This is a genomic window from Veillonella parvula, from assembly GCF_032577575.1.
Lineage (GTDB): Bacteria > Bacillota > Negativicutes > Veillonellales > Veillonellaceae > Veillonella.
In genome coordinates, this window is the sequence record NZ_JAWFVO010000004.1 from 57,672 (window position 1) to 115,342 (window position 57,671).

Here is a 57,671-nt window from a genome sequence, read left to right on the forward strand (position 1 = left end):
TTTTACGATTTTATCAATAGCTACTAAATCACGAAGCACATCTTCGAATTGATCTAAATACAACATATTAGGACCATCAGACAATGCTTCCTCAGGATTATCGTGCACTTCAAAGAATAGCCCATCTACACCACTAGCCACAGCCGCACGTGCCAAATTTGGTACAAATTCACGGTTACCACTAGATTTAGTCCCTGCACCACCTGGTAATTGAACGCTATGAGTAGCATCAAAGATTACTGGATAGTCGAAAGAACGCATAATTGGGAAGGATCTCATGTCAACTACGAGATTATTATAACCAAAGCTAAAACCACGTTCGGTAAGCATAAGATTTTCATTACCTGTTTCTTTCATTTTATTAAGAACATTTTCCATGTCCTTAGGAGCCATGAATTGACCTTTTTTAACATTTACGCATTTACCAGTTTTAGCAGCGCCGTAAACAAGATCAGTTTGGCGGCATAAAAAAGCTGGAATTTGTAGAATATCTAATACTTCAGCTGCAGGTTCAATTTGCTCGATAGAGTGAATGTCACTGACAACGGGCACATTGAGTTCCTTCTTAATAGAAGCAAGCATTTTTAACCCTTCCTCAAGACCTGGTCCACGGAAGGAACTAAAGCTAGAGCGATTAGCTTTATCAAAGGAAGCTTTAAAGATATAGGGAACACCTAAACGTTCGCATATCTCTTTTGCTCGTTTACCGATAGCTAATGTGCGGTCATAGTCCTCAATAACACATGGACCTGCAAGGACAAATAAACCCTTGCCGCCACCCACAGTAATATCTTTAATTTGAACTGTTTTCATTTATTTCTCCTCTTGCTCGTAAATTGCATTAACACGAGCTAAGTCTTCAGGTGTATCAACACCGATAAATCGTTTATTTGTCAAAATAACACGAATTGTATAACCGTTTTCTAGAGCACGTAATTGTTCTAGAGATTCTGTTTGCTCCGCCGGAGTTGGCTCCATCTTAGCGTAGTTTAATAAAAACTCTCTACGATATGCATAGATGCCAATATGTTTTAGTGGCGGACGCACAAAATCATGGCGAGGATATGGGATTAAAGATCTAGAAAAATACATCGCATCATTACGATTATTTAAAATGACCTTTACCGCTGATGGCTCCTCGTACTCTTCCTCTAATAAAGGAGTAGCTACTGTGGCCATCTGCAAGTTTGGATCTTCCTCAAATAGACGTGCCAAGTCATCAATAAGATTTGGATCAATCATCGGTTCATCACCTTGGACATTGATAACAACATCCAAGTCTGTATAATGACTCGCAACCTCTGCTAATCGATCCGTCCCTGTAGGATGATTAGGATCTGTCATCATAACAGTTCCCCCAAACTGTTGTACTGCAGAATATACGCGGTTATCATCAGTGGCTACAATTGTACATACTGTCTTTGTAGCTTGTGATACCCTTGCATAAACCCGTTCAATCATAGGTTTACCTGCAATATCAGCTAATGGTTTGCCCGGTAATCTTGTAGAACCATAACGCGCAGGAATAACACATCCAAACTTCACGATAAAACCTCATTTCTGTTATTCGTGTATCTTATTATTATACACTAAATCTCTAAATTTTCTATGAATTCTTGTTTTCCAGAAACAAATTCAATCCCTATAGATAGCACCAGAATCGGTATTTTCAAGTCTTCAATTGCATGCAACTGACTTAACTTAACTGCATCCTTTTCTGTAATGCAAATAGCATCAGCTTGATGAGCAAATGCTTGTTTCCAAATCTCAACTACATCATCATTTGAAAAGTCATGATGATCTCCAAATGGCAAGGTATGAACAACGTTATACCCTACATCAGTTAACGTTTGTGTAAAGGATTGAGGGTTTCCAATTCCACTCACAGCCATAATGCGTTGTTCCTTGTAAGCATCTACAGAAGCCCCAACAGAACCATTAGCCCACTCATCTAAGGTGTACATAAATTGCGGCTTATGTGTTGTTTCATAGACAGGTATATTGGGAATCATCTGAGTTAATCGCTTTCGAATGCCGGATACAATACCTGGTGCTACTTGATCAACCTTAGTAAGAACGATAATATCCGCACGCTGCAAACCACTAAGGGGTTCACGTAATAGTCCCCGTGGCAACACATGTTCATAGCCAAACGGATTGGATGCATCAATTAGTACAATATCAATATCTCTTGCTAGTGCACGATGTTGAAAGCCATCATCCATAATAAGACAATCGGCACCTAGCTCATTAATAGCGATTTCTGCAGATTTGGAACGTTCACGTCCAATGATTACATTAGATTTTTGTAAAACCTTAGCCAGTAACCAAGCCTCATCACCACTGATAGATGGCTCTACAAGCATTGTTCCATCTTTAGAAATAATAATATTTTTGTTATTATCTTCTGCACGGTATCCACGACTAAGAACAGTAGGATGAAGGCCCTTCTGAGTAAGCACATCACAAATAAATCGCACCATCGGTGTTTTTCCAGTACCACCAGCCGTAATGTTGCCAACGCTGATTACAGGCACTGTAACTTTCGTAACGCCTTTACCCTCATCAAATCGGGCATTGCGTATTGATACAGCTTTCTCATAACCTTTACTCAAAAGGCCTAAACTGGAGCGAGCTATATCACCTAATACGGATTGATCTTCACCACTAACGATGGATTTGAATAATGCTTCCCCACTCATAGGTGACGCCTCCTATTATGTAATACAGTAAACTAATCTACAAATTTAGTCTTACTACGGAATAATTTGATGTTTCTCAAATAGCAAACGTAACTCTTGTGTATTACGCCGCGTAGCACCACGATTTTCTTTAATGATATCCAGGCAGTTTTGCCCCATCTTTTTAGCCAGGTCTCTATCCTTACATAAACGCAAGACCATAGCGGTTAACTCTTTTCCATTCTTCACTTGCTCACAAGCATTTCGAGAGTTTAATAAGGCGAAAATTTCTTTAAAGTTAAACATATGAGGCCCAACCAAAATTGGCTTACCATGTGCAGCTGGTTCCAAAATATTATGGCCTCCAGTTTTAACAAGGGAACCACCAACAAAGATAATATCGCCTAAGCTATACAGTCGGCCAAGTTCACCAATGGTATCTAAAACGACAACGGGAATACCTTCATGAACAGGCTCCTTCATATCGCTACGACAAATAGCACTCAATTCATAACGCTTTGCAATATTTTGCACATCATGGCCGCGATAAATTTCACGAGGCGCAATCAATAAACGAGCTTGTGGATACTCTTTCAATACTTGCTTGAAGGTTTCAAAAATAGCCTCTTCTTCACCTTTGTGAGTACTACCTGCAATAATGATAGGATGATTATTTCCAAAGCCAAATTCATCGAGAAGAGCTTGTTTTTCTTCATATGATACGGTGGCATATGTTTGATCGTATTTCATATTACCTGTTACGGTAATATCAGGTGTATGAGCACCTAAACTTTCAATATACGCCGCATCAAATTTGGACTGCATGCAGAAACGCTCAATAGAGCGTAACATTTCACGCGTAAAAGCACTGATATACTTATAACGTTTCATACTGCGATCTGAAATGCGTCCATTAACCATCATAACTGGAATGTTTTCCGATTCGGCGATACGCAAGAAGTTTGGCCAAATTTCAGTTTCTACGAGTAAAATAGTAATCGGCTTAATAATATGTAAAATTTTACGAGTTAAATACGGCAAATCAAGGGGAAAGAATATAATTCCTTCTGCTTCAGGAATGATACGATGAGCCATAGCATGACCAGTAGCAGTAACTACTGACACAACCACAACAGCTTCAGGAAATTCCTTTTTAACCTCTTTTACCAATGGACTGGTAGCCACAATTTCCCCTACGGAAGCGGCGTGAATCCAAATAGCACGACGCCCTTCAATTTTCTTTAATAGCGAAGCGGGCATATAGCCTGCACTTTGTTTGATACGCTCATAAAAGCCATCTTCAAAGGCAAGTCGGTATAAAATAACCGGAATCAAGCCTATCCAATAAAATATGAGCAATACGTTATATATCCAGTACATGGTTATCCTTTATTGGAGAATTGAACGGAATAAAGATGATTGTACAATCCGCCGTCAACAGCTAATAGCTCTTGGTGAGTCCCCTGCTCTACCAAGCGACCTTGATTAAGTACAACAATTTGATGAGCATTTTGAACGGTGCTCAATCGATGGGCAATGACAAATGCCGTACGCCCTTTCATGAGACGATCTAACGCCTCTTGTACAAGCTTTTCGCTCTCAGTATCTAAAGCAGATGTGGCTTCATCTAAAATTAGAATTCGAGGATCTTTTAAAATAGCACGTGCGATAGCAACGCGTTGACGTTGTCCACCAGATAGCGAACTGCCTCGTTCACCTACAATCGTATCGAGACCATCAGGCATTTTCTCAACGAACTCAAGTACATTAGCCGCTTTAGCCGCTTCATACACGTCTTCATCAGTAGCATCTAAACGACCATACAAGATATTCTCTTTAATTGTAGCATTGAACAATACGGTTTCCTGTGGTACAAGACCAATTTGTTCACGCAAAGATTTAAAAGTAACATCTTTCACGTTATAACCATCTATTGTAATAGAACCACCTGTTACATCATAGAAACGAGGTAGTAAGTTAGCGAGAGTTGTCTTACCTGCACCAGATGGACCAACAAGGGCTACACTTTCGCCAGCCTTAACTGACAAGGTAAAATTTTCTAAGGCAGCCTTTTCTCCATCATAGGAGAAAGAAACATCATTAAACTCCACATTGCCGGTAATAGCAGGCAATGTAATAGCATCAGGTTTCTCCACAACATCTGTTTTAGTATCTAAAATTTCAAATACACGATCGGCAGCAGCCAACGCCTTTTGAATATTACCATATACTTGACTCAAACGTTTTACGGGATTTGACAAGTTAATAGCATAAATCAAGAAAGCAATCAAAGAACCTGCAGTAATAGCACCTGTTACTACGGAGTAACCGCCGTACCAAAGGATGACCGCTACAGCGATTGCCGCAGAAAACTCAACCATTGGGCTTAACAAGCTAGTCAATTTAGTAGCTTTGATAACTGCTTTAAAATTGCGATCATTTTCATCTTCAAAGCGCTTACGCTCAAAATCTTCACGAGCAAAGGATTTTACAACGCGAACTGCACTAATTACCTCTTGTAAAAGTGCCGTAATATCAGCTACACGCCCTTGGACATCATGCCCCGCCACGCGAAGCTTCTTACCAAAAACATTGATAATCACTAAAACTACGGGAACCGTAATAAAAGTAACTAAAGTCAGTTTCCAATCAATAAGAAGCATGGATACCAAGGAACCGATAAGTGTTACAGATTCCGTAATAAAAGAAATCAAGTTATCTACCACAGCCGTTTGCAGTGCAGCTACGTCATTTGTAAGATTACTCATGATAACGCCCGTCTTACGACGATCAAAATAGGATAAGCTTAATCTTTGTAAGTGATTAAAAATAGCCTCACGTACATCGATAATCACGCGCTGTCCGATGTAGGACATATTATAGGTTTGACCATAGGTAGCAAAGCCACGAATTAGGAAAATCAGTATAATAGCACCTACAATAAGGTTCAACATAAACATATTCTTTTCATCTAATACTTGGTCTACTACATTCTTAATTAGCCAAGGTACTACCAAATAGGCAGCAGCAGCGACAATCATGCAGAACACTGCAAAAAGCATCCGCTTATAATAAGGCTTTACAAAATATAAGAGCCTAGAATAACTATTCATTACATTTCTCCTTACCGAGATTGTACACAAGATGTGCTACTCGTTTTACTGCACCAGGCTCACCTAATTTATGACGTACTTCGCGCAATTCACTACGCATAGCTTCATTTTTCTCTACATCACTGAGCAATGGTTCCACCAAAGATACAATCGCTTCTGGTGTGACAGCATCTTGTAATAATTCAGGAATAACCTCTTTACCAGCTACAATATTAGGCAAGCCCACATGTGTTACATTCACAACCATCTTACCAATACCATAAGTAATTGGTGATACGCGATACAATAACACGGTTGGCAATTCCATCATAGCCGTTTCTAATGTAGCGGTTCCTGATGCGGCAAGGCACACATCACAAATCTGCATCAAGTCATATGTATGGTCTTCCGTAATCGTAACAGGTACCTTATGAGCATCGATAAAAGCTTCTAGCTCACTTCGATCAATCGTATGTGCTCGAGGCAGGAAGAATTGAACATCTTCATGTTTCGCCATCAATTGCTCACCACTTTTTAGCATCGTATCAAGCAAGGATAAAACCTCTTGTTTACGACTGCCAGGCATGAGCAATACTTTTTTAGCCTCTTTACGAGCCCCAAAGTATTCTTCGGCCGCATCCTTAGTCATCGTAGGATGTACAATATCGAGTAAAGGATGACCTACAAAATCTACATCACATTTGTACTTGCGATATGCTTCAGCTTCAAATGGGAAAATAGATGCTACCTTGGTTACATACTTACGAATTGTATTACCACGACTACTGTGCCAAGCCCAAATCGTTGGAGCAATATAATATAAAACAGGAATCCCCAGTTCATGAGCCACCGCAACTAATTTCATATTAAAACCTGGATAATCTACACAAACGAGAATATCCGGTTTCTCCTTCATCATGACGCGTTTCAAATACGTGCGCAGCTTAAAGAACTTTGGCAATGATTTCACAATCTCTACAATACCAATGACACCAAGATTCTTAATATCATACACGATACGAACACCAGCGCGTTCCATCAAGGTGCCACCCATACCAAACATTTCTACAGAAGGATCTATTTCTCTCAATGCATTGGCTACACTTGCCGCATGAGTATCGCCGGAAGCTTCACCGGCGGAAAACATGACTTTCATTATGCATCCTTTCTGGAATTTACAAATTCTTGGTCAACAGCACAGATAACAATACCATGACGATCTGCCATATCAAGCACGTCTTGTTGTTGTACGAAAATAGTCTTTTCCGCTTCTACAGCTAGTACCTTACAACCACTATCAATCATAGACATAAGCGTTTTTATGCCTACTGCCGGCACATCAAAGCGTACATCTTGATTTGGTTTTTCGGTTTTAACGACAACCGCATCCCCACGGCCGAGCTCGCCACCTCGTAAAATACACTTATCAGTACCTTCAATAGCTTCAATAGCCATGGCCGCCTTATGTTTAACAACAACGGTTTGACCAATATCAAGGGCCCCCATTTGTTTAGCTAGTTCAAAACCAAAACAAATGTCAGCCCATTGCTCATCTGTAGGTTGTGCTTTTGAAAGCACTCCTACCTTTGGCATAAATGGTTTCAAGTATGCTGTTTGATCTAATACTTTAAAGCCTTCTCGTTCGATTTCATCAACGATGGCAAGCATAATCGTATCATCTTTACGATTTTTGAGCCGCTTTAAAACGCCTAATGTTTTTAAATCAGGAAATGTAAGGCCTTTAAAGAGAATCTCTTTAGTGACTTTTCCAAGCATGGTTAACTCTTGAACCTCTTCTTTTTTCAAGGTTTTAAAGATTTTACCTAGTTTAGCAACACCAATATCATAGAAAGCATCAGCCTCAGCCTTTAGAGCTGGGTCTATATCAGGTACTACACCGATAACAACCACCTCGTGGCCCAATACATGAGCGGCACGCATGAATTCTACAGGCAAAACACCTATGCCCGCAATTAATCCTACCTTTGCCAAGACTATACCTCCTAGATGACCTCACGGCCTATATATCAATTAGTAATTTCAAGTTCACTATGAAAATGCCTAAAAATAGACATAATCATATACAATATATTTTACTATAAATAGCTACTTTTTACCATTAAAAAGCCAAGCTTTATGCCCTTTTCTTCATCATTTTATTAAAATTTCCTTATTACTTTTAACTACTAAAACATCTACGAATATATCTATCAAAACTTTTCTATAAATATAATGTAAATTATCATTGATATAAAACTCAACTAGTAATAATGCACACAAAAAGACCTCGTACATTGTACGAGGTCCTCATAATTAGTCGCGACGAGTACGCATAATGCCTCTATCAGCATTACGTAGGAATCGTAATAAATTTTCAATTTCTACGGAAGAATCCAATTGTAATTCCATTTCTTCAATCGCCTTAGATAAGCTGAATCCAGAACGATAAATAATACGGAATGCTTGTTTCAAATCACGTCGTACATCTTCGGAAATTCCTGCACGAGATAAGCCTACAGAGTTTAGACCGATAACACGTGCTGGTTGACCATCGGCAATCACGTAAGGTGGGATATCTTGTACCACCTTAGCCATCCCGCCAACCATTGCATTACGACCGATTTTAACAAATTGATGAATACCTGCAAGACCGCCAATAACCACGCGATCTTCAACGATAGCGTGCCCTGCAAGACCAGCACAATTACTCATTATTACATTATTACCAACGATACAGTTATGAGCCACATGTGTACAGGCTTGAAGTAAACAATTATTGCCTACACGTGTTTCTTCACCTTCACCAGTAGCGCGGCTAATAGTTACGAATTCACGAATAACCGTTTCATCGCCAATATTACAATAGCTTTTTTCGCCTTTAAATTTTAAATCTTGCGGTTCCAACCCAATAGATGCGTTAGGATAAATTTCACAACGCTTACCAATGGTTGTCCAACCACCAATTACAACATGTGCACCGATTTGTGTGCCATCGCCAATCTCGACATGTTCGCCGATAACAGCGCCAGGACCTACGATTACATCTTTGCCCAATTTAGCATTTGGATGGACTATGGCTGTACTATGGATGTTGGATTCCGCATTTTCCATGCCTACAACTATCACTACAATCACTCCTCATTCTATTATACAAGGGCAAACATGTATTCACCGCTAGCGCACAATTTGTCGCCAACATAGGCACGGCCTTCAACCTTGCCCATTTTACCTTTAATTTTAACAATATCTACCTCCATGCGAACTTGATCGCCAGGTTTTACAGGATGGCGGAAACGCACTTTATCAATACCTGTAAACATAGGAGTAAGACCACGATTTTCCTCAGGGTACAATAATGCAATACCACCAACTTGAGCAATAGCTTCAGTCAATAATACACCTGGCATAACTGGGTTCCCTGGAAAGTGACCTTGGAAGAACAATTCGTTGAATGTAGCATTTTTAATGCCCACAGCACGTTTCATAGGTTCTAACTCAACAATGCGATCCACCAAAAGCATTGGATAACGATGAGGTAAAATTTCTAAAATATCTTCGTGATTAAGAATCATGGCTGTGTCTCCCTTATTTCTTCCATTATACTGCGAGCCAATCTTGAATTTAGTTCATGACTCGATTTCAAAGCAATTACATGGCCTTCAATTGGTCCTAATAAGAATAAATCTCCTATAACATCTAATGCTTTATGACGAACTAATTCATCCTCAAAGCGTGGTACAGATAGACATTTCTCATCATCATAGACTAATGCATTATCTAGGCTACCGCCTTTTGCAAGGCCCATGGCCTGTAATTGTTCTAATTCTTTCATAAATCCGATAGTCCTAGCAGACCCAATATGCTCTTTAAAGTATTCTGGTGATACTTCAAAATCACATTGTTGAGTGCCCAGCAACGGATGACTGTTAATAGATGTGAACGTCATACGATAACCATCATATGGCAAGATCACAACAAAACGGTCTCCATCATAAACAGCATGGGATCGAGTCACTTTATATACCTGACGCGGTACTGTTTGTTCTTTAATGCCAGCCTCTTCAATAAGATTGACAAAAATAGCACTACTGCCATCACCTACTGGAGGTTCTGGAGAATCCATTTCAATATAACAGTTATCAATATTCATAGCACTGAACGCTGCCATCACATGCTCTACAGTGAATACCTTTGCTTCACCATTTTCCAATGTGGTAGCGCGCATAGTGTTCGTCACATTATCAATGTGTGCTCGCACAAAAGGATTCCCTTCAATGTCCGTGCGGACAAACACAATTCCTGTATCTTCAGGTGCAGGTTTGAAAACCATATGTACTGGTTCACCGCTATGAAGGCCAATCCCTTGATATGAAACAGCCTTTTCTATTGTTTGTTGTGGCTTACTCATAAGAATGTCCTTTCATAATCCGAATTCACGTTTACTATACACCAATATGTATTATACCCTATTTGCATAGGTGTTACAAGAAATTTACCATATATTACGCTAATTGGAAAGACTATTCTTAGTCTTTAAAATTTTAATAGATTATTTTTAACACTAAGTTATAAGTATAAAATAAAAAGAGATTTCATCCATGCTAGTAGGAATAAGTTTCATCTTGGATATTCCACAATCGCATAAACAAAATCTCTTTAAAATTATTAACTATTGAAAAACATCAGGTGGTGTATCTATTTGTTCACCATAAAAACGACGAGTCCATTTCCAACGGTTATGAAGCCAGAACCAATCTTCAGGATATCGCCGAATATAATCTTCAATAAACTCATTTAGACGAGTTGTTGTTACCGCTATATCACGCTTTTTATCATCCGTGCGTTCCACATAAATTGGTGGATGTGCTTCAATCTCATGTTTCTCAGAAAACGGACTATAATGTATGGTTACAAAAATAATGGGCACATCTTGCATACGAGCCAATACAGCTGGCCCCGCAGCCGTCAATGTTTCATAGCCAAAGAATGGTGCAAGAACACCATCATCACCAGGGTCCTGATCCATAATAAGGCCTAAAAATGCGCCTTTTTTTAGTTCATTAATCATTTCACGAACACCTGTTTTATAGGTCACATGTTGATGCATAATCCGACGATATTCATTGATAAACTTATCGGCATCACCATTCTGTTTCATAGCCACAGAAATCAACGGATACCCTTCAGAAGCAAGAACGGCACCTAGGAGTTCCCAGTTACCACTATGAACAGCGGCTAAGATTGCACCTCGACCATTTTCTAAGGCATCATCTAAGTACTCTCGATTAATAAACTCCACCATATCTTTGTATGCACCATCTTTAATTTCAGGATAGCGCAATACATCAATAATCATACGGCCAAAGCGTGTAGTGCTAGCTTTCGCAATACGTCGAGCTTCTTTAGGATCATCTGTAATATTACAGAATAAAATTTGGCCTATCGCTAGGCGCTTGCGTTTAGGTGGCACCACTAACCACGCAATTTCACCTAGCAATGTACCAATAGCATATTGCAAACCTTTAGGTAATAAGCAAATAAAGGCACTAAAGATTTTCATAAACCTATACATGGATTATTAGCTCTCCTTAAGCTGTGCTTTCAAAGCGTCAATTTCTTTTTGTAATTGTTTTACAGTTTTCACCATTTCTGGCAAACGATTCTCATAAGCAGCCAATTTTAACCACTCTTTATGAGGTCTCATTGGATACCCAGCCATAACAGAATTAGATGGCACATTGCCAGTAATTCCTGTTTTACCTGCAAATTGTACATTATCTCCAATTGTAATATGACCAGTACAGCCTGTTTGTCCTGCAAAGATTACATGATTACCACATTTTGTACTACCTGCAATCCCAACCTGTGCAATCAAGAAACAATCTTCTCCAATCTCAACATTGTGGCCAAGGTGAACAAGATTGTCAATTTTTGTACCGCGACGTACCAAGGTAGATCCCATTGTAGCATTATCAACAGTAGTGCAAGAGCCAATTTCTACATCATCTTCAAGAATAACATTGCCTACTTGAGGAATATGCGTATGAATACCATTTTCTGTGGCAAAGCCAAAACCTTCACCACCGATAACTGCTTTAGCACGCAATACAACGCGTTTACCCAAAATACAGTTTTCATGTACGATAGCACCTGCATAGATATCAGAATCTTCCCCAATTCGTACATTATGACCAATATATACATAAGGTCGAATCGTAACATTATCACCGATAACAGCATTATCATTAATAACACAATAGGCACCAATAGCTACATTTTTACCAAGTGTAACATTCTTACCAATAATAGCTGTACTATGCACTTCACGGGGAACTACAACAGGTGGATGGAATACTTCTAGCACTTGAGCAAATGCGGCTTTTGCATTATCAACTACGATTTGCGCCATCGGTGCATTTTTTACTTCCGATTCAACGATAACAGCACCCGCTTGGCATAATGCAATATGTTCAACATATTCACCTATTGCAAAAGTTATGGATTGTTTTACTGCTTGCTCAAAGCTACGTGTCTCAGTAATGACAATAGACTCATCCCCTATAAGTTGACCGCCTACTAAATTTGCGAGTTCCTGTAAAGTTTTTTCCAAGGCAAACTCCTCCCCCGTGGTAATCCTCAATTATTGTGCAGCTTCAGTTGTACTTGTTGCAGCTTGATCTGCTTGTTGTGCATTTTGCTGAGCATCTTGTTGCTCTTGGGCTTTAGCTGCATTTTCAACTTCTTTGATTTGGTCGTCAGAAGCTTTACCCATTTTTGTAATCAAATCATCAGTTACATCAGAGCCACCACCAACAACAGCGCCTTTCTCAATAATAACATCAAGTTTTTTTTCTTTCACAAGTTCATTGATTTTTTGTTCTTGATATTGACGATATTCTTGTGCTTTTGCATTCGCAAAGGCATTTAATTCTTGATTCGCTTGATTAAATACATTTTGTTTAGATGCTTCATCGGCAGCAGCAATTTTAGCATCTAATTCCGCTTTTTTAGCATTGATTTCTTTAGTAATTTCAATACCTTTTTCAGTACTGTTTGCTACTTTCACGCTATCAACATAACCAACATTATTAGAACCACAACCACCTAAGATAGCCATAGAAGCTACTAAAGATGCACCTAATACTAAAGATTTAATACGTTTATTCATAATATAACTCCTTATTGAACTCGATAGGACGCCTTCACTGCATCAGTAATATCAAGCCCTTTAATATTACCACCATCATCGATGATGACTAAATCTAAATGTTGTTCCTCCGCAATAATTGCTACGCGCATACGAACATCTTCTAAAATGGCCTCATGAAGTGCACTCACTTCAGCTTCTTTATCTGAAAGCTTTTTTGCCCATGTATCATTCCACTCTTGCGCCACAGGCAGGTTATTATTAGCAATGATGGCTTGTGCTTGTTGTTGTACCATGGAGTCTCGTTTCTCAGCTAATTCCTTCTGTAGGGATGCAGCGTATTGATTGAGCTCTTCCTGCCCTTTTTGTTGCATTGGAGCAAGCTCAGCCTGTACCTTTGCTTTAATTGAATCCACATCGAAATCCGATGGTTTTCTCTTAGCTAATAAGTCCTTTAATCTTTCTTCTTTTTTAGCTTTTTCAGCCATAGCCGCTGCTCTTTGTGCATCATCTATATATACACGTGCATCATAGGCATATAAATCTAGTTGAAGGTTTACGATTTCCAGATCATATTCATTAGTACTAACCTTTAACTCAGCTAAATACTTTTGAGTTAATTCATTGCGCTTTGCATTTAATTGCTGATTTAGTTCATTTTCTTTTGTTGCAATACGAGTTTGCAATTCTACCGTAAGAGCATCTGACAAGGTTGAATCCAGTGCAAGCGTTTTCAACTGTTCATCTTGTGTCTCTGACTTGGCATTTAAGGCTTGTTGTTCAAGTTCATATTGACGTTGTAAAAGTTCCAATTCATTTTTGGCTTGTTTATAATCCGCATAGGATGGATTAAACTCTAGTACATCATCAATGCGTACAACACCTATTGACATGCCATCAGGACCCTGTTGGCGATTTGTTACAAAACCATAGGCCCAAACCATAGCACTTATTGCAGCAACGAGAAATATGACTAGTCCTATATATCGTTGTTTCCCGTTCATTGTCGTTCTCCCTTACATAGAACTACAGTTTATTTTTTTGCATCAGTAGCTAGTTTTTTCAATACTTGATCTGTAATGTCAACACCACCGTATAGTACAGTGTCTTTAGTCATAACAACGCTAAGACCTTTAGCATCACCAACCGCTTTTGCAGCCTCCATAGCTTTATCTTGAACGGATTTAGCAATTTCTTGATCTTTTTTAGCTAGGTTTTGACGAGCTTCTTCAGCGATTTTTTGTTTAGTAGCATCATCTTGTGCCGCATCAATTTTAGCTTGCGTTTCTTGTTGTAATTGGCTTTGATAGCTCATATATTCTTGAGCTGCAGAGATATAAATTGGATTATCTTGAGACAACATACGAGATGTATCGATAACCCCAATAGTACTAGTCCCACTATTACTACTAGGCGAAGCCATTTGCGTATAAGCTAACGCACCAATACCAATAATAAAAATAGCAGCAATGGCGATAGAAAAAATCTTTACATTCGCCTTGTTGTTCATCATTCGCATCATAATAGAGTGCCCTCATTTCTTTAAATCACTGCATCAAAGGATGCCATATAGAGATATTGGTGAAAGCCTCTTTAAAAAGAGGCCTTCACCATATACATTTACTATATTAGAATTGTGTACCGAAGCTGAAATGGAATTTATTTTTGTGTTTACCCACACCATAGTCAAGTTTAACAGGACCAATTGGTGTTGTAATACGAACACCAGCACCAACGCCATAGTTAAAGGATTTTTTGCTGTTATACCATGTAACATTAGGTGCATCCCATGCATCACCAATATCACCGAATAACACACCGCTAACTTTCTTAACAATTGGGAAACGGAATTCCAATGTAGCATTGTACATCTTCTTACCACGGAATTGATCATCTTCATAACCACGTAAGGAATCAGCACCGCCCAATGTGAACAATTGGCTATAAGGAGCATCACCTTGGATGAAACCAGCACGTGCACGGAATGCCAATACATTTTTAGCGCCCAATTTCTTGTACATACGAGTTTCAGCTGTGAATTTGTAGAAGTCGAAGTCACCGCCCAAACCATGACCAGCCCATTGTGTAGTATAGGAAATACGGCGACCACGAGTTGGTTCATAGATATTATCCCGAGAGTCGTATACTTTTTGCCATGTTACGGAGTTAATGCGACCGAAGTTATTTTTTACATAGTTGTCAGATGCGAAGTTATAGGAACCATTATCCCAGTTTGTGCCTTTACCCGCATTTTTATCATAACGGAAGCCAGAGCTATCATCATCATCCCATTTATAAGAATCTTTACGGGATTCTAATGTCAAGTAATCACGAGTATATTCCCCAGTTTGACGTCCGAACGAAATATTAAAGCCACGAGATTTCTTATTGTATTCTGCTACTTCATTACCATCTTCATTGTAATCTGTGTATTCATCTTCGCGGTTGAAGAAGGAGAAGCCAAGGGATGTACCTTTGCTATCGATCCAAGGTTTCAAGTAGGAGATTTGGTAGTTCTTATATTTTTTCTTACCACCGATTTCCCAGTGAACTTTAAATTTATCGCCAGTACCACGGAAGTTATCTTCACCGAATTCAACAATACCCATCAACCCATCAGATTTAGAGTAACCAGCACCTAATGTGATGGTACCAGTCTTATGTTCCAATACATCGATTTCAATAATTACATTATTTGGATCTTGTTCACCTGGTAACATACGAACGTTTACGTCATCAAAGAAACCTAAGTTATATACGCGTTCCACAGAACGACGTACCAAGAATTTATTGAAAGGTTTTCCTTTCTTTTGAACAAATTCACGAGTAATAACTTTATCGCGAGTTTTCTTGTTACCTGCTGGAATGATATCTTCTACAATACCTTCAACAATGTGTATATGAAGTACGCCTTGGTCATCTACGCGAATACCATCAACGTGCGCTAACATATAACCATCACGAGCATATGCAGCATTAATACCTTGAACTTTTTGACCTACGGATACAGAGTTAAGAACTTGACCTGGTTGAATGTCCATGAACTTAGTCAATACTTCGGAGGAATATACAGTATTACCTTCAAAGGAAACGCCAGTAGTAACTGGATTTACTGTTACGGCAAAGTCCAATTTTACGCCTTCAGGCACGGAAGTAAATACAGGATTTACTTCAGAGAAGTAACCAGTATTACCAAGATTAGTTACATCTTTAAATACGCCATCAACAGATACAGCATCGCCAACTTTTTCAGTTAAAATTGGCAATAAATTTGCTTGTTGTTCAGCTGTAACGCCAGATATAGATAAACCGGTAATCAATTTACCTACGTATGGATTAACAGATTCTGCACTAGCAGATGTGACATATTGTGCTTCTACTGTTGTAACAGCTTGAGTTTGACCATTTTCAGCAGCCTTATCAAGGTCAGTACCACCAGTAGTTTTAGATACCATTTTTACTTGTTTATCATCAGTTTTTAAAGCAGCATTATTTACTGTAACAGTTCCATCAGAACCTTTTACTACAGTGCCGTCACTAGATATAGTCGTATCACCACGAGCAGCTAAGATAGCCGCATCAGTTTCATCTTGTATAGTTGTAGTAGTTGCATCAGCATTATAAACAGCTTGTGTAGTAGCTGCATCATTTGCTGTAGCAGCATTAGTCGTCGTTGTGCTATTTAAATCTGGAGTATAGCCAGCTTGTACCTCAGCAGCAAATACACTGCCTGTCCCCATGACAGCGGTCAACACGGACGCTGCAAGCATACTTTTATAAGCTTTTGGTTTAAACATAAATTCCTCCTAGAACTCATCCCCATAAAGAGTTTACATCTTATTTATAAAGACTAATAAATCTTTATCATTATAGCATAAATTGCTTGGAATGAGTACTATATTAAACAAATTTTATGAAATTAATATGACTAGAATGTGCATACCTAAGGGGTTTACACATTCTAGCCATACTCTTAAAAGCTACGTGTCCAACGACCACCTATATAATTGTTCCCTTTTGATGTATGCCATCCCGTGAACTTAAGGTTTCGTTTAACAGAATATTCTATACCATATTTATTTTGTTTGTTATTAATACCTTGAGAATAAGTCAACATGACTCTCGGTAATACATATTTACCGATTTCAATATTATAATTACTTGCCGTATCCCTATTGGTTGGCTCATCGGGATCAATTGACCCTGTTGTAATATTGATGCGGTCTAACCCAAGTGTATTTTGTAATGCATCTTGTACATAGCCAAAAGCAAACATTTGAAGCCCTGCTGTAGCCACAGCATTCACATCTTCATTTGTCAAAGTACTACTATTTGAATCTGCACCGCGGCCGAAGGTCAACATGGAAATGATTTGCTTTCTAGACAATGTAGGATTAGAGGACAATGATAAGTCCATATGATCCACTGTCCCTTTTACGCCAAGCATAATAGTGTAATTACTTACATTTGTTTCAGCCTCTAATTGTAAGTTTGGTAAATAAGAGCCACCTACGAAATGGGCATTCCCTTTTGTAATATTAAATACATGGCTCAAATACTTAAACGTGCCATTTCTAACATCGAATTGACCACTAGCAGTTGGATTTTGTAAGGATCCACCAAAATGAACATCGCCACTGATAAACATGTTGTATAAGGTGCGATCATATAAACGTACACCTTTACCCGCATGAACAGTAACATCCACCCCCATATCTTTGGTACTTTCACTAGATTGTAAGGAAAGAGGAATTTTGAATTGAATCTTTTCAAGATTTAAAGTACCAATAAGGGTCGGCAATCCATCTCGGTCAGCAATATAAAGTTCACCATTCAACGGTCCTCTTACATATTCACTGCGAACCTCTAAGTCTTCTAGCTGAACTGCCGCCTTGTAATTAGTAAGAGTATGTCCAGACCAATTTACTTTAGCAGCCAAACCAGCTGAGCCTTTGCCCATATTAATACGGGATTGGAAATCACCTTGTTGACCAGAGAAAATTAAGTCACCATCAATACCAGTAATTTGATTTTCTACACTTGCCAATTTCATCGTACCATTACGTACCGATACAGTACCATATGCTTCAGGCTGATCAATAGTGCCTGTAATGTGAACCGTGCCTTTTAACGGACCTGTTGCCTCCTTAACACTAGTTGTAAGAAGAGGGATAACAGCCATATTGGCTTCGTTAAAATCAATAGTTACATCCATAGATTTGCTATCATTTGCTGGAATATACCCAGATGTAAAGATTGCCGCTAATGGAATCTTACCATAGACACTTAGCTTATACCCACTTTTGGCACCTTGAATTCGTTGAATCTGAATAACTTGATCTTGCATTGTAGCCAATACAAAACCTTCATCAATACCAACACCATTAAAGGACCCCGACTCTATAGCACTGGATAATTCTACTTTAGGATTCTTAGTTTCTCCAGTGATATTCACAACACCAGTCACCCAACCAGTAGCTTGAATATCCTTACCCATAAGTGGCAAGAACGGTACTATATCAACATCCTTTAATGCAACCTGTAAATCTGCTTGACCATCAAGATCCATCGTACCGCCTATTGCAATAAGACCGTCCCCAACAGGTAGTTTCAAAGTTGTAACTTTGAATTTACGATTAGCAAAACTTGCATTGATAGTTGCATCACCAACAATTTTTTCATCAATACTTACATCATTAATCTTGCCTGTTACATTAACACTTGGATTGTCGCGTGTACCTCCAATTTCAACAGAACCATTTAATTTACCATCAATATGTTCGTTGGACCGGTCTAGCAAGGTTAGCAAATTCTTTACGCTACCATTAGTAACATCTAATACACCAAATAGTTGTCTACTGTCATCAAACTTCATACCACCTTTAACAGCATAGCGACCACCATCGGCTTCAGCAAAGGTGAAATCTTGTACATTTACAACCGATTTATCTGCATAAACACGACCATGAATATCATTCAACAATTCCCCATTAACTGATAAGGCATCAGATGAAATATAGCCATTGAATTGAGGGTTATCCATAGATCCAGTAATTTGCCCTCGACCAGATAGCAACCCATCAACTTTGTAACCCGTATTAATGAGCAATCTGCCCATATCAATATTTTTACCTTCAAAATCAACATTAATTGCTTCTTTAGATACTGTACCTCCACCTGTGATAGTTGCACCATAACCTTCAATATCAAATCTATAAAGTTCTAATGTATTATTCTGATAGTTATATTTTACAAATGCATTAGTCACGAGTTTTCCATAAGCAGAACCATCCCACAAATGAGCACGCCCTTCTATAATCGGATTTGCAGCCGTTCCTGTAATATGATTATCCGTTTCAAACCAACCCGTAATAGGAACATCTGTAACAGTACGAATCACATTTTCAATACGAGCAGTCCGAGCCCTAGCATTTAAATCTAACGCATCCGTATCAAGATTATACCAACCATTAACATCATAGCCCCCATCGCCATCACCAATATGTCCGTTGGTAATAGTGAGAATATGGTTATCTAGCTTAATATCACCATGGATATTATTGAATCGAGCCCCTTTATAATGTACCTCTTGACCCCATACAGTGCCCGTTACATTTGGATTATCTACTATGCCTTTTATCGCAAAAGAAGTATTTAAGGTGCCATCAACATCTTGACCAATAATAGGACTTAATGCGGTCAACGGCAATGCATTACCTGAAATAGTGGCATCTATGTTACCATTCTGGATATAGCCATACCCGCTAAGCGCCCCATCCCCCATAGTACCTACAAAGGTTATGTTTGTACGATTATCAGCATGCGTAAAGTTAGCTTTTGCAGTATCAACCACAACACCGTGAATACCTATTTGGCGACCTTCAACAGCGCCTACGGCATCTGTAACTTGATTATTTTTTCCTAAAATGCGAATCTCACCATCGATATTACCTGTAATCGGTGTGGTCATATCTTTTGTGAAAGTGCCTAAAGGTAAATCTTGAGTATTTATAATAGCATCAAAATCCCCTGTATCAGCTACATATTGACCCTTAATCTTTGCGCTACCTTCACCTATAGACAGGTGCGCATCATCAGTACGAACTAAACCGTTATCATATACGATATTCCCTTGTAAACGATCAATATAGTAACCTTTATAAGAAATACCATCACTAGCAATCGTTGCATCTACACGAGGGGCTACTGTCGTACCACCAATATGTGCACGCCCACCTACAATGCCAGTAACACCGACATCTGTTATCGCTTCTAAAGCTACTTTATCGGCTACAACATTAAGATTTAAATATTCTTCATCTTTACCCAGTGTAACTAATCCATTGATCTTTGCTACTTGATCATTTACTCTCCAAGAACTACGACTAATAACGATTTGATCATTATTAAGCATAATGCGACCCGTACCATCGGTAATATTATAAATTGTATTACCCCGTTTATAAGTGCCGGTTAAGCCTTTAAAGCCTACATTACCACTCATGATATATTTGCCATCTTCACTTTTAAGATTTAAATGTATATCTTGTAATTTACCACTCGTTACAGATAACTCCTTACGAAGTGGAACAAAACGCATAATACCAGCTGTATCAATTTCGTTAGCTTGTACAAAGAGATCAAAATTAGATACATTGTTCATATCAATTTTGCCATTCATGGTAATTGCGGAACCATCTACATCCGCAGTAAAGGCGCCTTTAGACATGCCACTCATATTAAGCGCCATGGTTCCATCAAGATTTTCTACATTTCTCTTTATTCCATCTTTAGTACGTAGAGCTACACGACCATCATTAATAGTTACAGAGCCATCAAAAGTACCCGACTTATTTGGATCGGATGGTTTTACTAACTTAGTTATACTCCACGACCCATCAGCTAGTTGCCATATATGAAAATCTGGCGTCTCGACGATTACACTAGAAATAGCCGTAGCCCCTGATGTGTTGCCACCAATAATCTTCGGTAAAGAAGATAATTTAACTCCTACAGCTACCTCTTGAGCAGTTCCAACTAAATGTCCATCTCTATCTTTGATAGTTACATCTGTTAGAACAACATCACCATTCCAATTAATTCGGAGAGAATCATAGTCTATAGAACCGTTTATGACATTATTTACTTGTTCTTTAACCATAGGTGCAATGTAAGTTTGAGCCATAGGATTAATGCTGGCACCAACAATACCAGATAAACCTAAAATCGCTGCACCGATAAGGAGCCACTTTTTACGGGTCATAATGATACTCCCATACACATTATGAATAATATAAATATATATACTAATCTTACCACAGACACAGTAATAACTATAGTATTTTCAGGATAAATTTTATAAAACCTATCAATAACACTCATTATCTATAATGCCCACTACAAGAAAAAAGACGACCAAAGTCGTCTTTTTAAAGATCATATTATTGATTGCCGCCTAGTTTTGACAATTGTTCAACAGCACCACTATTAGCGATAACTTCAGCACCTTGACCTACAGGTGTAGACAATGGAACGCCTGTTAATTGTTCAAGAGCCGCAATGCTAATATTGTAATTGTAAAGAGCTTCTACATAGTTATTACGAGCTGTTGTCAACTTAGTTTCTGCATCAAGTACATCAAGGTTCGTACCAACACCTGCACGGTAACGAAGCGTAGCAATACGGAAACTTTCATGACCTTGTGCGACTGCAGTTTGTGTACTTTGAATTGTTTGTTCAGCAGCTCGTAAATTCAAGTATGCTTTTTGTACAGCTAACAATACAGCATCAACAGTTGCCAAATTAGCTTCTTTTGCTTGTTCAAGTTGTGCATTTGCTTTTTTAATAGCATTTTGTGTTGCACCACCATCCCATAAGTTCCAAGTAGCACTAGCGCCAACACTCCAGGACTTTGTGCTTGTACCAAAGTAACCATCTGGATCACCATAGCCACGACCAGCTTTTACAGCAACCGTAGGCAAATAACCGGCCTTAGCAGATTTTACAGCTTCTTCTGCAGATTTTACATCAAGAGCTGATTTAACAAGAGCGGAACGATGAAGCATAGCATATGCTTTCGCTTGCTCCAAGGTTATATTATATGGTTTATATTGTAAATCACGCTCTGCTGTAGTAATAGCTGTTTGTGCAGGGTATGCAATAACTTGATTTAAGTTCGCCTCTGCTAAATTTGCAGCATTTTGCGCTTTTACAAGAGATGTTTGAGAATCATCAAGATTTGTTTTAGCTGCCAATACGTCGGAGCTCGCCACTAAACCAACATTATACTGTGCCTCTACATTGGTTACATGACCTTGATAATCTTTAACAGCTTGTTGTGCTACATCTACCATATTGCGGCTCATAATCAATGTATAATAACCGTTAAGAGCATCATATTTTGCTTGTTGTAAAGCCTCTTCATAGCTAGCACCAGTACCTTCACGAGTATAACGTGCAGAATCAATGCTCGCATCAAGTTGTGGATTGAATACAGGCGCACTAATGGAGAAATTATGACTTCCAGATTTGCCACTACCTGTGTCACCGCCCGTTTTTTGAGCACTCCAACCATAACTAACACTTGGATTCTTACCAGCTGCTACTTGGCTTACTGCAGATTTAGCAGCTTCATAACCCCATTTAGTTTGCTTAGCTGTACGATTATTAGCTAATGCTAAATCAACCGTACGGGCTTCGTTTAAAGCTAATGTACGTTCATAGGTTTTACTGTCTAAAACAGATTTTTCTGCTAATTGCTTTTGTGTTAATTGAATAGCTTCTTTTTGATATTTGCTTAATTGGTCTCCGTTGTTAACGGATGTAGTTACTACATCAGCCGCGAATGCACCAGTAGTAACTAAAGAAAGCATTACACCTAAGGAAAGAACCTTTTTATTCATAATATGTACCTCCATACTCATATAGAGTAAATGTGTTAGTCATTAGAATACTTGTTTAATACCGAAATAGGTACCTCCATTCGTAGAACTGAACGGTCTGGTCATTTGAATAACGCCATAGGTATCTTTATGCAAACGTATATCACTACGAATACGATATTTACGATGATTAAGGTCATATAGCGCGGCTGATAAGGACACAGGACCACGGAGGTTATAATCCACCCCGAGACCCAATTCACTTTCAAAAATACCACCACGCACCAACCATTTAGAACTAATAAATCGACCTGCATTCAGATCAAAAGTAGTATCATCACCCATATTAGAAAGGCCAATTTCAGCCATTCCTTTATTGTTAAAGGCACGTACTCTACCATTGACACGGAATTCATTATCCGTTGTGTTATACAACAAATCTACAGATGGTTCAATCTTGGTAAATGACTTTTTTTCAGTCATACCAACCTCTACACTATTTCCATTTACATCCGTTTGGTACGCCTTTCCGCCCATCAGTTTATTGATGCGAGCTGAAATCTGTGCCGTATTATGTAAAGTCTCTTTAATATTTTCTTGTGCCTTAGGATCTGTTACAGTCGATTCCATGGTACGAGCCATATTATCTACACGATCAGTAGTTTGTTTTAAATTAGTTAAAATAGCACGCATATCATTGCCTGCATTACCATCAGCATTAAATTGCTGTGCTGCTTGATTTAGTTGAGCCGTTACATCCGCCATATTTTGTGTAATAGCTACCGCATTATCAGCCATCACCGCTGTAGATTGCAAGGAATATTTAAGTGCACTTTGAGTTGCAGGATCACCAATAATACTATTGATAGACTGTAGCATCTTCTCAGTGCCATCCATTAACTTTTGCGCACTCTGCATGGCCTTATCCACAGCATCAACGCCTTCACCTTTAACGGAGTCACCATCCTGTAAATATACTTTAGACTGTCCTGGTGAAATTTGAATAAATTTATCACCTAAAAAACCATCTGACCCCAAGGAAAACATCGAGTCACTTGGAATCTGCGTTTTTTCATCAAGTTTCATCTTAACCACAACGCCACGCGGTGTAATTTCAATATCAGAAACAGTCCCGATGGCCACGCCGGAAAATTTAACTTGATTTCCATTTTTTAGGCCATTTACTTGAGTGAAATCACCTGTAATTGTCATTTGCGGTTTAGCCCAAATATCGATACGGCCTACAAATAGTATGCCTGCAATAAATAGAACTATACCTATTATTGTAAAAGCCCCTACCTTGGCCTCCGTCGTCCACTTCATTATATATCTCCCATCGCAGATTCGTTAATCGGCTCTGCTTCACCATGAATAAATTGTTGTACCTTCTTATTTGTAGAATTCTTAAATTCTATTGTATCAGAAATTTCTACAAAATGCCCCTGATCGAGTAAAGCTATGCGGTCAGCAACATAAAATGCTGACTGCATATCATGTGTTACCACGATAGAAGTACAACCAAGCCGATTCTGCATCCCCTTAATTAGCATACTAATCGTACCTGATGTAATAGGATCTAACCCTGATGAAGGTTCATCATAAAGAATTAAACTCGGATCTAGTGCTATAGCACGAGCTAAGCTAACCCGCTTTTTCATACCACCAGATAACTCATTAGGCATATAGGACTCATATCCCTTTAAACCAACCCAATCAAGTCTTTCTGCCACAATGCGTTTGATTTCGTCATCCTTTAACTTCGTATGTTGACGCAAACCAAAAGCTACGTTCTCACCTACCGACATAGAATCAAACAAAGCTGAATATTGGAATACCATCCCCATTTTTCTTCGTACCGTATTAAATTCATCTTCAGATAATGTAGTTATATCTGTGCCATCTACGATAATCTGCCCTGATGTAGGACGTTGTAAACCTATTAATAAGCGAAGTAATGTACTTTTACCACTACCACTGCCGCCTAATATAACTAACGTCTCCCCATCATTAATAGTGAGATTAACAGAGTCTAAAATCACACGTGACTCGTAGGCAACTACAACATTGCGTAGTTCAATCATAAATCCCTCTAAAAATATCCACTAAAATAACAATGTAGATAAAAAGTAATTTAATACAAATACTAGAATAATACTAGTTACTACAGAACTAGTAGTGGAAAAACCAACAGCTTCTGCGCCCATTTTAGTTTCCATGCCCTTATAAGCACCTACCAATGCAATGACAGCACCAAACACACTAGACTTTATAAGTCCTAAGGTGAAATCTGAAATGGTAGAAAACATTTGAATAGAGTCTAAATATGTACTAGGCGCCAAACCCTTGATAACAGTGGCTACAAAGTAACCACCGGCAATACCGATAACAACACCATAAAATGCCAAAATTGGCACCATAATCATACACGCTACTACACGTGGTACCACGAGGTAACCAACAGGATCAACAGCCATAACACGTAGGGCATCAATTTGTTCTGTTACCTTCATTGTACCAATTTCAGCCGTGATAGCTGCGCCAACACGGCCGGCTAATACTACACCAACTAAGATAGGACCCAATTCACGGCCCATAGCTACAGCCATAAGGCCACCTACTGTACTTTGAGCACCATAGGTAATTAGTACATCTGTAATCTGTAAGGTCATAACGGCACCAGCAAAGAGTAGAGTTAAGCTAATAATAGGCAAGGAGTCTACCCCTAAGTGAGCCATCTGTTGAAATACATGCCACAGATTAATCATTTTTAATTGTTTTATTGTTTGCCACACTAATAATGTAGCACTACCCATCTGCGATAAGCCGTTTATGACGACTCGACCTATCGATTCTAGCCAACTCAACAGTCTATCCCTTTCCCTTACAGTTTCAACTTATTCAGCTGTATTTGTTCCACCAGCATTAGCCTCATCTTTTTTATTGGTTTCTTTCGACTCTTTTTTAGAATCCTTTTTAGACTCAGCTTTATCCGTTTTATCTTTTTTAGATTGATCTTCCAATTCTAACTTGCGTTCCATCTTAATCTGATGTTTCGCTTCTTTGACACGTTTTGCTAATTCTTTATCCCGATCAGCAGGCTTCATTACATGAATCGTAAATTGACCATCACCTTGCACAATGTACTCAGTATCAACAGCAGTCTTTTCAGGTTTCTTTTCATCATCCTTACTAGAACTCAAATCTTCTTGACCTGTTTTTTTCTTTACATCCCCTGGCATAGGTTTTGATTCCACATCTTTAAGCTTAGCCTTTTTAACAGATTGAGAGCCATCTTCATCAACTAAGCTGATACCATCTTCCAAAAATTCTACAACGATTTGATTATTTGTATCTGTCTTTTGAATTTCATCATAAAGCTCATCAAAATCTTTATGAACTTTCAAACGGCGTAAAATTTCATCTGTTAAATTATATTTCTGTTTTTCCAATACGTATGGTAATGGAATCTCGCCACCGCCACGCACCTCTAAGGTATACTTACCAATAGCTTGATCTTCAGGTACCTTAAAGAAAATTTGTTTAATAACCTTTTCACCGCGGAACGGCTCTAATGTTACATCTACTACGATAGTATCCCCAGGAGAAACTACAGTAGACGAAGCAGAAGCATCGATAAGCTTTGCTGTTTTCTTATCTTGCGTTACGTTTGTTTCAACCGAAATATCCGAAATTTCATAGTTGATGAATCGATTGTTCATAAGAACATCAATGACATTATAAAATTCATCAACTGCTTTTTCACTAATAGAATCAGAGCTGTAGAACATATTTGTCCGCGTTAATGGCTTATGTTCTTTCCCTTTTGGCGTAATAGTATAAGAAATTGTAGCCGTACCAGAGCCACTGCGATCCAATGTTTTATTCAACATATTGTATAAGGCTGTAGCTGCTAAAGTTGGTGTCATTTCACCATCTTCAATAACCTTGACGGAACTAGTTCTATCACGGCCCATATCAATATCCTTTAAATGGAATCGCAATGGAATACCTGGCGAAATCACGCCTGATACACCTGCAATACCGGCACCTCTATCTTCGGTAACAGAGCCAATCTCTTTACCCATAGAGCCAAGCTTAAAGGCAGCATTATAGCTTTTTACAACGGTAAAGATACTTGCATTGTGCATAAAATAGTTAGAAGAACCATGTTTTAAGAATGGATGACCAAAGGCAACAACCTTTTCACCATCTACATGAGTAACAGTACCAATAGCGCCCAATTTAAGGTCACCATCAACTAGCAAAGCCGCTACTGAGCCACCAGCTTCTAAAGGTTTTGCAATTTCATCACCACTAGCACTTGCGGTGTCATATGTTTCATATTTATATTGTGGTAACTTCGATTTAAAGTATTCCATTGATGCCGCATCGAAGCCATATGCCATAAGTGGAGTACCTAAAGGAATCAATTGTGTATCATCCCAAGGTTTAGATAAGTTTTTCTCATATGGTATATTCCATAGTTTGACCATATCCTCAATAGGAGTAATCATACCTATCGTACCATCCGCAAACCCCCAGCCATAAGCAACAGCCCCAACGAGTTTACCATTTATATATACAGGGCTACCACTCATACCATGCGCAATGCCACCAGTTTGATCCATAACGGGGCCGGAAAACTTGGCTAAAATAAGATGACCAGATGGTCCCTTATCCTTCATGACACCCAGTACCTTTACATCAAAGGTGGAAATAGTATCCCCTACGATTACAGTTTTTGCAATACCTTCCATACCTGTTGTTACATCATTGACAGGCATAAAATCAATAGCCTGTGCAGTTGTAAGTGAAGTACAGAAGAAAAGCGCCAGTATCGCTTTTCTATACCGACGCCAAGAATGAGAAAACTTCATTCCTTCTCTCCTTTATTTACTTTCTACAGTGACAACGATTTGATCACGAGAAACGTCTGAACCCACTGTAACATTAACCGCCGTTACAGTACCAGTTACAGTAGATTTAGCAGCAGCCATAGGACCAGCCAATGTCTCTACAGTCACCAATGTTTGGCCTTCTGTTACAGAAGTACCAACAGAAACTGTAGAAGCAACTTTACCTGTTAATACACTTTGGTATGATACAGGGGCCGCCATTACAGAGCTAACACTTAAAATACCTAATGCAGCTAAAGCTAACACTACTCTTTTCATAACGATCCCTCCTTTTACAAAATTAGTTATGTATTTATAGTATACTAAATTATTAGTAATATTTCAAACAAAATTGTATGCAACGAATCTATTTTATGATTACTATATCCTCATAACTCATAGGTGCAGAAGATTTGTGTACATAATCATCATTGATAACTATATCAATGCTACCTTGATTTGATAATTCAGCGCCATCAACAACACCTAATTTAGACAATAACTGAGCTCCTTCTTTTTGAGTCACACCTACAGATTGAAGTTCGGATTTATCAACTGTTAGCACAACTAAATCATGTTCCTTTGTGGTTCCAATGAAACTACGACCTTTGTTATTAGATTCATCAGCTCCTACATAGCGACCGCCTTTCATCACCATAGTGCCCACTTCTAAACTAGCCCCACCGGTAGTACTAACTTGAGCAAGTTCTTCTCTATTTTGAATCGTAATAGGTGTTCCAACTTTTATTTTACGTAAAGCATTTCCAGATTCGCCATGACCAGACAATACATATTGATTTTCCCCAATTTTAGAATTTCCCTTTTGTTTACTAATAACCTTGCCATTAGCTACAGTCACTTCATAACCATATTCATTGGTCTTTGTAGAAGGACCATAAGTTGACGTATAAAGGGTCAAGGCATTCTCTTTACGAACCGTATCAACGGAGGTGATTACAAAACTCTCATTCTTCGTTTTAGCTTGAAGTAAAGGTTTTTTCTCTTCTATAAAGTATCCTCTATTAGGCGTATATCGTAACGTACCACGATTAGAAATACGCTCTAAATCAATGGCTCCATCACTTGCCACTGAGTAAGGTCGTTCAAAACTGCCCCCTTTTACCTTTGCTCCAATGATAGCTGTATGAGCTTGAGTAACAGAAGATAATGGTTTACCTTCTGGAACATGCGCCACTACCATAGGTGAATCATTATCTACGGTCAATGCAAAGGCTTGAATTTTCCCTTCAGCTACGGTGTTATTAATTTTGCTATACGTTACAGATTTATTTACATCTTTTGTAGTCTGTTGCGCATAGCCAGAAAATAAATCCACTACTATACGCGAAGGCTTTTCTAATGCAAACTCATGATGTTGTACATCCTTATTCGCTGTTAATGTTACTCGTAAGGCCCCATTAACCGGTTGTAAGCCAATGCCTTTAAGAACTCCCGTTTTTTTATCATTTTGTGATATGGGGCCAGTTAAACCATTTGTAGTACCCCCTAAGTTCAATGTAAGAGCATGTGTTTCTTCATTATAGGATTGAGTCCAAGATACAGGCATTTCAGATACATCTAAAACAATTCGGCTTGTACCTTCATGATTAGATACGCGCACCCCTGTTAAATTACCGGCCTCAGCATGAGGAACGGTACTACCCAGTAGACCTAAAACAGCAAAAGTCATATACAGATATCGTTTCATCTTTAATTCCTCTATAGCTACAAACCATAATAATGGCCTTATATCATTACATCAATTTTACGCAATATACTTTTACTATAGTATACAGCATAAAGATGAAAAATTCAAAAAAATAAACGAAAAACGAGGTTACAGTCTAAAGATACTCCATACATAAAATAGAATAACTGTAGACCATAACCTCGTCAATTTAAGCTTACATCATCATGGTATATTATTGTAACTATATTATTGTAACTCATCTAATGTATCACGAAGCTGTGACATTTCATCTAAAGCCTTTGCAACACCTTTAATTACTGCATATCTTGGAGATTCTACAAGGTATGCCGCGATTCCAATAGAACGTGTGATAACACGGTCTAATCCATCGATGAGCGCGCCACCACCAGTAAGAATGATACCATGATCATTGATAGCGGCCACAAGTTCTGGTGGAGTTTTTTCTAGAATGGACTTAACGCCTTCCAAAACATTCATCACTTGTGCTTCTAGAGCACGTTGAATCTCTAAAGAATTCACCGCAACCATCTTTGGTAATCCAGAACTTGCATCTCGTCCTCGTACCTCAATCGTACGCTCCTTTGCACGACGATCCACAGTCCCTACAGAAATTTTAATTTTCTCTGCCGTTAGCGGACCAATAACGAGGCGCTTCTTACGGCGGATATAACGGATAATAGATTCGTTAAAAGAATCTCCACCGATGCGAAGTGATTCACTTACAACCACACCCGTATCACAAAGAACGGCAATATCCGTAGTGCCACCGCCAACATCGACAACCATCGCCCCTACGTGCTTAGCATCATTGAGACCAGTCCCCATAGCAGCAGCCAATGGCTCTTCAATAAGGACTGTCTTTTTTGCACCGGTTCTGAGTAAGGCCTCTAAAATGGCGCGTTTCTCTACAGGTGTAATGCCTGATGGCACACATACGATAATACGCGTCTTCATCAATCTAGAAGCAGGTACAATGGAGCGAATAAAGTACTTCAACATGAATTCTGTCATATCATAATCTGCAATAACGCCCGCTTGAACTGGACGGATGACGGAAATCCCTTTTGGAGTACGGCCTACCATAGAACGTGCAGCCTCACCTAAAGCAAGAATATCACCGGTTTTATCATCCCGTGCAATATACGCAGGTTCATCTAATACCAAGCCTTTACCCTTCGCAAAAATGAGGATATTTGCAGTCCCTAAATCAATTCCCAAATCGAAGTTTAAGGATCGATTCAAACGACTCATAAAATCTCCAACTTGCTCAGGTCGAACTAAACGTTTTAATGTCATGGCTGGCGTTGTTTTAGCAATCGCTACAGTCTCACGACTACGTCGTTCAGCACGGCGCATTTTTGTAACTTTAATCATGGTCTCGCGCATATTGGAGGCCAAATGATTAGCTTGCTTTGCCACGCCATTTGAAAGCTTAGTAGACTTACGTTTTGTCCTTCTCAATGGTTTACGTGTAGTACTCGCTTTCGAATTCTCAACCTTTGCAGCACCTAAGTTCTGTTGCTCGTTGTATAAAGCCGGCCCTTTAGAGCGCCGGCTTCTTTTCTTTTTATTTTGTTTTGGCTGTGTACTCTTATTCGTCAACCCGAACAATATCAGCACCTAACCTTTGCAATTTACCTACAAAATCATCATAACCTCGGTCAATATGATGTAAACGACCGACTTCTGTTCTACCTTCCGCAGTCAATGCAGCGCATACCAGCGCCGCTCCAGCACGCAGGTCAGTAGCATTCACTATAGCCCCGTGTAAGCTTGGCATACCTTCGACAATAGCTTGACGATTATCGATGTCAATATGCGCCCCCATTTTACGAAGTTCAGCAACATGCATAAAACGATTTTCAAATACAGTTTCTGTTACTGTACTAGTGCCTTCCGCAATCGTGGTAAGAGCCATGAATTGAGCTTGCATATCTGTTGGGAATCCAGGGTATGGCAAGGTTTTAATATCGACAGCTTTAATGCCTTTACCACTACTGATAACGCGAATGCCGTCGATTTCTTCCTCTACTGTTACACCAGCTTCCTTTAATTTAGCCACTACTGGTTTTAGATGTTCTGGCAATGCATTTTCTACGAATACATCACCACCTGCCATAGCAGCAGCGATTAAATATGTACCAGCTTCAATGCGATCAGGAATAACTGTATGAATAGCACCGTGTAATTGAGGTACACCTTCAATACGAATCACATTTGTACCAGCTCCGCGAATATTAGCCCCCATAGCATTTAAGAATGTAGCTAAATCAACAATTTCAGGCTCTTCTGCAGCATTTTCGATAACGGTTTTACCTTCCGCCATAGAAGCAGCCATAATTACATTCTCTGTAGCCCCCACACTTGGGAAATCCAAATAAATTTGAGTCCCTTTAAGTCCTTCCGGAGCATGAGCATATACATAATCTTCAGTAATTTCAATTTTTGCACCTAATGCTTCAAATGCTTTTAAATGAAGATCAATGGGACGTGCACCGATAGCACATCCACCAGGCATTGAGATTTTAGCCTCCCCTTTACGAGCCAAAAGTGGACCCATGACAAGGAAGGATGCACGCATTTTACGCACAAGTTCATAAGGAGCTTCCGTAGCAGTCAATGTAGAAGCATCGAAAACAATTTCACCATCTGCATTATTACGAGTGATTTTAACCCCCAAAGACTCGATAACTTGGCAAATCGTGCCTACATCTTCTAAATTTGGAATTTCAAGCAATTTACTAGGCGTTGATGCTAGCAAAGTACCGGCAATAATAGGGAGTACTGCATTTTTAGCACTACTAACACGTACACGTCCTTCCAATCGATTGCCACCTTGAATGATTAACTTTTCCAACAGAATTCCTCCTACACTTTATATCGTTCATCTTGTATAAGCTACAAGACCTTGTATTTATAACGTCATATACTAAATGTTATTATACTATTTTTCGATATATCTCATCAAGAGAATGAGAGAAAATACAAAGAAAAAAAAGCCCTGAATATATCTCAAAAATTTGTGCCAAATTTTTGAGTATATTTCAGGGCTTTATTCTTATTTAGCTTTTAATGTTTTAAGTTTATGATCCATATGCACTGTATCAAGGAAACGAACCGTACCAGTTTTAGACCGCATCACAATAGTATGTGTACGCGCACCACCTGGGAAATATTGAATTGGATTTAATAAGTTACCACGTGTAATGGCAGTAGCCGCAAAAATAACATCATCAGTACGAACTAAATCATTTAATGTGAGCACTTGGTTTACATCGGCAATGCCCATTTCATGGCAACGACGAATTTCTTCTTCCGTTTCTGGTTTTAAGCGAGCTTGCATATCGCCGCCTACACATTTTAAGGCTGCAGCCGCTAATACACCTTCAGGTGCACCACCAGTACCTACAACCATGTGCACCCCAGAACCTTCGATACAACATTCCATAGCTGGATTAACATCACCATCAGAAATGAGCATAATACGAGCCCCTACTTCACGAGCCTCTTTCATCAAGCCTTGATGACGCTCACGATCAAGCATAACCAACGTGATTTCATCTACATTACGTTCCATTTTAGCCGCTACATTTTTGATATTTTCGGTCAAAGATTTCGTAATATCGATAGCACCTGCACCTCGAGGACCAACACAAAGTTTCTCCATGTACATATCCGGTGCATGTAACAAGCCACCTTTTTCTGCAATCGCCATAACTGCAATAGCACCATTTTGACCTTTAGCAATCAAGTTTGTCCCTTCAATAGGATCAACAGCGATATCTACTTCTGGTCCGCCAGCACCTACGTGTTCTCCGATATAAAGCATAGGAGCTTCATCAATTTCGCCTTCTCCGATAACCACAGTACCAGAAATGCGAACAGAATCAAACGCTTGACGCATAGCATCTACAGCAAGACCATCGGCTGCATCCTTTTGCCCACGGCCAAGCAAACGACCGCTACGCAAAGCTGCGGCTTCAACGACACGAGCAAATTCCAAAGATAATGTACGATCCATAATGGGCCTCCTTATAAGTCCTCTATGTATTGATATGACTCTTACCTAGAGTCTCTAACTTATTGATTAGCTTGTTTCCAATCTTCCATAAATTTTGCAAGTCCTGCATCAGTCAACGGATGTTTCATAGCTTGCATGAGTACTTTAAATGGAACAGTTGCAATATGAGCACCTGCTTTAGCACATTGAATAATATGCAGCGGAGTTCTCACACTTGCAGCAATAATTTCAGTTTCAATTTCATGAATAGCGAAAATATCTGTAATATCTTGAATCAATGTAAGACCATCCATGCTGATATCATCAATACGACCCACAAATGGACTCACATAACTTGCACCTGCACGAGCAGCTAATAAGGCTTGGTTTGCAGAAAAAATCAAAGTCACATTCGTTTTAATGCCTTCTTTGCTCAAAATAGCAACGGCTTTAAGACCTTCTGGAGTCATAGGAACTTTAATAACCACATTAGAGCCTAATTTCACAAGGTCATGTGCTTCCGCCACCATGCCTTCAGCATCAGAGGAAATAACCTCTGCGCTAACAGGTCCATCAACAAGGTTTGCAATTTCAGAAATAACTTGTTTCAAATCGCGTTTAGCTTTCACGATAAGCGATGGGTTTGTAGTTACGCCATCAATAAAACCAAAATCATAGGCCTCTTTAATCTCATCAAATTCTGCTGTATCAATAAAGAATCTCATAAAATGCCCCCTCTTATTTAGCCGGTGAAATCACTTCAACGCCACCCATGTATGGCACGAGAACTTTTGGAATTACAACGGACCCATCGGCTTGTTGATAGTTTTCCAAGATAGCAGCTACTGTACGCCCTACTGCAAGGCCAGATCCATTTAATGTATGAACAAATTCCGGTTTACCCTTAGGTCCACGACGGAATTTAATATTAGCACGACGAGCTTGGAAATCAGTCATATTAGAGCAAGAGGAAATTTCTCTATACTTGCCTTGTGCAGGCATCCACACCTCTACATCATAGGTTTTAGCAGAACCAAAGCCCATATCACCTGTGCACAGAGTGATAACACGGAACGGTAATTCTAATAAGCGCAATACTTCTTCTGCATTATCTGTTAATGTTTCTAATTCTTTGAAAGAATCTTCTGGTTTAGCTAATTTAACCATTTCAACTTTGTTAAATTGATGTTGTCGAATAAGGCCACGAGTATCACGCCCCGCGGAACCCGCTTCAGCACGGAAACATGCGGTGAATGCAGTATAGTATTTAGGCAATTCCTCTTCGCTCAAAATTTCACCACCGTGATAATTAGTCAATGTAACCTCAGCAGTTGGAATCAAGAAATATTCCGTTCCCTCTACATGGTACATATCTTCAGCAAATTTAGGCAATTGCCCAGTGCCCGTCAAAGTTTCACGTGTTACCATATATGGCGTCATCATTTCAGTATAGCCATGTTTATCTACATGAAGATCCACCATGAAGCTGATAAGAGCGCGTTCCAAACGAGCCCCTAACCCCTTATACACAGTAAAGCGAGCTCCACTCATTTTGCCTGCACGATTGAAATCAAGGATATCGAGGCTTTCACCTAAATCCCAATGAGCCTGTACATCAAAATTAAATTGACGTGGTTCGCCCCATTTGCGTTGCTCCACATTTTCATCTTCATCGGCCCCTACAGGAACAGATGCATCACACATATTTGGCAACATCAATGCCGCATCGCGCAATTTTGTTTCCACTTCGCGAATACGGTTATCAAACTCAGCAATCTCATCGCCTACTTTTTTCATTTCTGCGATTTTTTCATCAGCATTTTCTTTGTTGCGTTTTAATTTGCTAATTTCTTCTGTTACAGAATTGCGAAGCGCTTTTAATTCTTCTACTCGACCGATCAATTGACGACGTTCATCATAAGCGGATACAAAGGTTTTCAGATCGCCTTTTGTATGACGATTATCTAAATTTTGTTGCACTAAATCAATATTTTCACGGACAAATTTTAAATCTAACATACTATAAACCTCATTTTCCAACTATGTTACGCACAATATATTCAATACGTTTAAGTATACCATATATTGGTGTATTTATCATTAAATTATGTGCTATATACTAGACTTCTCACCAATATTTTATATTATTCATCCTCTTCTTCATCTAGCAAATAATCTTTTGCCATCCATTTACGCGTGCCTGTAAAAGAAATGGTCACCCATTTTTCCGTTGGGTTACCGCCGATTTCTTGGTCAATTTCATTGCGAATAGCATCAATTTCAGCAATGGTTTGATATGGAAAACTTTTAGGAACTAAAATATCAATTTCAATGATTCGAGTATTGCCATATACTTGCACGCTCGTCACATAATCTTTAAAATTATACTTTTCCATAAATCGATCCATAATTTCTTGCACTTCATTATGCAATGAAGTTGGTGCCCATCCTAATATTTGTTTCATGGATGGCACAATGATACGAAATGCAGAGGGTATCATCTGTACCGCTAAAATAATTAATACAATAGGGTCAATATAAGTAGCCCATCTAGCATATTCAGTACTTTCTAGCATAGTAGCTACAACGAAACTAATCAAGATAGCCGCTTCTAACAAAGCATCGACATACCAGCTTACATTATCAAATTTAATCAAGTTAGACTGCAAACTTTTATTAATACGACGTACATAAAGATAGTAAGCAGTATCCGCAACAGTAAAGAATATAGCATAGAAAATAGCTGGCCCGAAGTCTACGTGACGTCCACCAGACAAAAGATCTGTAATCCCACTAGATAAGGCATAAATTACTATGAGAAGAATAAAAAAGCCCTCCACGGCGAGCACCAGAGGTTCAAATTGCCAAAAACCGAATTGGAATCGCTTACTCGTTTCTCTAGCAACTAACTTAGCTGTCATAAGCATCATAATCTTAATAACAACATCAACGAAGGAGAATACCCCATCTAACAACACTGCACTAGATCCCGTTACAATCCCCATCACAGTGCCGCTCACCGCAACTAGCGCCATCAAAGCAACAGATTGCATTAATAGCTTTTGTTCAATAGAGCGTCTTGCTCCTAATATATCCATTAAGCCCCCCACTTTCTTAATTTGTACATTTTTTTATTATACACCAAGTGAATTGATGAGCAAAATCGCCCTGTTCAGTAATATAAACAGAAAAGCTATAAAACCTACTATAAATCATAATCCAAAGTTTATCTAACACCTCGGTCAGGTTCTAAAAGAAGCACCGAAAAGCAGCTAGTTTGAAGGGTATACAAACTAGCTGCTTTAAATATATCAGTATTTTTTTCTGTAAGATATAAACTTTACCCTTTTGGACTCGGAACTACGCGACCAGCTACATAGCGTTCAATAATATGACGATCATCCCCTACATATAGCCAGCGCTCTAAACGCTCTTCCAAAGAACGTTCATTTTGGTCAAATAAGGACGTATCATCGATAATAAGGGCATCTAACTCATAGCCTTTTTCAAAGCTTCCAACGTGGCCAAAAAATTGTCCACCACCCTTGGTAGCCATATAGAAGGCTTCACTCAAGGTAAGAGGTGCATAGTTTGGGTCTACTTCAGCCCATTTCATTTTCGATAGACCAATAGCTTCAGTAAGGACTTTTGCCATCGATACAATATGTCCACCAGAAATATCGGAGCCTAAACCAATTGGTATATTCCGCTCAATCAGCTTACGAATCGGTGCAATTCCGCTAGAAAGATTTACATTCGAATATGGACAATGAGATACCATGGTCTGCGTTTCAGCCATGCGATCCATTTCTACGTCACTCAAATGAATGCAATGGGCCATTACAGTTGGCACGGTACCCATCAAATGATGTTCATAGTACACATCTGTATAGTTTGACGACTCAGGATGTAATGATGCGACCCAATCAATTTCACCGTGATTTTCCGACAAATGAGATTGAACAGGAACATCGTATTCTTTCGCTAATTTAGCAAGTCCTGTCATGAGTTCACTCGTACAAGATGGTACAAAGCGCGGTGTAATAATAGGTTTAACTAAAGGTCCAAATTGAGCTGACGCATCTAACCATACTTTAGTATCAGCTAAGGATTGATTCGTTTCTTCAATCAAAAATTCCGGACTATTACGGTCCATGTTTACCTTGCCCACATAAGCTGACAATCCTGCTTTTTGTAAAAGCTCCATCAACACCAATGTGCTGTCTTTATGGATTGTGCCAAACAAAATACTTCTCGTCGTACCATTGCGCCATAAATCGTGAACAAAGGCACCATATACTAGACGAGCATAGTCAGGATCAATAAATTTTGCCTCTTCAGGAAATGTATAAGTTTCAAGCCATGGTAACAGTTCCTTATCCATACCAAGTCCACGATTACAATATTGTGGTGCATGCGCATGGGTATCCACAAAACCAGGAATAATGAGATTATCACCGTAATCAACAACATCATACTCTGTATAAACTGTAGGAATACTTTCACCACAATGAACAACCACCCCATCTACAGCAATAACATAACCCTGTTGAATAGATACAAGTGCTGATGGATTCGGTGTATATAATATATTTCCTTTTAAAATAATCGTTGAATTCATATAACCTCCTCGCGTGATTAGAGCCCTAAAGTACTGCGCCCATATACTACGCTAGATTTTCATTTAATAGACTATGCTATATGATTCATAGTATATGCTATTTAAATAGCAAAGTGAATGATGAACGCCACAGTCATGATGTACATAATAGGATGAATTTCATGATGACGACCTGTGGCCAATTTAATTAATGTATAAGAAATAAAACCAAAGGATAAACCTTGAGCAATACTAAATGTTAATGGCATAAGAAGAATTGTTAAGAATGCAGGCAATGCTTCCGTGAAATCAGTAAAATCAATATGCGTTACCTCACTCATCATAAATACGCCAATAGTAATCAGTACAGGTGCAGTCGCTTGTACCGGTACCAATAAGAACAATGGTGCAAAGAATAAAGATACCAAGTATAAAAGGCCAGTTACTACTGCCGTAAGACCTGTGCGACCACCATCAGCAACGGCTGCCGCACTTTCAATATAAGAAGTAACTGTAGAGGTACCTACAACGGCACCTGCTGCGGCACCAATAGACGTACATAGCAAGGCACGATTCAAACCTTCAAATTTCCCTTCTTCATTTACTAAGTTTGCTTTTCTCGTTACACCAATCAATGTACCGATATTATCGAACATATCCACAATAGTAATGGAGAAGATAATGGAGAAAAAGCCATACCCAATAGCACTCATTACATCAAGTTGACCAAATGTGTCTACTGGAAATGGTGGTACCAAGTTAAAGATATCCGAACTAGATATAGGAACCTTAGTCAAACCTAACACCATAGCCAAAATCGTAGTGAAGGCCATACCAATTAACAATCCACCCTTAATCTGCTTAGCTAATAAAATACTTGTAATAAACAAGCCTAACAATGTTAATAGTACTGCAGGATCTTTCATATTCCCAAGGGTTACAAATGTAGCATTATCAGAAATAATTATATGAGCATTTTTAAAGCCAATGAAGGCAACGAATAAACCAATACCTACGCCAATAGAGGTTTTCAGCACTTGTGGAATACCATCTACTATTTTATTAAGAACTTTAGTAACTGTTAAAATAACAAAAACTGTACCGGAAATAAAAACGGCACCTAATGCAGTTTGCCAACTAAGGCCCATAGCACCGCAAATGGTATACGAGAAAAATGCACTTAGGCCAAGTCCAGGTGCTACGATAACCGGAACATTAGCAACAAAACCTATTAGCATTGTCGCAAAGGCAGTTGTTAAAATTACAGCCGCTACAGCACTACCATGAGGCATTCCTGATACAGATAATAGATTGGGTATTACTGCCAGAATGTATACTGATGCAATAAACATTGTAATACCCGCAAAAATCTCAGTCTTTACTGATGTTCCATGTTTGGTTAACTTGAAAAACCGATCAAGACAACCATTGGCTTGATTACCTCTTTCATAATCCATTGAACTCATCGCACTTACCTCCTAAACTTTTAGAAATATAAATTTAGTTAAATAAAAAACGGCTACAAGAGCATCATAAATAAGCTCTTGTAGCCGTAAATCTCGGTTCACGCTAGAGAGACTTGACCCATCCCGTCAAGGTTATACAAGGTATGTAGTAGTTCTATACAGTTAATCTATATCATCACATTCAGATTCGATAAAGCAAAGATAAATAAGAAAAACTTTATATGCATGAATTTATATCATATATATTATGTAAATACCACATCTCACACTTAGTATAAAATTATTTTTATACACTGTCAATAACAATTGATGAATAATCATAAACTATTTTATTATCCTAGAAATTATTTTCTATAGACTTTATATCGTTAATTTTGTTATATACTTATAGACTGATACAGGAGCTCAACATATTAACCACTCCATTAATCCATCTTATAAAATTACATATAGCATTCATGTTTCAATACATATTTAAAGGCAGTATCGTAGTAACAGGTTTAAAATGATATTTATATGATACTAACTATTTCATAAATATATAAAAAGCTCCCTACTCAAAGAATAGGGAGCCTTAATAGTGTCGATTATTATTCTGCTTCTTCAGCTTCAAAATGCTTAGGAGCTTCTGGTTTCATCAACGGGAACAATAATACATCTCGAATGGATGCAGAGTCTGTTAAGAACATAACAAGACGGTCGATACCAACACCTAAACCTGCTGTTGGAGGTAAACCGTATTCAAGAGCTGTAACGAAGTCTTCATCCATGCGGTGAGCTTCATCATCGCCCGCTTCACGTTCTTTTAATTGATCCAAGAAACGTTGTTTTTGGTCGATTGGATCATTTAACTCGGAGAAGCCATTTGCCAATTCACGACCATAGATAAAAGCTTCAAAACGTTCTGTAGCCAATGGATTTTCACGACTTGCTTTAGCAAGTGGAGAAATCTCTTTAGGATGACCATATACGATAGTTGGCTGAATCAAGTTTTCTTCTACATAATCTTCAAAGCAAAGATTTAAGATTTTACCAATACCATCATTTTCTGTGTATTCTACATTTAAGCGATCAGCAATAGCACGAGCTTCTTCTATAGTTGTGACTGCATCAAAATCTTCACCAGTGTATTTTTTTACACCTTCAGCCATTGTGATACGATTCCAAGGAGGAGTCAAATTAATTTCTGTACCTTGGTATGTAATTTCTTGTGTACCAAGTACTTCTTGAGCACAGTAGGACACAAGATTTTCTGTTAAGCGAATCGCATCCTCTACATCGCCATAGGCTTGGTAGGATTCGATAGTAGTAAATTCTGGATTATGACGATTATCGATACCTTCGTTACGGAAGCAACGGTTCATTTCGAATACGCGGTCCATACCACCAACGATTAAACGTTTGAGATACAATTCTGGTGCAATACGCATGTAAATATCGATATCAAGCGCATTATGGTGAGTGATAAATGGACGTGCAGCAGCCCCACCAGGGATAGCATGCATCATCGGTGTTTCCACTTCCATGAAGCCATCACGCATCATGTATTCGCGAATCTTAGCAACGATTTGAGAGCGTTTTACAAATGTATCACGCACTTCAGGATTTACAATTAAATCAACATAGCGTTGACGGTAACGAAGTTCTGTATCCTTTAATCCATGCCATTTTTCTGGTAATGGACGTAAAGACTTAGATAACAATGTTAATTTGTTAACTTTAATGGTAACTTCACCGGTATGTGTTTTAAATACGTGACCTTCTACGCCGATGATATCACCAATATCAAGCATTTTAACGTATTTATAAGCATCTTCGCCCAATACATCTTTACGGAAGTATACTTGAATATCACCAGATTTATCACAAATATTCGCAAATGCCGTTTTACCATGGGAACGGATTGTCATCAAACGACCTGCAATAACTACAGGCTGGCCATCATATTTCAAGAAGAAATCTTCTTTAATATCTTTTGCGTAATCTTTTACGACAAAACGTTGGCCAAATGGGTAAATACCATCAGCTTCATATTCGGCTAATTTATCGCGGCGAATTTGCATTTGCTCATTCAGCTCTTCTTGTATATTTTTAATTTCTTCACTCATGTTATCGCCTCTTTGTCGGTAATTGTAAATTATTGGATTGCTAACACTTTGAATGTTACAGGACCATCTGGTGTGGAAACCTCTACTTCATCGCCCTTACGTTTACCCAAAATAGCTTTACCTACAGGAGATTCATTAGAGATACGATTGTTAAATGGATCCGCTTCAGAGGAACCAACGATAACATATTCCAATTCATCGTTGTACATAGTGTCAAGTACAGTAACTTTACTACCTACAGATACAACGTCACCTTTTACAGATTCATCGATAATCTTCGCAGTGTTAATCTTATTCTCTAACTCTACAATATGACCTTCAATAAAAGCTTGTTCATTTTTTGCATCATCATATTCAGAGTTTTCACTGATATCGCCATATTCAATAGCAGTTTTAATACGTTCAGATACTTCAATACGGCGTACAGATTTATAGTACGCTAATTCTTCTTCTAACTTCTTTAAACCTTCGGCGGTGAGTAATGTTTCTTTTACGTCTGCCATGGGTACCCCACTCTTTCTACATATAAATAATAAGAAAAAGTGTCATAGTAAGATGACACCTTATCTCTTGTTTCTAAATTATCTCAATCATTATATAAAAATACTATTTATTTGTCAATCTGACTACCCTTCGGACAGTATTTTGCGATATGATTCTAGCTCATTGTGAAAGCACGTTACAGTATGAATTGTATTCACTCGATTGCGCCAATATGCAGATTCCGGAAGTCCCTTCATATACCAGCCCGCATGAGTGCGTATCTCCTTAACGGCCATACTTTCACCCTTGTATTGGCATAACAAGTCAAAATGCTTTAATAACATATCTAGACGCTCTATATCGGTCGGAGCTGGCAATACTTCACCAGTGGCTAAATAATGATGAATACGACCAAAGATCCAAGGATTCCCCTGTGCACCACGGCCTACCATTACAGCATCACAACCGGTTTCATCAAGCATTTGCTTAGCATCTTCAGGTTTCACTATATCTCCATTGCCAAGTACGGGTACAGATACAGCTTCTTTCACAGCCTTAATATAAGACCAGTCCGCATGTCCACTATACATTTGCTCCTTTGTACGCCCATGTACGGCAATAGCAGCCACACCTGTAGACTCAATGCGTTTTGCAAAATCCACAACATTGATAGAGTCACTATCCCAACCAATACGCATTTTTACAGTAACCGGTACATCAACAGCCTCAACAGCGGCTTCTGAAACACGAGCCGCTAGATCAGGATTTTTCATAAGTGCCGAACCATCGCCAGAGGTAACTACCTTTTTTACAGGACAACCCATATTTATATCTACAATATCGGCGCCTGCATCGGCCACAACCTTAGCCCCCAAAGCGATTGCTTCTGGATTAGAACCAAAAATTTGCATGGATACAGGACGTTCTGCATCTTCAATACGCAATAATTCATGAGTACGCTCATTCTTATATTTAATACCCATAGCACTGACCATTTCGGTACATACCAAGGCGGCACCTTGTTCTTTGGCCAGTAGTCGATACGCAATATCGCTAACCCCTGCCATAGGCGCTAATATGGCTTGTCCGTCAATTTTAACGGACCCAATTTGCCACTGTTTATTATTCATATAATTCTATATCCCCTAATAAAAAAGGTACAGCATAAGCTGTACCTGAATGTACACTACTTCGTTACATATACGTAACTATATTATAGTAGCATTATTTATTTCTTTCGTAAATAAGGCGTAAGCCTTCTAATGTAAGCATAGGTTCTACATGGTCAATGCAGTCTGTAGCACTGCTAATAAGTTGTGCCAAACCACCTGTAGCCACTACAGTTACATGATTTCCCATTTCTGCTTTCATACGAGACACGAGTCCTTCTACTTGCCCTACATAACCGTAGAACATACCAGATTGCATAGAAGACACCGTATTTCGGCAAATGACTTGCCCTGGGTCTCTCACATCGATACGAGGCAATTTGGCTGCCCGTTGAAATAGAGCTTCTGCAGAAATGGTTACCCCTGGACTAATAACCCCGCCCATATAATCACCATTACCTTGTACCGCACAATAGGTAGTAGCCGTACCAAAATCGATGATAATTAAATCGCCCTTATAAAGCTCATGTGCTGCTACGGCATTTACAATACGGTCAGCCCCTACTTCACGAGGATTATCATACTTAATAGCGATGCCAGTTTTAGTGCCTGGTCCTACAATAAGAGGATTTACATTAAAGTAGCGCAAACACACGCGTTCTAATGTAGGCATTAATGGTGGTACAACCGAGGAGATAATGATAGCATTAATATCTTTTACATCAACCTTACGGTCGTGAAAGAATAAGTTCATCATCAGCATGCCATATTCATCGGTGGTACGAACCCGATCTGTGGAAATACGCCAGTGACCCACAAGTTCTGTCTTGTCGTATACACCGAGAACAATATTGGTGTTTCCCACATCAATTACTAATAACATTAATGCCTCCTATTTACGCGGACGAATTGATACGTCCCCTGCCACAATACGTTTAATTGTCCCATCTGGGATTCTTACTAATAAATTACCATCTTCATCAATATCTGTAGCTACCCCTTCATAGGTATTGCCAGGAGCACGCACTTCAATTTCTTCACCGAGAGTAACAGATAATTGACGCCATTCATTAAGGGTTTCGTCAAAGCCGCTATCGAGCACTTCATAATATTGATGTTCTAGTTCTTCTAATATAAGTCTAAATGCTTCTGTGCGCTCAACATCAATATCTTCCATCGCAAGGGATGTAGCAATTAATTTTAACTCTTCTGGTAATTCTTCTTGTTTTGTTTTTACGTTGACCCCAATGCCCATTACAATATGAGAAATTTCTTCCATAGAACCAGACATTTCAGTCAAAATACCTACTAGCTTACGACCATTCACAAGAATATCATTAGGCCACTTTATCCCCACATCAGTGAGTCCCATCTTATGAAAGGCCTTTGTTAAAGCCACTGCAGCCATCAAAGTACACTTTGGAGCCTCTACAGGTGGAAAATCAGGGCGTAAAATCAAGCTAAACCACAAGCCTTTGCCAAATGGAGAATACCAACCGCGAGATAAACGCCCACGACCAGCAGCCTGTTCCTCAGTAACCACAACCGTACCTTCTTCTGCACCTTGTTGAGCTAAACGACGAGCTTCTAAGTTCGTAGACTCCGTGGTATCCATATAAACATATCGTTTACCAAATACATCTGTTTTTAAGATTTGTTTCATTGCCAAGGGGCTCAACAAATCAGGTTCTTCCAATAATCGATACCCTCTCTTGGTATAAGATTCAATTTTGTAGCCTTTTTGACGTAACGCCTTGATATGTTTCCAAATAGCTGTGCGCGAAACATGGCAGGCTTCGGACATATCTTGTCCCGATACGAAACTACCTTGGTTTTGTCTCAAGAATTCTAGCACTTCATCACGCATAGTTTAGAGCCCCTTTCTTTGTCAACCTAGGTTTACAATTCGATTGTACAAGTGTACCTTGTAAAATGCAAGGATTATTTAAAATAATTAATGTTATAATGTATATAGTATAAAGGTATACATAAAAAAATAGATAACAATAATGCTATCTATTATCCTTCGGAGAGATATATGAAACAGTTTACATTAGAAGAGAAAAATCAAGTTTTAGAGAACCCTTTTATCCATATTCATCGAAAACTGGATGTACTACTCAATATAGGGAAGTTACTAATGGAATGTGGGGCAAATACAAATCGAATCATTGAGGAAATGCTAAAAGCCGCAACATTTATGGGAATTCCTCATGATTACTTAAATATCCATATTTCATATACCACTATTATGGTCAATCTATTACACAAAGAACGATCCATAACGGTCTTCAGAAAAACACCGGTTCATATTCCGAATATGGCTATGATCAATGCCGTATCAAAGCTCACATGGCGCGCCTTTGAGCGACATTACTCACTAACGACCTATGAACGACTAATTGCCAAACTGGATACAACTATACCGACGTATCCAAACTGGATAAAAGGACTAGCTTGTGCACTAGGTTCGGCAGGTCTTGCATACCTTTACAGTGGCGATATCATCGCATTCATCGTTACTATCATATGTTCTAGTATTGGTTATTTTACGCGCACCCTATCAGGCAGATTAGGGCTTAATGAATATGTAGGAATCGCATTAGGCGGATTTGGTGCCATGATATCGGCTTACGCTTTTTATAGTCATGTAAATAATGAATCCTTACTATATGTACTCGTTTGCTGTACCTTGTTCATGATTCCTGGGGTACCATTGATCAATTGTGTCATCGATATCATTAATAATCATATTTTATCGGGCATGACACGCGCTATAAGAACACTACTCATCGTGGGTAGCATGACTTTAGGTATGGCTATGGCACTCTACTTTAGCCCTGCACCAGCATTTAATTTTGTTGATATTAAACCTCATGTTATTTCCATAGAGCAAGTTATCGGTTCTTTTACAGCTGCAGCCGCTTTTGCGGTACTTTTTAATGCTCCTGTCAGACTATTAGTATCCATTGGTATTGGTGGCGTACTATGTGTATGTATTCGCAATATACTATCCGTAGAATTAGGATTTTCTACACCAGGTGCTACCTTTATTGGTGCTGCCATTATGAGTATTATTTTTGTAAAAGTTTCTACTTGGTTAAAAACATCTAGCACTATCATTATCGTACCGTCTGCCATCGCATTAATGCCCGGTATACTGTACTACCGATTTCTCTTCGACATGTTACACATCAATGCATTAAATGATGCTAGTCTAATCCTTATGATACAAAATGGTGTAACTGGCACATTTACAACTATAGCTATAGCAATCGGTGTAGCTATACCAAATGTTTTGGCACAAAAATATTTGCAAAAACTAAAAGAACAACGCATGACAGAACTTCTTGCCACACGTCATATAAACGATGGACAGTAAAAAAGAGCTAGCCTTCTAAAAAGGCTAGCTCTTTTTCATTTGGACAAAATCCATTATTTAATTTCATTAGATGATGCTTCACTAGGATCTGCTACAGTACTAGTTATTTCTTTAGCATCAACACTCTCTGGTACTACGCTACCTTCTACTTCAGAAGCTACTTTAGGCTCCTCAGCTTCAGGTTCTTTTGTTGTACCATATTTGTAAAGATTATCTACCGCTTTCGCATCGATTGTTTCCTCTTCTAACAAAGCATTTGCCATGTCATGTAAGAATTTTTCATTATCGCTAAGAAGTTTTGTTACATCTTTATAAGCTTCTTCTACGATACGATGAATTTCAGAGTCGATTTTCGCAGCGATTTCTTCACTATAGTTGCGCTCATGGCCTAGGTTTTTTCCTAAGAAGATTTGTTCTTGTTGTTCACCAAACACGATAGGACCAAGCTCATCGCTCATCCCCCAACGCGTTACCATAGCGCGAGCAGTATTAGTTACACTTTGAAGGTCCCCAGAAGCGCCTGTACTGATTTCATCTAAAATCAAGGCTTCTGCAATTCGACCACCAAGAGCAACTCGAATATCTGCTAATAATTGAGATTTTGTTTTGTAGTTTTGTTCCTCAGTAGGAAGCATCATAGTGTAGCCACCAGCTGCACCACGAGGAATAATCGTTACTTTATGAACAGGATCTGCATGAGGCAATAGATGTGCCACGATAGCATGACCAGATTCATGGTATGCTGTCAATTTACGATCCTTATCGCTCACAATATGACTGCGGCGTTCAGGTCCCATACTAACTTTTTCACTGGCTTCTTCAACTTCAGCCATAGTAATTACTTTTTTGTTAAGACGAGCCGCCAAAAGAGCTGCTTCATTTAACAAATTGCTCAAGTCTGCACCAGTAAAGCCTGGAGTTTTCTTCGCAATTATTTTCAAGTCTACATCATCAGCCAAAGGCTTATTACGAGCATGAACTTTCAAAATTGCTTCACGGCCGCGTAGATCTGGGCGACCTACGATAACTTGACGGTCAAAACGACCTGGACGTAAAAGTGCAGGATCTAGAATATCTGGGCGGTTTGTTGCAGCGATAGTAATAATACCTTCGTTGGCACCAAAGCCATCCATTTCAACGAGCAATTGGTTTAATGTTTGTTCACGTTCATCGTGACCACCACCAAGGCCAGCACCACGTTGGCGACCAACCGCATCAATTTCGTCTATAAAGATGATACATGGGGCGTTCTTTTTCGCTTGTGTGAAAAGATCACGCACACGAGAAGCACCAACACCAACGAACATCTCTACAAAGTCAGAACCAGAAATCGTAAAGAATGGTACCCCTGCTTCACCAGCAACAGCTTTAGCGAGTAATGTTTTGCCTGTACCTGGAGGTCCTGCCAATAATACACCTTTCGGAATTTTAGCACCGATAGTTGTAAATTTGCCTGGATCCTTTAAGAACTCTACTACTTCTTCTAATTCTTGTTTTGCTTCTTCAGCGCCAGCTACATCTTTGAAGCTAACCTTTACATTGCCTTCACCCATCAATTTAGCACGGCTTTTACCAAAGTTCATCACTCGGCCACCGCCACCTTGCGTTTGTTGCATGATGAAGAAGAACAATACTACCAAAATAATAATTGGAATAGCAGAACCTAACAAGCTCATCCACCAAGCTGGTTGCTCAGGTGGAGCTGCAGTAATTTCTACACCATTATCTTGTAAAGTTTTGATTAACGTTTCATCAGTTGGCGCATAAGAATTGAATTCTGTTCCATTTTTTAGTTTACCTTTAATACCATGATCATTGGTAATCGTTACGGACTCAACCTTTTTCTGTTGTACTTGTTGAATAAATCCTGTATAACTGAGTTCAGATTTATTCGCACTTTGACCAGAGAAAGCGTCAATGGCGATAACGAAAGCGGCAATGATAAGTAAATAAAGGACGATATTTTTAGTAAATCGACCCAAAATATTACCCCTTTCAATAATAGTTTAGTGGCATAAACGAATTGAGTACATCTCGTTGAGAGATGCACTCATATATTATATCATATTTTTAATCTTGATACATTTCTTCCTTTAAAATACCTATATAAGGTAAGTGACGATATTTTTCTGCATAGTCTAAACCATAGCCGATAACAAAGTAGTCAGGGATGACAAACCCCACATAGTCTACTTCTACATCCATTTTACGGCGTTCAGGCTTATTCAACAACGCTGCAAGGCGTACACTTTTAGCTCCACGAGCATGTAAATTTTCTAGCAAGTAATGTAATGTTGTACCCGTATCTACAATATCTTCTACAACGAGTACATGCTTTCCTTCTACAGAGCGATCCAAATCTTTTAAAATTCGAACTACCCCTGTACTAGTTGTACCACTGCCATAGCTAGAGCAAGAAATAAAATCGAAGCTTACATCCACATTCTCATCGATAGAGCGAGCTAAATCTGTAAAGAAAACGATAGCACCTTTCAATACACCTACGAGAACTACGGATTCCCCTTTATAGTCAGCACTGATTTGACGGCCTAATTCAGCCACACGAGCCTTTAATTGTTCCTCTGTATATAAAATATCTTTTGCATCTTGATGCATCTATATGACCTCCGCAATTCATATTAATGTTTGCAATATACTTTTATTGTATCACATTGAGCACTTACTTTTATACTTTTTATATTGAAAGTTTTCTTTTCCCCAGTGTTAACAATGTCGAGTAATTGCTCTTGATGAGCAGTGGTAAGCTTGATTTCAGGATCAAAGATGCTCACCAGTCTTTGCCACAATCGACGTTGGATAGCCAACGGCTTCTTACGTAACCCCCTACGAGATATAAACGCGCCCTCATCAGAGATAGTTACTAACTCATCAAACGCCATATCCGTTAAATTAGAAATAAAAGAAATGTCTTCGCGTACAGAAGCCCCTAGCCTTACTATGGCATCGCTAACGATAGGATTAATGGCTTTTAACTCAGGTATAATGCGATGACGAATTCTATTTCTTTGATATCGTACATCCTCATTTGTACTATCTATACAGTAAGAAATATCTTTCTCTTTTAAATATAGAAGTAATTCTTCTTTTGTGACATCTAACAGAGGTCTTACTACTGGAACAGTATAATCATTACTAACAACGGCCATGCCTGTCAAACCATTAAGTCCAGTCCCTCTAATAAGATGTGCTAAAATTGATTCTGCTTGGTCATCTTTATGATGAGCTACTGCAATATAGTCATACCCCTCAGACTGTGCTATACCGGTTAGCCATTGATACCGAACTTGGCGGCCTATAGTTTCCTCTGATAGCTTTTGAGCTTGACTCAATTTAGGCACGTCAAAGACAGCCGTATAAAATGGCAGTCCTAGTACGTCCGCTTGATTTCGTAACCATAGGACCTCATCCTTACTTTCAGGACGAATACAATGATCTACGATAGCAACTCCAAGCTCATATACTGTATGGCGATGTGTAGCAATATCTTGCAATAAATGCAATAAAGCCATCGAATCAGGACCACCAGAACAAGCTACCAAGATACGACAATTCTCAGGAAATATATCATGTAATTTTAAAGTGTGATTAACGGTTCGAATGAGTGCTTTCACATTCACGGGCCATCGCCTCCATACCATCTTGGTCGCTCACAAATATATGAGGGACCTCATAGGAATCCATAAAGGACGTTAAAATCTCTGCCCCAGCAACAATAATGTCGGCACGCCCAGCGGGTAAACCTTTTACTTGTAGTCTCTCATCACGACTCATATACCGCAATTTCATAATAATGCCTTCCACCGTTTCACGGCTCAATTTATGACCTTGTACCTTTGTGCCATCATAATGGTCTAAACCTAAATCAATAGCAGCCAAGGTTGTTAGGGTTCCTCCAATACCGATAAATTCACCAAATTCACCTTCAATCATCATCGGATCCCAAAGAAAACGAGTTTCCTCCCACACTCGTTGAGGCCCTTCGTCAGATATAGATTGAAGGCGTACCGCTCCCACAGGATAAGAACGGCTCCAGTACACTCTATCCTTGTTACCTAATGCAAGTTCTGTACTACCTCCACCAATATCAATGGTCGTATAATGACGTCCATCCTCTAATTGATTTCCTAAAGCGCCATAAAAGCCATACATGGCCTCTTCAGCACCAGATAAAATTCGCCACTCCATAGGACAGTATGTATTAATACGTTCCATAAATGCAAGTCCATTAGACGCTTCACGAACAGCGCTCGTCGCAAAACCAAAGCAATATTCAGCACCATATTGGTTTGCTATTTTTTGTATATCTGTAAAAGCTTGATAAGATGCTTCCATGGATTCAGCTCGCAAGGTACCATCTGTATTTCGTTGACCTAAACGGGTAGTCCACAACTGCTTAGGCTCATAACGCCACTCATTATTCTCATAGGTAGCCAATAATAAACGCACCGAATTAGAGCCAATATCGATAATTGCTAACTTCATAATTGCTCCTTACATATAAATGATTTTCCCTAATACTATTATAGCGTTAATACTCTATACATAAGTAAAGAGATGGCTAGATGCCATCTCTCACTATTAATCTCGACGACCACCTCGGCCTCCGCGTTTTCCTTCGGTATTACGTTTTAAATCGTGTAATCGTTCATTGCTATCGCGCAAAAATGATTTCATCTTCGCTTCGAAAGACTCTATGCTTTGTTTCGATTGAACACGATGAGGACGTTTTTCTTCGTCCATCCCCTCTTTAGGTTGTGTTTGACGAATGGAAAGTCCTATTTTATTCCCATCAATAGATAAAACCTTAACCTTTACTGGATCCTCAACCTTTAAAAGGGTATTAATATCTTCGATATATCCATGAGCTACTTCAGAAATATGAACTAACCCTGTTTGCTTTTCTCCTAAATCAACAAATACGCCGAATTTTGTAATACCTGATACGGTACCATCAATAATGTTACCAACTTCGATTGCCATGCAACCTCCTAATTAATGCGGAAACCTTAAACTACAAACTGATGCAAAGAAAAATAATAGAATACACTCTATTTTACATATGGTACTTCACCAGGCTTTACCAATCCTAACTCCTCACGAGCAACCCCTTCTATGGTCTTTGGATCTTGTAACCTAGCCTTTTCCTGTTCTAACTCTTCATTTCGCTGCTGTAACTCTTGCAATTGTTGCTCTATATGTTGTTTTTCTTGATATACAGCCACCAAGCGATAAGCCTGCCCTAACAGTAACAGCACCATAATCCCTATGCCAATTCGCTTGATCCACATGAGGATAATACGCTGATCCTGCGCTTTGCGATTAGGACGAACGCGTTTGCGTGGGCTTTTTGGGCGTTGTACATCCATAGTGTCCTGAGTCATAATGTCCCCCAAATATTCATCATCTGTATACTGTCATTTTTAGATTATACCACACAACAGAGCTTAGGACTAAAGAAAATTACAGATATTTCTCATTAAGAACAATAATATAAATCCGTATAAATTTAAAACTTCATACGCAATTGTAGTTTTCTATACACAAAAGTAAACATCCACTTACATAGACTCAGCCTTTGCAACATGTTCACGAATGACAGCACAAGATGCTTTAAATAAGGCTAGCTCTTCCTTGGTTAGTTGCAGTTCAAAAACATCTTCGATACCATCTTTACCAATAACAGCAGGAGTAGATGCAAATATTCCTTCTTCTCCATATTGTCCATTTAAATAACAGGAGCAAGGCAATACCTTCTTTTCATCATGGAATACGGCGCGAATCAATTCTGTGGTAGCACTCGCAATACCAAACTCCGTAGAGCCTTTACCAGCTAGTACATGATAGCCACCAATTTTAACATCATCTAGTACTTTTGTATGGTCAAGTTTAGGGAATCTATGAGGTAGCTCTCGATATAATTCTAAAAGTGGTTTACCTTGTACACAGACATGGGACCACGGCACCATGGCACTACCTCCATGTTCACCTAAACAGTAGGCCGTAATAGAGCGATTACTAATAGTAAAGATATGAGCTAATTCTTTTTGCAATCTAGCTGAATCTAGAGCGGTTCCCGTTGAAATAATACGCTTAGGATTCCACTCAAGATGTTTACATAAATAGGTAGCTACCACATCAGCAGGATTAGAAATTGAAATGATGAAACCTTGAAAAGAAGACTGCTTAATACGTGGAATAACGTCTTTTAGTACAGCCACGGTTTCACCAAGGCTCTCAAGGCGATCCTGATACAAATTCGGCAAAGGCCCCGCACTAAAAACGAGGATATCACAATCTCCACATTCTTCAATAGGACCTGATGTAGCAGTTACTTGGTGTGGAATATAGCTAACGGCATCATTAATATCCATAGCTTGTGCTTGAGCTTTTTTTTCGTCAATATCCATCAAATATAATTCATCAACCTCACCTTGCAAGGCTAAAGAAAATGCCACATGAGAACCTACATGGCCAGTGCCAATAATACCTACCTTACGTAACTTCATAATAGCCTCCATACCTTAGTATAAAACGATAGCATATCCTCAAATGCCAATTACTTAAATCACGTATATCCGTCTATGATTTATCTTAATAGAATTATAACTCATTTAAATTCATCTCATCCAAATTGAGTGGGAACAAATCTTTTCCTTCCATCGCTTGAGGAGATTTTTCTAAATATTGTTTACGCATGGACCATAAAATATCCAAATCTGTAGGATTCAATTTAGATAGAGCATATATCATAGTAAAACCAGGCCCATAATGTCCACGCAAACTATCAGGTACACCCTTAGAGCCTTCACCACTAATGCGGTTATTAAAGAACCCTTGGATACGACGATTATCTAAATCTATAATAATAAAACCTGACCCATCATACACATATAATGTATGATTAACACGTTTTAATGCACGTACTGTATTCGTAATAAAATACTGGTCCTTCAAATCAATGAGGGACGACTCATAACCAGAATGGTAAAAGTCACCATAATAATAGGCCCCGCCATCAGTAGACTCCAACAAGCCTTTAAATTCTTTTTGCTCTTCAGCACTGAAATCGGATAAAGATTTTAGCTTTGTTATATTCCGTAAACCTCGTTGGTAATCATCCGATTTAGTTGGCTCTATATGTTGCCCCCTAAAGATTATTGGCATTAAACGAAGTGCATTATCAGATAAATTATAAATCCCTAGTCCTTCATAACCTAAGAAATACACTTGTGATCCACTAGTCTTCATAGCTAATATTCGTTTTGAAATAATGGCATCACTAGAATTAACCAGTGTATGCGCTTCTGGATCAATACGTACTGTTTTACTATCATAATTTGCTCCTACAGCAAGCCAGTAAGATATCCCCATTATAATAAGTGCCAGTACAAATAATCCAATACGTTTTATATTCATCTACGCTCTCCATGACTTTCCAATCATAAAACGTAAAAGCATGCGTACAATATGTATCGTGTTTACAGTGTATCTAACATTAGATTATATACGATTCTAGCTTATGCACCCAATTGAACTAATCGATCAGCAATCTTAGTCCCTTTATATGTGAATGTTGGTAATAGCTGAGATAGCGGTTCTAGTACAAAATTACGATTCCAAAAATGAGGATGCGGTATCACAAGACTCTCATCACACAAAGAAATCATCTTCCCCTCTATATCGTACACTAAAATAATATCCAAATCTAATGTGCGAGGGCCCCAATGAATCAATCGTTTTCGTCCAGCCTCCTGCTCTAATTGCTGAATAAGGCTGAGCATTTGATGTGGCTTTAGCGTGCTTTCACAAGACCATACGCCATTAATAAAGGTATCTTGTTCTGTATATCCCCACGGCTTAGTTTCAATCAGAGAAGAAGTAACTAGCTTGAAAATTGCCTCATGTTGTAGTAAGGATTGAAAAGCAGAACTGATATAACCTCTCTTATCCCCCATATTCGAGCCTACACTGATGTAATAGGTATACATCAAATTTGTCCTCTTGTGGTGATCACCTCAACATAATCTAAAATACCTGAAATTGGTACAGATGGTTTACGCACCGTTACAGATAAACCTACGATGCCTTGATAATGTTGGTACAAGGCATCGGCGATAAGCGCCCCTAATCGCTCTAACAGATTGTGCTTCTCACCAATCATAATGGATTCTACAGTTTCATATACCTCTACATAATTGATGGAGTCCTCTAACTGATCACTTTGACCAGCCTTTGTAAGATCGGTTATTATTTCTACATCTACAAAAAATCGTTGCCCTTGTTCTTGCTCAGATGCCAAATTTCCGTGGTATCCGTAGAATGCCATATTTTTTAAAACAATTCTATCCATTATTCACCTCGTAACAAGCCGTCTGCTACAGCTAAGGCGCGTTTGTGCATTTTTACATTGTGAACACGCACCATATCAACGCCTTGGAATACACCTGTAATACAAGCAGCTACCGTACCTTCATCGCGATCTTCTGGAGGCAATCCGCCTAACATAGATCCGATGAAACGCTTGCGGCTTGGAGCGAGCAAAACAGGGTATTCATAAGCAGTTAACTCACCCAAGCGTTGCATAACTTCAATATTTTGTTCTTCAGTTTTACCAAAACCAATACCTGGGTCAAGCCAGATTTGTTGTAGCGTTACACCCTCTTTCAACGCCTTATCGATAGCATAGAAGAAGAATGCTTTCATATCTTCAATGATATCACCATAATTTGTATCATTACTATTATGCATGATGATAACAGGTACCTTATATTTAGCCACCACCGCGGCCATATCAGGATCATAATGTAAGCCCCATATATCATTTAGAATATGTGCCCCTTTTGAGAAAGCATATTCTGCGGTTTTAGCATGATATGTATCGATAGACACAGGAACAGTAGAGGCCTTTAAGACAGGTTCTATCAAAAGAGATAAGCGATCTATCTCTTCGTCCGTAGTCAAAGGTGTAGAACCTGGTCGTGTAGACTCAACGCCTAAATCGATAATATCTGCACCATCTTCAATCATTTGTTTCACATGAGCAGTAGCTGTTTCTGGTGTATTGAATTGCCCCCCATCAGAGAAGGAGTCAGGTGTACCATTCAATATACCCATGATAAGGGTACGATCACACAAAGATAAGCTTTTGCCATCATTCCATGTATAATTTCTACGTTTAAACATTTACCTGTCCTCCGCCTAACATTGCCAACGCTTCATCCCTTACTGTACCTGTTTCAGCTAATACGCCTCGGCTTTCTAAAGTAATTACCTTTGAATCTTGCTGCATAGTTCCTTTAATAAGCATACACAACTGAGTCGATGTAATGCGTACAAAAACGCCATGAGCAGATAAATCATTCATTATCGCATCTGCTAATTCAGATGCTAACCGCTCTTGTAATTGCGGTCTGCGACTGAGTATATTAACAACATCTTGAAACTTACTGAGCCCTGCCACACATCCATCCTTGGGTTGATACACAATGTCTACAGTCCCAAAAAATGGCAATAAGTGGTGCTCACACATAGAATAAAAGGGAATACCTGTAACGGCTATAAGTCCCTTGTAATCAGTGCTAAACGTTTCACCCCATACCGATTTTGTTTCGACTCCTACGCCACTAAATAATTCACTATATAATTCTGTTACACGACTTGGTGTCTTTTCTAACTCTGGTGCCTCTGTATCAACAGATAAAGCCTCTAAGAATTGCTTTATCCCGTCATTTGCACGTTGATTCATCGGTCCTCCTAAACAATCTTTGTCGTCCAATCTTCAATATTCCAAATATCCGTAACCCAATCTTGATAGAATTCAGGCTCGTGACTTACCAATATAATTGTACCTTTAAAATCACGTAGTGCACGGCTCAGCTCTTCTTTTGCACATATGTCTAAATGGTTAGTCGGTTCGTCTAGGACCAACACATTGTACTTATTCTGCATGAGCTTGCATAGACGAACCTTCGCATTCTCACCACCTGAAAGTACGCGCATTTGAGACGTAATATGTTCATTTATAAGGCCACAACGAGCTAATGCTGCACGCACCTCTGCATTTGTCATCGCCGGATATTCATTCCAAATATAATCTAACGCTGTTTCGGAATTAGATGGCGTATCCTCTTGGGCAAAATAGCCAACTTGTAAGAATTCACCTTTTACCAACTCACCACTAACAGGCTTTAATAGACCTAAAATAGTCTTCAACAACGTTGTTTTACCTAAACCATTGACACCGCGAATAGCAATTTTTTTGTTTCTTTCAATTTGAAAGTCTACTGGTCTTGTTAATGGTTCATCATAACCTAATTGCAATCCAAAAGCCTCTACAATAAAGCGACTTGGCGTACGTCCTTCTTTAAAGCCAAAAGTGGGCTTGATATACTCTTTTGGCTTTTCTAGAATTTCCATCTTTTCTAAGCGCTTTGCTCGAGAATTTGCCATACCACGTGTTGCAACGCGCGCTTTATTGCGCTGAATAAAGTCTTCCATACGCTCAATCTCTTGCTGTTGACGTTCATACGCCTTAGCTGCTTGCGCTTTTTTCACCTCGTAAGCAGCTTGGAACTGATGATAATCACCAGTATAACGCGTAAGCACCGCTTGTTCAATATGGTAAATAACATTGACTACGGAGTTTAAAAACTCCATATCATGAGAAATCAAGATAAAGGCATTTTCATAATTTTGCAAATAGTTTTGCAACCACTGAATATGCTCCACATCAAGATAGTTTGTCGGTTCGTCTAAGAGCAAAATAGTCGGTTTCTCTAGTAATAGTTTTGTGAGCAAAACCTTGGTACGTTGACCACCGCTGAGCTCTGTTACATCTCTATCTAAGCCGATATCCATAAGTCCCAATCCGGCAGCGGTACGCTCAATAACCGCATCAATTTCATAGAACCCACGTTGCTCAAGAATTTCTTGCCATTCCCCTACCTGTTCAAGTAGCTTATTCATTTCATCTTCGGATACATCACCCATACGATTATACGCATCGTTAATGTTTTGCTCCATGACGAACAAATCATCAAAAGCACGTTGTAATACATCACGGATGGTCATACCTTTTTCAAGAACAGCATGTTGA

At 38.9% G+C, this 57,671-nt stretch carries 51 protein-coding genes (2 of these 51 cut by a window edge); 1 reads left to right on the forward strand and 50 read right to left on the reverse strand.

Going from position 1 to position 57,671, the window contains the following annotated elements:
* The 37 genes from kdsA to E7K77_RS08785 all read right to left on the reverse strand — a co-directional run.
* Window positions 1-813: the 5' portion of a 3-deoxy-8-phosphooctulonate synthase gene (gene kdsA / locus E7K77_RS08605; protein WP_008715784.1), read on the reverse strand. Its footprint begins 6 nt before the window's first position; the window shows 813 of its 819 coding nt (coding positions 1-813); it begins with the start codon at window positions 811-813; its stop codon lies beyond the left edge, outside the window.
* A complete protein-coding gene (gene kdsB, locus E7K77_RS08610; RefSeq protein WP_004695494.1) occupies window positions 814-1,545 on the reverse strand; it encodes a 3-deoxy-manno-octulosonate cytidylyltransferase in 732 nt (243 codons plus the stop codon).
* Between the two features lie 44 nt (window positions 1,546-1,589).
* Window positions 1,590-2,702, reverse strand: coding sequence for a tetraacyldisaccharide 4'-kinase (lpxK, locus tag E7K77_RS08615; protein WP_004695492.1), 1,113 nt, complete (start codon window positions 2,700-2,702; stop codon window positions 1,590-1,592).
* A gap of 54 nt (window positions 2,703-2,756) precedes the next feature.
* A complete protein-coding gene (locus E7K77_RS08620) occupies window positions 2,757-4,061 on the reverse strand; it encodes a 3-deoxy-D-manno-octulosonic acid transferase (protein WP_012864072.1) in 1,305 nt (434 codons plus the stop codon).
* Window positions 4,062-4,063: 2 nt separating this feature from the next.
* The gene (locus E7K77_RS08625) at window positions 4,064-5,794 is read right to left on the reverse strand and encodes an ABC transporter ATP-binding protein (protein WP_278606649.1); all 1,731 of its coding nucleotides are present in this window, start codon (window positions 5,792-5,794) and stop codon (window positions 4,064-4,066) included.
* Window positions 5,787-6,929, reverse strand: coding sequence for a lipid-A-disaccharide synthase (lpxB, locus tag E7K77_RS08630; RefSeq protein ID WP_325306500.1), 1,143 nt, complete (start codon window positions 6,927-6,929; stop codon window positions 5,787-5,789). The genes E7K77_RS08625 and lpxB overlap by 8 nt, the downstream gene beginning before the upstream one ends.
* A complete protein-coding gene (locus E7K77_RS08635; protein ID WP_278606647.1) occupies window positions 6,929-7,765 on the reverse strand; it encodes an LpxI family protein in 837 nt (278 codons plus the stop codon). Before E7K77_RS08635 ends, lpxB begins: the two co-directional genes overlap by 1 nt.
* A 321-nt stretch (window positions 7,766-8,086) precedes the next feature.
* On the reverse strand, window positions 8,087-8,899 hold the full coding sequence (gene lpxA, locus E7K77_RS08640) for an acyl-ACP--UDP-N-acetylglucosamine O-acyltransferase (RefSeq protein ID WP_004695481.1): 813 nt from the start codon (window positions 8,897-8,899) through the stop codon (window positions 8,087-8,089).
* Window positions 8,900-8,919: 20 nt separating this feature from the next.
* Window positions 8,920-9,345, reverse strand: a complete 426-nt coding sequence (gene fabZ, locus E7K77_RS08645) for a 3-hydroxyacyl-ACP dehydratase FabZ (protein WP_004695477.1) — start codon at window positions 9,343-9,345, stop codon at window positions 8,920-8,922.
* Window positions 9,342-10,181 carry a UDP-3-O-acyl-N-acetylglucosamine deacetylase gene (gene lpxC / locus E7K77_RS08650; protein ID WP_316691678.1) on the reverse strand — a complete coding sequence of 280 codons (840 nt, stop codon included), beginning with the start codon at window positions 10,179-10,181 and terminating at the stop codon, window positions 9,342-9,344. Before lpxC ends, fabZ begins: the two co-directional genes overlap by 4 nt.
* Window positions 10,182-10,442: 261 nt before the next feature.
* Window positions 10,443-11,345 carry a lysophospholipid acyltransferase family protein gene (locus E7K77_RS08655; RefSeq protein WP_128114131.1) on the reverse strand — a complete coding sequence of 301 codons (903 nt, stop codon included), beginning with the start codon at window positions 11,343-11,345 and terminating at the stop codon, window positions 10,443-10,445.
* Between the two features lie 6 nt (window positions 11,346-11,351).
* The gene (gene lpxD / locus E7K77_RS08660; RefSeq protein WP_012864065.1) at window positions 11,352-12,383 is read right to left on the reverse strand and encodes a UDP-3-O-(3-hydroxymyristoyl)glucosamine N-acyltransferase; all 1,032 of its coding nucleotides are present in this window, start codon (window positions 12,381-12,383) and stop codon (window positions 11,352-11,354) included.
* A gap of 30 nt (window positions 12,384-12,413) precedes the next feature.
* Window positions 12,414-12,941, reverse strand: coding sequence for an OmpH family outer membrane protein (locus tag E7K77_RS08665; protein ID WP_012864064.1), 528 nt, complete (start codon window positions 12,939-12,941; stop codon window positions 12,414-12,416).
* Between the two features lie 11 nt (window positions 12,942-12,952).
* Window positions 12,953-13,924, reverse strand: a complete 972-nt coding sequence (locus tag E7K77_RS08670; protein WP_287509022.1) for a hypothetical protein — start codon at window positions 13,922-13,924, stop codon at window positions 12,953-12,955.
* Window positions 13,925-13,953: 29 nt separating this feature from the next.
* The gene (locus E7K77_RS08675) at window positions 13,954-14,442 is read right to left on the reverse strand and encodes an OmpH family outer membrane protein (RefSeq protein WP_295815511.1); all 489 of its coding nucleotides are present in this window, start codon (window positions 14,440-14,442) and stop codon (window positions 13,954-13,956) included.
* Window positions 14,443-14,548: 106 nt separating this feature from the next.
* Window positions 14,549-16,717 (reverse strand): BamA/OMP85 family outer membrane protein, encoded by a 2,169-nt coding sequence (locus tag E7K77_RS08680; protein ID WP_308521198.1) that lies wholly within the window; start codon window positions 16,715-16,717, stop codon window positions 14,549-14,551.
* 176 nt (window positions 16,718-16,893) lie between these two features.
* A complete protein-coding gene (locus E7K77_RS08685) occupies window positions 16,894-21,183 on the reverse strand; it encodes a translocation/assembly module TamB domain-containing protein (RefSeq protein WP_316589148.1) in 4,290 nt (1,429 codons plus the stop codon).
* 178 nt (window positions 21,184-21,361) lie between these two features.
* On the reverse strand, window positions 21,362-22,822 hold the full coding sequence (locus E7K77_RS08690) for a TolC family protein (RefSeq protein ID WP_316589149.1): 1,461 nt from the start codon (window positions 22,820-22,822) through the stop codon (window positions 21,362-21,364).
* A 42-nt stretch (window positions 22,823-22,864) separates the two neighbouring features.
* Entirely contained in the window at window positions 22,865-24,124 is a 1,260-nt protein-coding gene (locus E7K77_RS08695; protein WP_012864059.1) for an MlaD family protein, read from the reverse strand.
* Complete coding sequence (locus E7K77_RS08700) at window positions 24,124-24,882, reverse strand: ABC transporter ATP-binding protein (protein WP_004695454.1); 759 nt, start codon at window positions 24,880-24,882, stop codon at window positions 24,124-24,126. Before E7K77_RS08700 ends, E7K77_RS08695 begins: the two co-directional genes overlap by 1 nt.
* 21 nt (window positions 24,883-24,903) lie before the next feature.
* Complete coding sequence (locus E7K77_RS08705) at window positions 24,904-25,665, reverse strand: MlaE family ABC transporter permease (RefSeq protein ID WP_004695453.1); 762 nt, start codon at window positions 25,663-25,665, stop codon at window positions 24,904-24,906.
* Between the two features lie 30 nt (window positions 25,666-25,695).
* On the reverse strand, window positions 25,696-27,678 hold the full coding sequence (locus tag E7K77_RS08710; protein ID WP_004695451.1) for a SpoIVB peptidase S55 domain-containing protein: 1,983 nt from the start codon (window positions 27,676-27,678) through the stop codon (window positions 25,696-25,698).
* Window positions 27,679-27,690: 12 nt separating this feature from the next.
* The gene (locus tag E7K77_RS08715; RefSeq protein ID WP_004695449.1) at window positions 27,691-27,975 is read right to left on the reverse strand and encodes a biotin/lipoyl-containing protein; all 285 of its coding nucleotides are present in this window, start codon (window positions 27,973-27,975) and stop codon (window positions 27,691-27,693) included.
* 88 nt (window positions 27,976-28,063) lie between these two features.
* Window positions 28,064-29,404 carry a phosphodiester glycosidase family protein gene (locus E7K77_RS08720; protein ID WP_105087051.1) on the reverse strand — a complete coding sequence of 447 codons (1,341 nt, stop codon included), beginning with the start codon at window positions 29,402-29,404 and terminating at the stop codon, window positions 28,064-28,066.
* A 228-nt stretch (window positions 29,405-29,632) separates the two neighbouring features.
* The gene (locus E7K77_RS08725) at window positions 29,633-31,018 is read right to left on the reverse strand and encodes a rod shape-determining protein (RefSeq protein ID WP_325321184.1); all 1,386 of its coding nucleotides are present in this window, start codon (window positions 31,016-31,018) and stop codon (window positions 29,633-29,635) included.
* Entirely contained in the window at window positions 30,999-32,264 is a 1,266-nt protein-coding gene (murA, locus tag E7K77_RS08730; RefSeq protein WP_004695444.1) for a UDP-N-acetylglucosamine 1-carboxyvinyltransferase, read from the reverse strand. The genes E7K77_RS08725 and murA overlap by 20 nt, the downstream gene beginning before the upstream one ends.
* 201 nt (window positions 32,265-32,465) lie before the next feature.
* Entirely contained in the window at window positions 32,466-33,428 is a 963-nt protein-coding gene (gene glpX, locus E7K77_RS08735; protein ID WP_004695442.1) for a class II fructose-bisphosphatase, read from the reverse strand.
* A gap of 59 nt (window positions 33,429-33,487) precedes the next feature.
* Window positions 33,488-34,132, reverse strand: a complete 645-nt coding sequence (gene fsa / locus E7K77_RS08740; RefSeq protein ID WP_008715804.1) for a fructose-6-phosphate aldolase — start codon at window positions 34,130-34,132, stop codon at window positions 33,488-33,490.
* Between the two features lie 13 nt (window positions 34,133-34,145).
* Complete coding sequence (gene serS / locus E7K77_RS08745) at window positions 34,146-35,426, reverse strand: serine--tRNA ligase (protein ID WP_325306503.1); 1,281 nt, start codon at window positions 35,424-35,426, stop codon at window positions 34,146-34,148.
* Between the two features lie 125 nt (window positions 35,427-35,551).
* A complete protein-coding gene (locus E7K77_RS08750; protein WP_004695437.1) occupies window positions 35,552-36,505 on the reverse strand; it encodes a cation diffusion facilitator family transporter in 954 nt (317 codons plus the stop codon).
* A 242-nt stretch (window positions 36,506-36,747) separates the two neighbouring features.
* A complete protein-coding gene (gene guaD / locus E7K77_RS08755; RefSeq protein ID WP_325306504.1) occupies window positions 36,748-38,028 on the reverse strand; it encodes a guanine deaminase in 1,281 nt (426 codons plus the stop codon).
* A gap of 101 nt (window positions 38,029-38,129) precedes the next feature.
* A complete protein-coding gene (locus E7K77_RS08760; protein ID WP_060919854.1) occupies window positions 38,130-39,473 on the reverse strand; it encodes an NCS2 family permease in 1,344 nt (447 codons plus the stop codon).
* 590 nt (window positions 39,474-40,063) lie between these two features.
* A complete protein-coding gene (lysS, locus tag E7K77_RS08765) occupies window positions 40,064-41,581 on the reverse strand; it encodes a lysine--tRNA ligase (RefSeq protein WP_325306505.1) in 1,518 nt (505 codons plus the stop codon).
* 29 nt (window positions 41,582-41,610) lie between these two features.
* Window positions 41,611-42,084, reverse strand: a complete 474-nt coding sequence (greA, locus tag E7K77_RS08770; RefSeq protein ID WP_004695428.1) for a transcription elongation factor GreA — start codon at window positions 42,082-42,084, stop codon at window positions 41,611-41,613.
* 123 nt (window positions 42,085-42,207) lie between these two features.
* Window positions 42,208-43,194, reverse strand: a complete 987-nt coding sequence (gene dusB / locus E7K77_RS08775) for a tRNA dihydrouridine synthase DusB (protein WP_325306506.1) — start codon at window positions 43,192-43,194, stop codon at window positions 42,208-42,210.
* A 94-nt stretch (window positions 43,195-43,288) separates the two neighbouring features.
* Window positions 43,289-44,056 (reverse strand): type III pantothenate kinase, encoded by a 768-nt coding sequence (locus E7K77_RS08780; protein ID WP_123138497.1) that lies wholly within the window; start codon window positions 44,054-44,056, stop codon window positions 43,289-43,291.
* Between the two features lie 9 nt (window positions 44,057-44,065).
* Entirely contained in the window at window positions 44,066-45,040 is a 975-nt protein-coding gene (locus tag E7K77_RS08785; RefSeq protein ID WP_325306507.1) for a biotin--[acetyl-CoA-carboxylase] ligase, read from the reverse strand.
* 171 nt (window positions 45,041-45,211) lie between these two features.
* Between E7K77_RS08785 and E7K77_RS08790 the strand changes: the two genes are divergently transcribed.
* Window positions 45,212-46,555: a threonine/serine ThrE exporter family protein gene (locus E7K77_RS08790; RefSeq protein ID WP_004695419.1), complete on the forward strand. Its 1,344-nt coding sequence runs from the start codon at window positions 45,212-45,214 to the stop codon at window positions 46,553-46,555.
* A gap of 53 nt (window positions 46,556-46,608) precedes the next feature.
* Here the strand turns inward: E7K77_RS08790 and ftsH are convergent, their stop codons facing one another.
* From ftsH to E7K77_RS08855, 13 genes are all read right to left on the reverse strand, one after another.
* Window positions 46,609-48,537 (reverse strand): ATP-dependent zinc metalloprotease FtsH, encoded by a 1,929-nt coding sequence (ftsH, locus tag E7K77_RS08795; protein WP_004695418.1) that lies wholly within the window; start codon window positions 48,535-48,537, stop codon window positions 46,609-46,611.
* Window positions 48,538-48,625: 88 nt separating this feature from the next.
* Window positions 48,626-49,171 carry a hypoxanthine phosphoribosyltransferase gene (hpt, locus tag E7K77_RS08800; protein WP_004698467.1) on the reverse strand — a complete coding sequence of 182 codons (546 nt, stop codon included), beginning with the start codon at window positions 49,169-49,171 and terminating at the stop codon, window positions 48,626-48,628.
* A 23-nt stretch (window positions 49,172-49,194) separates the two neighbouring features.
* Window positions 49,195-50,193, reverse strand: a complete 999-nt coding sequence (gene tilS / locus E7K77_RS08805; RefSeq protein WP_118091603.1) for a tRNA lysidine(34) synthetase TilS — start codon at window positions 50,191-50,193, stop codon at window positions 49,195-49,197.
* A complete protein-coding gene (locus tag E7K77_RS08810) occupies window positions 50,162-51,058 on the reverse strand; it encodes a Ppx/GppA phosphatase family protein (RefSeq protein WP_118091602.1) in 897 nt (298 codons plus the stop codon). Before E7K77_RS08810 ends, tilS begins: the two co-directional genes overlap by 32 nt.
* A 96-nt stretch (window positions 51,059-51,154) precedes the next feature.
* Entirely contained in the window at window positions 51,155-51,556 is a 402-nt protein-coding gene (locus E7K77_RS08815) for a S1 RNA-binding domain-containing protein (RefSeq protein ID WP_004695410.1), read from the reverse strand.
* Window positions 51,557-51,624: 68 nt separating this feature from the next.
* A complete protein-coding gene (locus E7K77_RS08820) occupies window positions 51,625-51,957 on the reverse strand; it encodes an FtsB family cell division protein (protein WP_195213601.1) in 333 nt (110 codons plus the stop codon).
* Window positions 51,958-52,134: 177 nt separating this feature from the next.
* Window positions 52,135-53,082 carry an L-lactate dehydrogenase gene (locus E7K77_RS08825; RefSeq protein ID WP_195213602.1) on the reverse strand — a complete coding sequence of 316 codons (948 nt, stop codon included), beginning with the start codon at window positions 53,080-53,082 and terminating at the stop codon, window positions 52,135-52,137.
* Between the two features lie 94 nt (window positions 53,083-53,176).
* Window positions 53,177-53,992 carry a hypothetical protein gene (locus E7K77_RS08830; RefSeq protein WP_195213603.1) on the reverse strand — a complete coding sequence of 272 codons (816 nt, stop codon included), beginning with the start codon at window positions 53,990-53,992 and terminating at the stop codon, window positions 53,177-53,179.
* Window positions 53,993-54,093: 101 nt separating this feature from the next.
* Window positions 54,094-54,564, reverse strand: a complete 471-nt coding sequence (folK, locus tag E7K77_RS08835) for a 2-amino-4-hydroxy-6-hydroxymethyldihydropteridine diphosphokinase (RefSeq protein WP_325306511.1) — start codon at window positions 54,562-54,564, stop codon at window positions 54,094-54,096.
* Window positions 54,564-54,926 (reverse strand): dihydroneopterin aldolase, encoded by a 363-nt coding sequence (folB, locus tag E7K77_RS08840; protein ID WP_195213605.1) that lies wholly within the window; start codon window positions 54,924-54,926, stop codon window positions 54,564-54,566. Before folB ends, folK begins: the two co-directional genes overlap by 1 nt.
* Window positions 54,926-55,759, reverse strand: coding sequence for a dihydropteroate synthase (gene folP / locus E7K77_RS08845; RefSeq protein ID WP_195213606.1), 834 nt, complete (start codon window positions 55,757-55,759; stop codon window positions 54,926-54,928). Before folP ends, folB begins: the two co-directional genes overlap by 1 nt.
* Window positions 55,752-56,321: a GTP cyclohydrolase I gene (gene folE / locus E7K77_RS08850; RefSeq protein WP_060919845.1), complete on the reverse strand. Its 570-nt coding sequence runs from the start codon at window positions 56,319-56,321 to the stop codon at window positions 55,752-55,754. Before folE ends, folP begins: the two co-directional genes overlap by 8 nt.
* Before the next feature lie 8 nt (window positions 56,322-56,329).
* Window positions 56,330-57,671: the 3' portion of an ABC-F family ATP-binding cassette domain-containing protein gene (locus tag E7K77_RS08855; RefSeq protein ID WP_325306514.1), read on the reverse strand. The gene runs 215 nt beyond the window's last position; only the last 1,342 of its 1,557 coding nucleotides appear in the window; its start codon lies off the right edge, out of view; it ends in the stop codon at window positions 56,330-56,332.

Excerpts from the sequence above, each read along its gene's own strand:
- lpxK (WP_004695492.1), bottom strand. The coding sequence starts at position 2,702 with ATGAGTGGGGAAGCATTATTCAAATCCATCGTTAGTGGTGAAGATCAA.
- E7K77_RS08620 (WP_012864072.1), bottom strand. The coding sequence starts at position 4,061 with ATGTACTGGATATATAACGTATTGCTCATATTTTATTGGATAGGCTTG.
- E7K77_RS08625 (WP_278606649.1), bottom strand. The coding sequence starts at position 5,794 with ATGAATAGTTATTCTAGGCTCTTATATTTTGTAAAGCCTTATTATAAG.
- lpxB (WP_325306500.1), bottom strand. The coding sequence starts at position 6,929 with ATGAAAGTCATGTTTTCCGCCGGTGAAGCTTCCGGCGATACTCATGCG.
- fabZ (WP_004695477.1), bottom strand. The coding sequence starts at position 9,345 with ATGATTCTTAATCACGAAGATATTTTAGAAATTTTACCTCATCGTTAT.
- lpxC (WP_316691678.1), bottom strand. The coding sequence starts at position 10,181 with ATGAGTAAGCCACAACAAACAATAGAAAAGGCTGTTTCATATCAAGGG.
- E7K77_RS08655 (WP_128114131.1), bottom strand. The coding sequence starts at position 11,345 with ATGTATAGGTTTATGAAAATCTTTAGTGCCTTTATTTGCTTATTACCT.
- E7K77_RS08665 (WP_012864064.1), bottom strand. The coding sequence starts at position 12,941 with ATGAATAAACGTATTAAATCTTTAGTATTAGGTGCATCTTTAGTAGCT.
- E7K77_RS08670 (WP_287509022.1), bottom strand. The coding sequence starts at position 13,924 with ATGAACGGGAAACAACGATATATAGGACTAGTCATATTTCTCGTTGCT.
- E7K77_RS08675 (WP_295815511.1), bottom strand. The coding sequence starts at position 14,442 with ATGATGCGAATGATGAACAACAAGGCGAATGTAAAGATTTTTTCTATC.
- E7K77_RS08680 (WP_308521198.1), bottom strand. The coding sequence starts at position 16,717 with ATGTTTAAACCAAAAGCTTATAAAAGTATGCTTGCAGCGTCCGTGTTG.
- E7K77_RS08685 (WP_316589148.1), bottom strand. The coding sequence starts at position 21,183 with ATGACCCGTAAAAAGTGGCTCCTTATCGGTGCAGCGATTTTAGGTTTA.
- E7K77_RS08690 (WP_316589149.1), bottom strand. The coding sequence starts at position 22,822 with ATGAATAAAAAGGTTCTTTCCTTAGGTGTAATGCTTTCTTTAGTTACT.
- E7K77_RS08695 (WP_012864059.1), bottom strand. The coding sequence starts at position 24,124 with ATGAAGTGGACGACGGAGGCCAAGGTAGGGGCTTTTACAATAATAGGT.
- E7K77_RS08700 (WP_004695454.1), bottom strand. The coding sequence starts at position 24,882 with ATGATTGAACTACGCAATGTTGTAGTTGCCTACGAGTCACGTGTGATT.
- E7K77_RS08710 (WP_004695451.1), bottom strand. The coding sequence starts at position 27,678 with ATGAAGTTTTCTCATTCTTGGCGTCGGTATAGAAAAGCGATACTGGCG.
- E7K77_RS08715 (WP_004695449.1), bottom strand. The coding sequence starts at position 27,975 with ATGAAAAGAGTAGTGTTAGCTTTAGCTGCATTAGGTATTTTAAGTGTT.
- E7K77_RS08720 (WP_105087051.1), bottom strand. The coding sequence starts at position 29,404 with ATGAAACGATATCTGTATATGACTTTTGCTGTTTTAGGTCTACTGGGT.
- glpX (WP_004695442.1), bottom strand. The coding sequence starts at position 33,428 with ATGGATCGTACATTATCTTTGGAATTTGCTCGTGTCGTTGAAGCCGCA.
- fsa (WP_008715804.1), bottom strand. The coding sequence starts at position 34,132 with ATGAGATTCTTTATTGATACAGCAGAATTTGATGAGATTAAAGAGGCC.
- serS (WP_325306503.1), bottom strand. The coding sequence starts at position 35,426 with ATGTTAGATTTAAAATTTGTCCGTGAAAATATTGATTTAGTGCAACAA.
- E7K77_RS08750 (WP_004695437.1), bottom strand. The coding sequence starts at position 36,505 with ATGGATATATTAGGAGCAAGACGCTCTATTGAACAAAAGCTATTAATG.
- guaD (WP_325306504.1), bottom strand. The coding sequence starts at position 38,028 with ATGAATTCAACGATTATTTTAAAAGGAAATATATTATATACACCGAAT.
- E7K77_RS08760 (WP_060919854.1), bottom strand. The coding sequence starts at position 39,473 with ATGAGTTCAATGGATTATGAAAGAGGTAATCAAGCCAATGGTTGTCTT.
- lysS (WP_325306505.1), bottom strand. The coding sequence starts at position 41,581 with ATGAGTGAAGAAATTAAAAATATACAAGAAGAGCTGAATGAGCAAATG.
- greA (WP_004695428.1), bottom strand. The coding sequence starts at position 42,084 with ATGGCAGACGTAAAAGAAACATTACTCACCGCCGAAGGTTTAAAGAAG.
- dusB (WP_325306506.1), bottom strand. The coding sequence starts at position 43,194 with ATGAATAATAAACAGTGGCAAATTGGGTCCGTTAAAATTGACGGACAA.
- E7K77_RS08780 (WP_123138497.1), bottom strand. The coding sequence starts at position 44,056 with ATGTTATTAGTAATTGATGTGGGAAACACCAATATTGTTCTCGGTGTA.
- E7K77_RS08785 (WP_325306507.1), bottom strand. The coding sequence starts at position 45,040 with ATGCGTGATGAAGTGCTAGAATTCTTGAGACAAAACCAAGGTAGTTTC.
- E7K77_RS08790 (WP_004695419.1), top strand. The coding sequence starts at position 45,212 with ATGAAACAGTTTACATTAGAAGAGAAAAATCAAGTTTTAGAGAACCCT.
- hpt (WP_004698467.1), bottom strand. The coding sequence starts at position 49,171 with ATGCATCAAGATGCAAAAGATATTTTATATACAGAGGAACAATTAAAG.
- E7K77_RS08810 (WP_118091602.1), bottom strand. The coding sequence starts at position 51,058 with ATGAAGTTAGCAATTATCGATATTGGCTCTAATTCGGTGCGTTTATTA.
- E7K77_RS08815 (WP_004695410.1), bottom strand. The coding sequence starts at position 51,556 with ATGGCAATCGAAGTTGGTAACATTATTGATGGTACCGTATCAGGTATT.
- E7K77_RS08820 (WP_195213601.1), bottom strand. The coding sequence starts at position 51,957 with ATGACTCAGGACACTATGGATGTACAACGCCCAAAAAGCCCACGCAAA.
- E7K77_RS08825 (WP_195213602.1), bottom strand. The coding sequence starts at position 53,082 with ATGAAGTTACGTAAGGTAGGTATTATTGGCACTGGCCATGTAGGTTCT.
- E7K77_RS08830 (WP_195213603.1), bottom strand. The coding sequence starts at position 53,992 with ATGAATATAAAACGTATTGGATTATTTGTACTGGCACTTATTATAATG.
- folK (WP_325306511.1), bottom strand. The coding sequence starts at position 54,564 with ATGTATACCTATTACATCAGTGTAGGCTCGAATATGGGGGATAAGAGA.
- folB (WP_195213605.1), bottom strand. The coding sequence starts at position 54,926 with ATGGATAGAATTGTTTTAAAAAATATGGCATTCTACGGATACCACGGA.
- folP (WP_195213606.1), bottom strand. The coding sequence starts at position 55,759 with ATGTTTAAACGTAGAAATTATACATGGAATGATGGCAAAAGCTTATCT.
- folE (WP_060919845.1), bottom strand. The coding sequence starts at position 56,321 with ATGAATCAACGTGCAAATGACGGGATAAAGCAATTCTTAGAGGCTTTA.